We start from the raw sequence: 56,228 nt of genomic DNA on the forward strand, positions 1-56,228 counted from the left end.
CCCCCACACCTTGGTGGGTGGGACGGGGTTGTGCTTCATGCACTGGCTTTTAACACACTGTTGAGTTCTCAAGAAACGGACGCGTACACCGTCGTTTCGGTCATTCGGCCGATCCTTCGGGGCGTTCCATTTCGTATTTCTATCTTAGCCCGCTTGCCATTTCCGTGTCAAACTGCCCATTTTCGGAGCGCTTGCCACAAACCGGCGAAACTTGACTAGGGTTTTTGCTGCTCCATCTCTAGAGCAACCCTCTAAACTTACCCTGACATTCAGACCTCGTCAAACCATCTCATCTTCCGATGGTTATACGAAAGCCGAACATCAAGGTTCGTTCAGTGGGGATCGTCCTTGGGGCCCGTCCGCCGATCAGGCGTCCGGTCTCGCTCCCTGGACATCAAAAAGCCTAAGCCGCCCCTGAGACGTCGTCAAATCAGCCGCACCGGGAGAACCCGCAGGTCACTGGCGACTCGCGGGGGAATCCACGCTCTTCGCGACCTGAACGTTACACAATCAACGCCCTGACGCCCCGGCCGGAACCGGGGCGTCAGGGCGTGTTCTGCGGATCTCTTCGTCTACTGCGGTCGCCCGGACGGCGCTCCATCACACCGAAGACCAGCCGGTGGCGACCCACGCCGAGGGATCAGCCGGCGACGACCTCGACTCCGCCGATGGAGCGCTTGCCACGACGCAGCACCAGGAAGCGGCCGTGCAGCAGGTCGTCGGCCACCGGCACGTAAGCCTCATCGGTGATCTTCACGTTGTTGAGGTACGCGCCACCCTCCTTGACCGCCCGGCGGGCGGCGGACTTCGACTCCACCAGCCCGCTCTCGGCCAACAGGTCGACGAACGAGGCGCCCAGCGCGGCGACCTCGACATGCGGCACCTCGGCGAGAGCGTCACTCAACGTCCCTGCGGGCAGGTCTTCCAGCGAACCCTGACCGAACAGGGCCGCTGATGCGGCGATCACCGCGGCGCATTCGTCGGCGCCGTGGAGCAACGTGGTGAACTCCGTCGCCAGTGCGCGCTGCGCATCCCGCGCGGCGGGCCGTTCCGCGGCGGCCTTCTCCAGCTCCTCGATCTCCTCGCGAGACTTGAAGCTGTAGATCTTGAGGAACTTGATCACATCTCGGTCGTCCGCGTTCAGCCAGAACTGGTAGAACGCGTACGGCGAGGTCATCTCCGGGTTGAGCCACACCGCGCCGCCGGCCGTCTTGCCGAACTTGGTCCCGTCGGCCTTGGTGATCAACGGCACGGTCAGCGCGTGCACGTGATTACCGGTTACCCTGCGAATCAGATCGGTTCCCGCGGTGATGTTGCCCCACTGGTCGCTGCCGCCGACCTGCAGTGTGCAGCCATATCGCCTGTTCAGCTCCAGGTAGTCGTTGGCCTGCAGGATCTGGTAGCTGAACTCGGTGTAGCTGAGCCCGTCGCCGCCCAGCCGGGCGGAGACCGACTCGCGAGCGAGCATGCGGTTGACCGGGAAGTGCTTGCCGACGTCGCGCAGGAAGTCGATCGCGGACATGCCCTCGGTCCAGTCGAGATTGCTGACCAGAACCCCCCCGGTCTCCTCGGAGAAGTCGAGGAACTTCTCCACTTGGACGCGGATTCGCGCGACCCATTCGGCGACGACGTCGGAGGAGTTGAGCGAGCGCTCGGTGCTGCGGCCGCTGGGGTCGCCGATGAGGCCCGTCGCACCACCGACCAGGCCGATGACCCGGTGCCCCGCCCGCTGCAGCCGGGTGAGGGTCAGGAGCGGGACCAGGTTGCCGACGTGGAGTGAAGGCGCCGTCGGGTCGAAACCGCAATAGACCGTGATCGGACCCTCGGCCATCGTCTCGCGCAGGGCGTCGATGTCGGTGGACTGCGCGATCAAGCCGCGCCAGGCGAGGTCATCCAGAATGTCGGTCACGATCCTTGCTTTCCAATGTTCGAAGGGACATATATCGCTCCTGTACAGCGTGCCCGATCACAGCACCGCTTCGCCACTCGTAATCTCCCTTACGGCCGGGACGACCAGCTGGAACGGGGGGACATGAGGCCTGCCGGCGGCGCGATCCTCCCAGCCAGGGGTCCTAACGGCGGCGCGGGACGTGCGGCCGGTACGGCGAGACGGTGCGGTCTCCGTCGATCCAGAAACGCCAGGGCGTCTCCTTCCCCGAGGAGACCCCGGTGCGCGGCCCCGATCTGATCGTTCCGGCCTTGGGCGAGTCGCCTTCCAGCACGGCGGCCGGGCCGGGCAGGCAGACGTCGAGCCCGTTGTGCTCCCGGGTGAAGCCGAGCGCCACGGCCAGGCGTGCGGGTCCGCGCGCGAGGTCACGTGCGCTGACGGTACGGCCCGCACCCGCCGTCCGGCGGGCCAGGGCGATCTCGGTTCCGGAGACGATCTCACCGGCTCGCAGCAACACACCCGAGCCGACCCCTTCGGGGAGGCAGACGATGTTGGCGCAGAAATGCATGCCGTAGGTGAAGTAGACGTACAGGTGCCCCGGCGGCCCGAACATCACCGCGTTGCGCGGCGTCTGGCCGCGGTAGGTGTGGGAGGCGGGGTCCTGTCCGGGCACGCCGTACGCCTCGACCTCGGTGAGGCGCACCGAGACCGGTCCGTGCGTGAGCACGCGCCCGAGCAGGTCCGGGGCGACCTCGTGCCCGGGCCTGTCGAAGAACTCCCGGGACAGAGGCGAGGATCCGGCGAGAGGGTGCTCGCCGGATCCGTTGACCGGCATCAGTCGCCGCTCGCCCACGCGGCCTGGACGTCGACGACCTCGCGGAGCGCCGCGAGCTGGTCGCGGACCCTGTCGGGTGCCGTGCCACCGTGGGCCTTGCGGGCCGCCAGGGCACCCGGCACCGAGAGCACTTCGCGCGAGTCGGGCGTGAAGTGCGGTGAGACCTTGGCGAGCTCCTCGTCAGTGAGCTCCTCGAAGTCCTTGTCGTTGACCTGGCACCAGACCACCAGGTGGCCGACCGCCTCGTGTGCCTCGCGGAACGGCACGCCCTTGCGGACCAGCAGTTCGGCCAGATCGGTGGCCAGCGCGAACCCGTCAGGGGCCGAGGCCTCCAGCTTGGCGGTGTTGACCCGCATGGTGGCGACCAGACCGGCCATGGCGGGCAGGACCAGCAGCAGGGTGTCGACGGAGTCGAACACCGGCTCCTTGTCCTCCTGCAGGTCGCGGTTGTAGGTCAGCGGCAGGCCCTTGAGGGTCGTCAGCAGCGACATGAGGTTGCCGATGAGACGGCCGCTCTTGCCCCGGGCGAGCTCGGCCACGTCGGGGTTCTTCTTCTGCGGCATGATCGACGAGCCGGTGGAGTAGGCGTCGTCCATCTCGATCCAGCGGAACTCCTGCGAGGCCCACAGGACGATCTCCTCGCCCAGCCGCGACAGATGCATGCCGATCATCGCGGCGGCGAACAGGAACTCGGCGGCGAAGTCGCGGTCGGCGACCGCGTCCATCGAGTTGGGCGCGGCGGAGTCGAAGCCGAGCTCGCGGGCCACGGCCTGCGGGTCCAGCGGCAGGGACGACCCGGCCAGCGCGCCGGAGCCGAGCGGGGAGACGGCGGCGCGCCTGTCCCAGTCACGCAGCCGCTCGATGTCACGGGTGAAGGCGTGCACGTGGGCCAGGAGCTGGTGGCCGAAGGAGACCGGCTGCGCGTGCTGCAGGTGGGTCATTCCGGGAGCGGCCGTCTCGGCGTGCTCCTCGGCCTGGCTCATCAGCGCGGTCTCCAGCTCCACCAGCCGGGACACGATGTGCCTGGCGTGGTCACGAAGGTAGAGGCGCAGGTCGGTGGCGACCTGGTCGTTGCGGCTGCGGCCCGCGCGAAGTTTGCCTCCGAGCGTGCCGAGGCGCTCCAGCAGACCGCGCTCCAGCGCGGTGTGGACGTCCTCGTCGGCCACGGTCGGCCGGAACTCACCCGACTTGCAGGCCTGCTCAAGGTCGTCCAGAGCGCCGATCATGCGCTCCAGCTCGTCCTCGGTGAGCAGCCCGGCGCGGTGCAGCACCCGGGCGTGCGCGCGCGAGGCCAGCAGGTCGTACGGCACGAGCCGCCAGTCGAAGTGCACACTCACCGAAAGCCTGGTCAGCGCGTCGGCCGGGCCTCCCTCGAACCGGCCGCCCCACAGCCGCATGGGCTTACCACCATCAGTCACCGTTGTTCTCCTCCCAGTTCAATCCGCGACCATAGCCCACTCAGGAGAGTCGGGCGTCCCGAGCCGCCGCGATCTTGGAGGGCAGGCTCCAGAGTTCGACGAAGCCCTTGGCGAGCGACTGGTCAAAGGTGTCACCGGTGTCGTAGGTGGCGAGGTTGAAGTCGTACAGCGAAGCCTCGGAACGACGGCCGGTGACCGTGGCCCGGCCACCGTGCAGGGTCATCCGGATCTCGCCGGTGACGTGCTGCTGGGCCTCGGCGATGAAGACGTCGAGGGCCTTCTTGAGCGGGGAGAACCAGAGACCGTCGTAGACGAGCTCGCCCCAGCGCTGGTCGACCGAGCGCTTGAACCGGGCCAGGTCCCGCTCGACGGTGACGTTCTCCAGCTCCATGTGCGCGGTGATCAGCGTGATGGCGCCGGGCGCCTCGTAGACCTCGCGGGACTTGATGCCGACGAGCCGGTCCTCGACCATGTCGAGCCGGCCAACGCCCTGGGCGCCCGCACGCCGGTTCAGCTCGGCGATGATCTGGAACGGGGTCAGGTGCCGCCCGTCCAGCGCCACCGGGACGCCCTCGACGAAGCTGATGATGACCTCGTCGGCCTCGCGAGGCTCGGCCGGGTCGGCGGTGTAGGAGTAGACGTCCTCGGTGGGGCCGTTCCAGATGTCCTCAAGGAAACCGGTCTCGACGGCCCGGCCCCAGATGTTCTGGTCGATCGAGAAGGGGTTCTTCTTGGTGGTCTCGATCGGGAGGCCCTTGTCCTCGGCGTAGGCGATCGCCTTGTCCCGGGTCCACGCGTAGTCGCGGGCGGGGGCGATGACCTTCAGCTCGGGGAAGAGCGCGGCCAGTCCGGCCTCGAACCGGACCTGGTCGTTGCCCTTGCCGGTGCAGCCGTGCGAGACGTGCGTGCCGCCGAACTCCTTGGCCGCGGCGGCCAGGTGCTTGACGATCAGCGGGCGCGACAGCGACGAGACCAGCGGGTAGCGGTCCATGTAAAGGGCGTTGGCCTGCAGGGCGGGCACACAGAAGTCGGTGGCGAACTCCTCGCGGGCGTCCACGACGACGGACTCCACGGCCCCGCAGTCGATGGCCCGCTTCCGGATGACCTCCATGTCCTCGCCGCCCTGACCGACGTCGACGGCCACGGCGATGACCTCGGCGCCGGTCTTCTCCGTGAGGAACGGAATGGCGACGGAGGTGTCGAGGCCTCCGGAGAAGGCCAGCACGATCCGGTCAGTCATGATCAGTTTCTCCAAAAGTCTTTCGTCACAGGTGATCGTCAGATCTCGGGCAGCCCGCGGGAGCGGGCTAGATACGTCGGTCGGCGTGCCGCAGCAAGGCCTCGGCGACCGCCGCACCGCCCAGCGGATCACGGCTGATGACGAGAATCGTGTCGTCTCCGGCCACCGTGCCGAGGATGGACTCCCAGTCGGCGTGGTCGATGGCGGAGGCGAGGAACTGGGCGGCGCCGGGCGGCGTGCGAACGATCACCAGGTTGGCGGACGCCTCGGCGGAGACGAGCAGTTCCTCGGCGATCCGGCTCAGCCGGGCGGCCGGGGTCTCGCCGGAGCCGAGCCGGGCCAGCGGGATCCGGCCACCGCCCTCGCCCGGCAGGGCGTAGACCAGGGAGCCGTCCTCCGCGCGCAGCTTGAGCGCGCCGAGTTCGTCGAGGTCCCGGGAGAGGGTGGCCTGGGTGACCTCGACCCCGCTCTCCAGCAGGAGCTTGGCGAGGTCGGGCTGGGAGCGAACCGGCTGCCGTTGCAGGAGTTCGGCGATCCGTGCCTGGCGAGCGGCCTTGGTCATGGGAATCGGCATGGGTTCTCCTCCGCGGGCGTCGTGGCGAGCGCGCCGTGCCCCTCCGCGCCCTTATCCGGTCCCGTCGCCGAGACCAGCCAGTGCAGCAGGGCCTTCTGGGCGTGCAGCCGGTTTTCGGCCTGCTCCCACACCAGGCTCTGCGGTCCGTCGAGGACGTCGGCGGAGATCTCCATGCCCCGGTAGGCGGGCAGGCAGTGCAGGACGATCGCGCCGGGCGCCGCCTGGCTCACCAGTTCGGCGTTGACCTGGAAGGGCATCAGGTCGGCGACCCGCTGCTCCTTGCCGTCCTGCCCCATCGAGACCCAGGTGTCGGTGGCGATCACGTCCGCGCCCGCGACGGCCACATCCGCGTCGGGCAGCACGGCGACCGACCCGCCGGTGGTGGCGGCGATCTCACCGGCCCGCCGCAGGATCTCCGGGTCGGGCTGGTATCCGGCCGGGGCGGCGATCCGCACGTGCATGCCGGCGACCGCCCCGCCGAGCAGGTAGGAGTGGGCCATGTTGTTGGCGCCGTCTCCGAGATAGGTCAGGGTGAGCCCCGCGGTCCTGCCGAAGCGCTCTCTGACGGTCTGCAGGTCGGCGAGGATCTGGCAGGGGTGGAACTCGTCGGTGAGGGCGTTCACCACCGGCACCGAAGAGGCGGAGGCCATGGCCTCGATCCTCTCCTGTCCTCCGGTCCGCCACACGATGGCGCCGACCTGGCGCTCCAGGACCCGGGCGGTGTCCTCGATGGACTCGCCCCGGCCCATCTGCGAGGAACCGGCGTCGATGACCAGGGGCAGCCCGCCCAGTTCGCCGATGCCGGTCACGAAGGAGATCCGGGTCCGGGTGGAGTGCTTGTCGAACAGCACGGCGACGGTCTGCGGGCCGGCGAAGGGGCGGTAGCCGTAGCGGTCCTTCTTCATGGCCTCGGCCAGGGCGAGCACCTGGGCCTGCTCGGCGGGCGACAGGTCGTCGTCCCGGAGGAAGTGCCTTACCTGGGCGGAGCCTGCGTGCGGCCTAGTCATGGGATGCCTCATCAAGGATCGCGGGGAGCGCGGCCACGAAGGTGGCGATCTGCTCGGAGGTGATCACCAGTGGGGGTGCGAGCCGTACGGCGTCGGGCTGCAGGGCGTTGACCAGGAAGCCCGCCTTCTGCGCCGCCGCCTGGACCTGGCCGGAGCGGTCGGCGGTCAGCACGATGGCCAGCCACAGGCCCCGGCCGCGGACGCCTCCGAGAAGCGGGTGATCGATCGCCGCGATGCCCTCGGCGAGCTGGGCGCCGACCGTCTGGACGTGCTCCAGCAGGCCGTCCTTCTCGATCGTGTCGAGTACGGCGAGCGCGGCGGCGGCCGAGACCGGGTTGCCGCCGAAGGTGGAGCCGTGGTCACCCTTGGCGAAGATCGTGCCCGCCGGGCCGAAGCCGACGCAGGCGCCGATCGGCATGCCGCCGCCGAGGCCCTTGGCCAGGGTCAGCACGTCGGGGACGATGCCGTCGTGCTGGTGGGCGAACCAGTGCCCGGTACGGCCGATCGCGGACTGGATCTCGTCGGCGACCAGCAGGGCGCCTGCCGCGTCGCAGATCTCCCTGGCGGCCCTGAAGTAGCCGTCGGGCGGGGGGACGACTCCCGCCTCGCCCTGGGTGGGCTCCAGGAAGACCGCGGCGCAGTCTTCGGTGACCGCGTTCTTCAGCGCGTCGGCGTCGCCGTACGGGACGAACCGGACGTCAACCGGGAACGGGCCGAACTGGTCGCGGATCGACGGTTTGCCCGTCAGGGAGAGCGCGCCGAGGGTCCGGCCGTGGAAGGCGTTCGCGGCGGCCACGAAGTAGGTGCGGCCGTTCGTCTTGCCGTATTTGATGGCCAGCTTGAGCGCGGCCTCGTTGGCCTCGGTCCCCGAGTTGGTGAGGAACACCCTGGCCGGGGCTCCGAGCAGGCCGAGCAGCCGTTCGGCGAGCAGCACCTCCGGCTCGTGCAGGAACAGGTTGCTGGTGTGGGCGAGCGTGGCCACCTGCCTGGAGACGGCCTCCACCAGCGCCGGGTGGGCGTGGCCCAGCGAGGTGACGGCGATGCCGCCGATCAGGTCGAGATACTCGCCTCCGTCGACGTCCCAGACCTTCGAGCCCTCGCCGCGCGCCAGCGCCAGCGGGGGAATCCCGTAGTTCGGCATGAAGGCGGCTTCGAAGCGCTCGCTGAGCGTCTCTCCGGCGCGCCGCTCGTTCAGGCTCACTCGTCGCTCCCGTTCAGCCGGATGGTGGCGGTCAGCCGCCGCTTGACCAGATTGGGTACGGCCGGCGCCGGCGCGGCGTCCGGCAGCACCATGGTTCCGATGCCCTCGTCGGTGAAGATCTCCAGCAGCACCGAGTGGGGAACCCTGCCGTCGAGCACGTGCGCCTGGGGCACACCGCCCTGGACTGCGGTCAGGCATGCCTCCATCTTGGGCACCATGCCGCTGGACAGGCTCGGCAGGAGTTCGCGGAGCTCGGTCGCGGAGAGCCGGTCGATCACCTCGTCGCTCGGCTCGCCGCCCGATGCGGCCTGGCCGTCGGCGGCGCGGGGCCGCCAGTTGCGGTAGAGGCCCTCGACGTCGGTGAGGACGATCAGCTTGGACGCCCGCAGCGCCACCGCCAGCGCGGCGGCGGCGGTGTCGGCGTTGACGTTGTAGACGGTGCCGTCGTCGCTGCGGGCGACGGAGGAGACCACCGGGATCCGCCCGTCGTCCAGCAGCGCCTGCACGGCCCCGGCATCGACGTCGACGATGTCGCCGACCTGGCCGATGTCCACCGCGGTGCCGTCGACGACGGCCTGTTTGCGCACCGCGGTGAACAGGTGGGCGTCCTCGCCGGACATGCCGACCGCGAGCGGGCCGTGCCGGTTGATCAGGCCGACCACGTCCCGGTTGACCTGGCCGACCAGGACCATCCTGACGACCTGCATGGCCTCGGGGGTGGTGACGCGGAGCCCGGCGGTGAAGGTGGACTCGATGCCGAGCCTGTCGAGCTGGGCGTTGATCTGCGGGCCGCCGCCGTGCACGATCACCGGCTTGAGCCCCGCGTAGCGCAGGAAGACGACGTCGTCGGCGAACTTCTCCCGCAGGTGCTCCTCGGTCATCGCGTTGCCGCCGTATTTGATGACGACGATCGCGCCGTGGAAGCGGGCGAGCCAGGGCAGAGCCTCGATCAGCGTGTGCGCCTTGGTCAGGGCGTCGGTGGCTCTCATGACGAGTACGCCGAGTTCTCGTGGACGTAGGCCGCGGTGAGGTCCGTGGTGTGGATCGTCGCCGAGTGCGGGCCGGCCGACAGGTCGATGGTGATCGTCACATCGCGGGGGCGCAGATCCACCTTGGCCCGGTCGTCTCCGGCGGCGCCTCCCCGGCAGATCCAGACGCCGTTGATGGCCACGTTGAGCCGGTCGGCCTCGAAGACCGCGTCGGTGGTGCCGACCGCCGACAGCACCCGGCCCCAGTTGGGGTCTTCACCGTGGATGGCGCACTTGAGCAGGTTCGAGCGGGAAACCGTACGGCCGACGGTGACCGCGTCCTCTTCCGAGGCCGCGCCGACGACCTCGATGGCGATCGCCTTGGTGGCGCCCTCGGCGTCCACCAGGAGCTGACGGGCGAGATCGGCGCAGACCGTGCGGACCATCTGCCCGAACTCGCCGAGGTCCGGGGTGATCCCGGAGGCGCCGCTGGCCAGCAGCAGGACGGTGTCGTTCGTCGACATGCAACCGTCGGCGTCGAGCCGGTCGAAGGTGACCCTGGTCGCCTCGCGGAGCACCGCGGCGAGCTGGTCGGCGGGCACGTCGGCGTCAGTGGTGATCACGCAGAGCATGGTGGCCAGACCGGGAGCGAGCATGCCCGCGCCCTTGGCCATGCCGCCGACCATGTAGCCGCCCTCGCCCCGCCTGAAGGAGATCTTCGAGACCGTGTCGGTGGTGCGGATGGCGTCCGCGGCGGCCAGACCGCCGTCCCTGCTGATCTGGGAGACCGCGAGGTCCACCCCGCCCAGCAGCGCGTCCATCGGCAGCCTCTCGCCGATCAGGCCGGTGGAGCAGACCGCGATCTCGCCCGCCGACTCCTTCAGCGCCTCGCCGACCTTCTCCGCGGTGGCGTGGGTGTCCTGGAAGCCGAGCGGGCCGGTGCAGGCGTTGGCTCCGCCGGAGTTGAGGACGACCGCGTAGACCCGGCCCCCGGCCAGCACCTGCTGGGACCAGAGCACCGGCGCGGCCTTGACGCGGTTGCTGGTGAAGACACCCGCCGCGGCACGTGAGGGGCCGTCGTTGACGACCAGGGCCAGGTCACGGGCGCCACCGGACTTGATTCCGGCGGCGACGCCCGCTGCGCGGAAGCCGAGGGGGGCGGTCACACTCATGGGGCAACTCCATTGAGAGGAAGGCCGAGCTCTTCTGACAGGCCGAGGGCGAGGTTGGCGCTCTGGATCGCGCCTCCCGCGGTGCCCTTGGTCAGGTTGTCGATGGCGACGACGGCGACGACACGTCCGGCGCGCTCGTCCAGGGCGACCTGGAGGGCGGCGGTGTTGGCGCCAAGGGTCATCGAGGTCGCGGGCCACTGCCCCTCCGGCAGCAGCCGCAGGAACGGCTCGTCCTTGGTCGCGATCTCGTAGGCCTCACGCAGGGTCTGCGCGGTGAGACCCGGTTTGGCCGGTGCGGTGCAGGTGGCGAGGATGCCGCGGCTCATCGGGGCGAGCATGGGGGTGAAGGAGACCTTCACCTGCTCACCGGCCAGCGGGGAGAGGTTCTGCTCCATCTCCGGGGTGTGCCGGTGGACGCCCCCGACGCCGTAGGCGCTGACCGAGCCCATCACTTCGCTGCCCAGCAGGTTCGGCTTGAGCGACTTGCCGGCTCCGCTGGTGCCGGTGGCGGCCACCACGACCACGTCGGGCTCGGCGAGACCCGCGGCGAAGGCGGGGAACAGGGCCAGGGTGACGGCGGTCGGGTAGCACCCGGGGACGGCGATCCTCCTGGTGGCGCGCAGCTTCTCGCGCTGGCCCGGCAGCTCGGGCAGGCCGTACGGCCAGGTGCCCGCGTGGGCGCCGCCGTAGAAGTGGTCCCAGGCGGCGGGGTCGGCGAGCCGGAAGTCGGCGCCGCAGTCGATCACGAGCGTGTCGTCGCCCAGGTGCTCCGCGACGGCGGCGGACTGGCCGTGCGGGAGGGCGAGGAAGACGAGGTCGTGGCCGCCGAGGGTGTCGGCGGTGGTGTCCAGCAGGACCCGGTCGGCCAGCGGGGCCAGGTGGGGCTGGTGGGAGCCGAGGGTGGTGCCGGCGTTGGACCCTGCGGTCAGGGCACCGATCTCGATCTCGGGATGGGACAGCAGCAGGCGCAGAAGCTCGCCTCCGGCATAGCCGCTGGCACCGGCGATCGCCGCTTTCATCCGCCCCCCAGATCTGCATATTCATGCAACTCAACTCATGGACTTACTAGAGAGATTATGCATCCCATGGGATTGTCATGCAAGCGGCCCGACCGGCCACCCCGCAAGCACAAAGCGCACAGACAGGTTGAAAGTTCGCAAAAATTAACATTCACCGGCGAGCGGCCTTGCGAGTGATCCACTACTCACGTTTCGGCACTGTTGCGACATACTTACCGGTCGGTATCGTGACGGTTCCCGTTCCTCCGCCCCCGAGGAGTACGAACGTATGACTGTCGCCCATGACCAGGTCCGGGCCCAGCTCACCGGCCCCGGACAGCTTTTCGAGATGGACGAGGTGCCCGGCCACGGTGGCACCGTCAGGACCTGGAAACACGCCCCCGGCCACTTCCGCGCGCTCCTTGAGCTGAGCCGGTTCCACGGCGAGGCGGTCTTCCTGGTCTATGAGGACGAGCACATCACCTACGAGGAGCACTTCCGCAGGGCGGCCACGCTGGCACGGCGCCTGGTGGAGGAGTACGGCGTGGCCAAGGGCGACCGGGTGGCGATCGCCATGCGCAACTACCCGGAATGGGTGATCGCCTTCTCCGCCACACTGGCGGCCGGGGCGATAGCCGTACCGCTCAACGCCTGGTGGACGGCGCAGGAGCTGGAGTTCGGGCTGTCGGACTCCGAAGCCAAGGTCCTGATCGCCGACGGCGAGCGCGCCGCCAGGCTCGCCGGCCTCGCCCGGTCGCTGATCGTGGCCCGTGGCGAGGTCCCCGAGGGCGCGCGCTCGTTCGAGGACGTGCTGGGATCGGTCGAGGCCGACGTGACACTGCCACAGGTCGAGCTCTCACCCGAGGACCCGGCCACGATCTTCTACACCTCCGGCACGACGGGTCGGCCCAAGGGCGCCCTCGGCAGCCACCGCAACCTCGGTCAGTCGCCCATGACCGTGGCCTACGGCCTGCTGCGCAGCGTGGTCCGGGCCGGCAAGGACCCGGCGGAGGCGGCCGGGCAGCGCCGCGTCACCCTGCTCACCGTGCCGCTCTTCCACGTCACCGGCTGCTTCGCGGTGATGACCACCAGTATGTTCAGCGGCGGTGGCCTGGTGCTGATGTACAAATGGGACGCCGGGCGGGCCCTGGAGCTGATCGAACGGGAGAAGGTCACCACCTTCAGCGGCGTGCCCACCAACGTGTGGCAGTTGCTGTCCCACCCCGGCCTGGCCAAGTTCGACATCTCCAGCCTCAACTCCCTCGGGTACGGCGGCGCCCCGGCCCCGCCGAAGCTGCTGGAGCGCATCACCGAGCTGCTGCCGAACCGCTCCCCCTCCAACGGCTACGGCCTGACCGAGACCACGGCGCTCACCATCCACAACGGCGGCATGGACTACCAGGCCAAGCCCGACAGCATCGGCCTGCCGATCGCCGTGGTCGACGTGAAGATCGCCGACCCGCTCGGCGACGAGCTGCCGGTCGGCGAGGTCGGCGAGCTCTGCCTGCGCGGCCCGAACGTCATCCTCGGCTACTGGAACCGCCCCGAGGCCACCGCCGAGACCTTCGTCGGCGGCTGGCTGCACACCGGCGACATGGCGCGGATCGACGACGAGGGGTTCGTGTTCATCGTGGACCGAGCCAAGGACATGGTCATCCGCGGCGGCGAGAACGTCTACTGCGCCGAGGTCGAGGCCGCGCTGTTCGAGCACCCGGCGGTGGACGACGTCGCGGTGATCGGAATCCCCCACGACGAGCTGGGCGAGGAGGTCGGCGCCGTGGTACGGCTGGCCGCCCCGGCGAGCCCCGAGGAGCTGCAGTCCTTCCTGCGCGAGCGGATCGCGGCGTTCAAGGTCCCGGCCCGGTTCTGGATCCGCGAGACGGAGCTCCCGCGCAACCCCGGCGGCAAGATCCTCAAGACTCGCCTCCGCCAGGAGGTCCTGGGCTCCTGAGGCCCGCACGGCGGTGACCTGTCCGAAAACCGTTTGCCTCGGCGCAGGTCACCGCCGACACTGTCTGTCCGTGCCCGAAACCCCTGACCGATCGCTCAGAGCGCTGATCCGCCATCTGAAGATGGATCTGAGTCCCCTGCGCGACTCCCGTGACTTCCGGCTGCTCTTCGGCTCGGGGGTGGTCACGATGTTCGGCAGCTTCCTCACGCTGGTGGCGATCCCCCTGCAGATGAAGGAGCTCACCGGCTCCTACCTGGCGGTCGGCCTGGTCAGCGTGGCCGAGTTCGTGCCGATGGTGGTGTGCGGACTCTGGGGCGGGGCCATCGCGGACGCGCTGGACCGGCGCAAGATCATCCTCTACACCGAGCTCGGGCTCTGCGTCACGGTGCTGATCCTGATGGTCAACGCGATGCTTCCGCGCCCTCAAGTCTGGGTGCTGTACGTGGTCGGCGCCCTCACCGCGGGCTTCGGCAGCCTGCAACGGCCCAGCATCGAATCACTGATACCCCGCGTGGTCAGGCACGACCAGCTCACCGCGGCCGCCGCGCTGAGCAGCTTCCGCTGGAACCTCGGTGCCATCGTGGCCCCCGGACTCAGCGGCCTGATCGCCACTTGGTTCGGCGTCGCCGTCGCGTACGGCGTGAACGTGGCGACCTTCCTGGTCTCCCTGGTGCTGCTCTGGCTGGTGAAGGCCCCACCGCAGTCCGAAGACGCTCCCCCGCCGTCACTCAGGTCGCTGATCGACGGCGTCCGCTACGCCGTGGGCCGCCCGGATCTGATGGGCACCTACCTGGTGGACATCGCCGCGATGATCTTCGCGTTCTCCACCGCGCTGTATCCGTTCCTGGCCGGTGAGTTCCACTCCCCCGAGGCGGTCGGCCTGTTCTTCTCCGCCTCCGCCGTCGGCTCTCTCGTCGCCTCCGTCACCTCCGGCTGGACCGGCCGCATCCACCGGCACGGCCTCGGCGTCATCGTGGCGGCCCTGGTGTGGGGCGCCGCGGTGGCGCTGGCGGCGGTCATGCCGGCCGTCTGGGGCGTCTTCGCCTGCCTGGCACTGGCCGGAGCGGCCGACATGATCAGCGCCGTCTTCCGCTCCACCATCTGGAACCAGACCATCCCCGACGAGTTCCGGGGCCGCCTGGCCGGCATCGAGCTGCTCTCCTACACCAGCGGCCCGATGCTCGGCAACGCCAGGGCCGGCCTGATGGCCCAGCTCGGCGGGGCACGGTTCTCGCTCGGCGCGGGCGGCCTGCTGTGCGTCGGCGCGGTGGCGGCGATGGCGGGACTCCTGCCCGGGTTCCGGAGCTACGACGCCCGCACCGACGAGCACGCGATCAGGGAACGCACCCGTCGTGAGGCCCTCGCCGAGGTCTGACACACCGGCCGGGACTGTCAGTCCGACTCGCGCCAGCCGTCGTATTCCTCGGCGAGCGCGTCCAGACGGGCCACGTCCTCCGGGGGCAGGGTGTCGTCGTGGTCCTCGACGACCACCAGCCACTGGGCGTCCTCGGCGTCGTCCTCGCCCGCGAGGGTCTCCCGGACGACCGTGGGCATCATCTGCGGAAACTCCTCGGCCACCGTCTCCGCGACTTCCTCGGCGTCGTCACGATCGGCGAACACCAGCAGGTGTCTCAACGTCTCCTCCTCACTGAAGCCTCGCTGAGGCCTCACTGAAGGAGAAGGTCCCGGCGGCATGGCCGTCGGGACCTTCTCACGTATCGATCTCACATGTCGATCAGACGCCGCGGAGCTGGGCTCCGGTGCGTTCACCGGCCAGGGCCACGGCCGCGTCACGGGCCGCGGTGGTCTCCTCGACGGTCAGCGTCCGGTCCGATGCCCGGAACCGCAAGGAGTAGGCCAGGGACTTCTTGCCCTCTTCGACCTGGGTCCCGGTGTAGACGTCGAACAGCCTGATCGACTCCAGCAGATCGCCAGCGCCCTCGCGCAGCGCCGCCTCCACCACGGCCACCGGGACGGAGGCGTCGACGATGAGCGCGACGTCCTGGGTGGCGATCGGGTAGGCGGAGATCGAGGGGGCCTGCGCCGGACCCGCCATCAGCGGCTCCAGCCGGGCCAGCTCCAGCTCCATCGCGCTGGTGCGCGGGGGCAGGCCGTACGCCTCGATGACACGCGGGTGCAGCTCACCGGCGTGGCCGAGGAGCACGTCCCCGGCGTACAGCGCGGCGCAGCGGCCCGGGTGCCAGGGCTCGTGCCGGTCGGCGCGAACGTCGAGGGTGACCCCGGCCTCGCGGGCCACCGTACGGGCCGCCTCGATGGCGTCCGCCCAGCTGCCCGCGCGGCCCTTGCCCCACCAGCCGGACCGCTCGAACTCCCCGGCCAGCACGGCGCCGACCCGCAGCGGCTGGGCGGGCAGCGCCGACTCGATCGAGTTGAGCTCCACCTCGCTGGGCCTGCGGTCCACACCGAGCACCGGTGCGGTCGCGGGCGCCCCCTGTGACGGCCGGTAGACCAGGCCCATCTCGAACAGCGCCACGTCGCCGAAGCCCCGGCCCACGTTGCGGACCAGCGTCTTGAGCAGGCCAGGCAACAGCGTGGTCCGCATCAGCGGTTCGTCCTCGCTGAGCGGGTTGGCCAGCCGTACGGCCAGGCGGCGAGCGTCGTCCGCGGGCAGCTGCAGGTTGTCGAGGTCGCGCTCGCCGACGAACGGGTAGGCGAGGATCTCGACGTAGCCGGAGGCGGCCAGCGCCCTGCCGACCCTGCGGCGCAGCCGCTGGCCTTCGGTGAGACCGGCGCCCGCCGGGGCGGCCGGCAGGATCGAGGGCAGCTTCTCATAGCCCTCAAGCCGGATGACCTCCTCGGCGAGGTCGTTGGGGTCGGTCAGGTCGGGCCGCCACGTGGGCGGGGTGACCGTCAGCATGTCCTCGCCGGCGACCGCGAGCTTCGCGGCCATCTCGTCACCGGGGGCGACCGCACCGCTGACGACCGTGCAGCCGACCTGCTCCAGGCAGCGGATCACGGTCTCGCGGTCGTATTCGATGCCGGCGACCTTGCCGGGGTGACCGCTCGGGATGGAGATGCGGACGGGCTCGATCTCGACCGCGGCGTGGGTGACACCCGGCTGGATCGTGCCGCCGCCCAGCTCGGCCAGGAGCTGGGCCGCGCGCCAGGACGCGTACAGCGGGAGTTCCCGGTCGACGCCCCGCTCGAACCGTTTGGACGCCTCGCTGACCAGGTTGTGGCGGCGGGACATCCGCGCGATGCCGCTGGCGGAGAAGTGCGCGGCCTCGATCACGATGTCGGTGGACTGGTCGGAGATCTCGGTCTCCAGACCGCCCATGGTCCCGGCCATCGAGATCACACCCGACTGATCGGTGATCAGGATGTCTTCCGGGTGGAGCTTGCGCACGACGTGGTCGAGCGTCTCCAGCGTCTCATCGGGCTTGGCCCGGCGCACGACGATCTCGCCGGTCAGCTTCGCGGCGTCGAAGGCGTGCAGGGGCTGGCCGAGCTCCAGCATCACGTAGTTGGTGACGTCCACCGCCAGCGAGATCGGGCGCACGCCGGCCCGCGCGAGGCGTGCCCGCATCCACAGCGGGCTCTTCGCCGACGGGTCGAAGCCGTGGATCTCACGCAGCACGAAGCGGTCGCACGCGCCGGGGTCGGCGATGGAGGCCGGATAGGACGGACCGGACTCGGCGGGCGGGGAGACGTCGGCCGGATCGAGGAAGGTCGCGCCGAAGGCGGTGGCGACCTCCCGGGCCACCCCGCGGATGGACAGGGCGTAGCCGATGTCCGGGGTGATCTCCAGCTCGATCACGTCGTCGCGCAGGCCGAGCAGCTCGACCACGTCGGCCCCGATCGGGGTGCCCTCGGCCAGCACCATGATGCCGTCGTGCTCGTCGCTCAGGCCGAGCTCGCGCTCCGAGCAGATCATGCCCTCGGACATCCGCCCGTAGGTCTTGCGCGCGCCGACCTCGAACCCGCCGGGCAGCACGCCCCCGGGCAGCACGACCGGCACCCGGTCGCCGACGACGAAGTTGGTCGCACCGCAGACGATCTGACGCGGCGCGGCCTCCCCCACCTCGACCTGGCAGTGCCGGATGGGCTTCTTGAAGCCCTCCAGCTCCTCGATGGAGAGCACCTCGCCGACGACCACGTTCTTGACGTCGTGGCCGTAGGAGGTGATGGCCTCCAGCTTGAGCCCGGCCGCGGTGAGCTTCTCGGCGATCTCGTGAGCGGTGACGGCGGGGAGATCGACGTACTCCCGCAGCCATGAAAGCGGGACCTTCATCAGACCTCCATCCCGAACGGGAGCGTGAAGCGGACGTCTCCCTCGACCATGTCGCGCATGTCCTCGACGTTGTGGCGGAACATCAGCGTGCGCTCGATGCCCATGCCGAAAGCGAAACCGCTGTAGCGGCCGGGGTCGACACCGCAGGCGATGAGCACCCGCGGGTTGACCATTCCGCAGCCGCCCCACTCGATCCAGCCCTCGGACTTGCAGGTGCGGCAGTGCGGGTTGCCCGGCACCGCGGAGGTGCCGCGGCACACGAAGCACTTCAGGTCCATCTCGGCCGACGGCTCGGTGAACGGGAAGTAGTTCGGCCGGAACCGCGTGGTGATGCCCTCGCCGAACATGACCTCGGCGAAACGGTCCAGGGTGCCCTTGAGGTGGGCCATGGTCAGGCCCTCGTCGATCGCCAGCCCCTCGACCTGGTGGAAGACCGGAGTGTGGGTCGCGTCGAGCTCGTCGGTGCGGAACACCTTCCCGGGTGAGATCACGTAAACCGGGAGCTCACGGCTGAGCAGGGCCCGGATCTGCACCGGCGAGGTCTGCGTGCGCAGCACCTTGCCCGACTCGACGGACTCCACGAAGAAGGTGTCGTGCTCCGAACGCGCCGGGTGATCGGGCGAGATGTTCAGCGCGTCGAAGTTGAACCACTCGCCTTCCAGCTCGGGCCCCTCGGCCACCTCGTAGCCCATCGCGACGAACGCGTCGGCGATGTGCTCCTGCAGCGTGGTCAGCGGGTGCCGGGCGCCGCGCGGGGCGCGGTCGGCGGGCAGCGTCACGTCGACGGTCTCCTCGACGAGGACACGCTCGTCGCGCTCGGCCTCAAGCTGGGCCTGACGCTCGCCGAGGGCCTCGGCGACGGCCTTGCGGGCGCCGCCGATGCGCTTGCCCGCCTCGGCGCGCGCGGCCGGGGGCAGCGCCCCGATCTCGCGGTTGGCCAGGGCGATCGGCGAGCGGTCACCGGCGTGCGCGAGCCGTACTTGCTTCAGTTCGTCGAGGTCGCGCGCCGCCTTGATGGCGTCGAGCGCGTCGGCCTGCATGCGCGCCATTTCATCGGCGTGCAGCGGGGTCACCTCAACCGGGTCGTAGTTAGACAAGAGAGCTCCGAATCCAGGGCTTAAGCGGCCACGAGTCTAGTCGGGAGAGCCCACCGGGCTGGCATTCACGCTCAGGCGAAGTCAGGGGTGCCGGTGGGCACCATAAATCGAAACTCGGCCCCGCCTTCGGGCCCCCGCTGCACGGAGATGGTGCCGCCATGGGCCTCGATCAGGCCCTTGACGATGAACAGGCCGAGCCCGGTGCCACCGCGACGGCGGGCGTTGCCCCGCCAGAACTGCCGGAACACGCGCGTGGCCAGCTCGGGCGGGATGCCCTCTCCCTGGTCACGGACGGACACGGTCACTCCCCATTCGTTCGGTTCGACGACTATTGTCACCGTACCGCGCCCATGACGCACCGCGTTTTCCAGCAGGTTGGCCAGAACCTGATCGATCTTGTCCTGATCGAGCCAGGTCTCGGGCAGCTCGCCCCGCACCTCCAGCCGGAAACGCTCCTCCGGCTCCCCCGCCGCGACCCGCCCGGCGATGACCTTGCGGGCCCTGGCGGGGATGTCGACCACCTGGCGGTGGATCTCCAGCCGCCCGGACTCGATGCGGGACACGTCGAGCAGCTCGGTGATCAGCCGGGTCACCCGGTCGGCGTCGGCGTTGACCGTCTCCAGCATGACCAGCTTCTGGTTGTCGGTGAAGCGGGCCCACTTGGACAGCAGGGTCGCGGTGAACCCCTTGACGCTGGTCAGCGGGGAACGGAGCTCGTGGGCGACGGTGGAGACCAGGTCGGCGCGGCTGCGCTCCAGCCGGGCGCGGGCGCCCGCGTCGCGCAGGGTGATCACCACCCGGACGACCTCGCCGCCCCGCTCCGGTCTGCGCACCAGGCGGGCGGCCACGAGCATCTCCTGGCCCCCGGGGGTGCGCAGCGGCAGCTCGGGCTGACGGCTGCGCGTGGGCAGCCCGCCGTAGGGGTCGAACCACTTCCACCAGTCGCGCCCGTCGTGGTCGCGGAAGGAGAACACATCTCGCAGGTGCCGTCCGACGGCCTGGTCGCGAGCGACCCCGGTGAGGCGGCTCGCGGCCCGGTTGACGGTCAGCACGTGGCCGTCCCGGTCGGTCACGACGAGACCGTCAGGAAGATCATTTACGTCGATCACACAGGCGGAATCAGTGCTCCGCTCGTCGGTGTGTTCGCCGTGCACGACCCCGCCTCCTCGACGCTACAAGGCCGACAATAGCGGGTTTCTCGCGTTCTACGGCAGCCCCGGAGCGGGGGGCTGGGAACCGGTCCGCTGAGATCGGGCAGATGCGTACAGACACACCGCGGCCGCGGTCGCGAGGTTGAGGCTCTCGGCCCTTCCGTAGATCGGCACCCGGACCACTTCGTCGGCCAGCCGCAGGATGTCCTCCGGCAGCCCCCACGCCTCGTTGCCGAAAATCCACGCGGTCGGCCCGGACAGGTCCACGTCGTCCAGCGTCTGCTTGCCCGCGCCGTCGGCGGCGAGCACCCGCAACCCGGCGTCCTTCAGCTTCTGTACGGCCTGCGCCGCAGGCGTCCCCGTGGTGACCGGGAGGTGGAACAGGCTCCCCGCGCTGGCCCGGACGCACTTGCCGTTGTAGGGGTCCACCGAGGCGTCGGTGAAGACCACCGCGTCGGCACCCGCCGCGTCGGCGGTGCGCAGCACCGTCCCGGCGTTGCCCGGGTCGCGGACGTGGGCCAGCACGGCCACCAGCCTGGCATCGGCGGTGACGGCCCTGTCGAGGGGCACGTGCACGAACCGGCACACGGCCAGCAGCCCCTGCGGGGTGACGGTCTGGGCGAGCTCGGCCATGACCTCGCCACTGGCCCGGTACAGGGGCACCCCGGCGGCGGTGACGGCGGTGACGATCTCGGCGTGCCGCAGCTCGGCCTCGGCCGTGGCGAACAGCTCTACCACCACGCCGTCCAGCGCCAGCGCCTCGCGCACCGCCTGAGGCCCCTCCGCGAGGAAGGAACGGTCGCGGTCCCTGAAGGCCCGTTTGGTCAGCCGCCGTGCGGCCTTGACCCGTGGCGACTTGATGTTGGTCAGCTCAGATCCCGCCATGCCTGCTCCCCCAAGAATGCGAATGCGGCCCACAGCGTGATCGCTGTGGGCCGCACGCTCGTCAGTGCCTGACTCAGCTGGCGACCGGCGCGTTCACGTCGGCCGGAAGCGCCTTCTTGGCCGCCTCGACCAGCGTCGCGAACGTGGCGGCGTCGTTGACGGCGAGGTCAGCGAGGATCTTGCGGTCGACCTCGATGGAGGCCAGCCGGAGACCCTGGATGAGCCGGTTGTAGGTGATGCCGTTCTGACGGGCAGCGGCGTTGATGCGCTGAATCCAAAGACGGCGGAAGGTGCCCTTGCGGTCCTTGCGGTCGCGGTAGGCGTAGGTCATCGAGTGGAGCATCTGCTCCTTGGCCTTGCGGTACAGCCTGGACCGCTGGCCCCGGTAGCCCGTCGCCCGCTCGAGAACGACCTTGCGCTTCTTCTTGGCGTTGATCGCCCGCTTCACGCGTGCCATGTGTATCTATCTCCCCGGGGGCCGTTACTTAGCGAGCAGCTTCTTGATCTTCTTGGAGTCGGCATCGGAGAGCACGACCTCAGGCTTGAGACGACGCGTCAACTTGGACGACTTCCACTCGTTGTAGTGAGCGCGGTTGGCCCGACGGCGCACAAGCTTGCCGGAACCGGTGAGCCGGAATCGCTTCTTCGCACCGCTGTGCGTCTTCATCTTCGGCATCTCAGCCGTCTCTCCCTCGATCGTGCCGATGTCCCGGGCCGGTAACCCGAGTCAAGGGCATGCCTGACTGCGAGACCGGACCCGGTCTCGGCTTAATCTCGCGACTGCCTGACGGTCCAGGCTATGCGAGTCACTCCTGCGGAGCGGCCACCTCGTCGTCGACGTGTGCCTGGTCCTCCGGGGAGTCCTCACGCCGCGCCTTGGCCGCTGCCCTTTCGGCCTTGGCCTCAGCCTTCTTCTTGTGCGGGCCGATCACCATGATCATGTTTCGGCCGTCCTGCTTGGGCTGGGACTCCACGAAGCCGAGCTCCGTGACATCCTCCGCCAGCCGCTGCAGGAGCCGGAAGCCCAGCTCGGGCCGGGACTGCTCCCGCCCACGGAACATGATCGTGACCTTGACCTTGTCCCCGGCCTTGAGGAACCGCACCACGTGACCCTTCTTGGTCTCGTAGTCGTGCGGGTCGATCTTCGGTCGGAGCTTGATCTCCTTGATGATCGTGTACGCCTGGTTACGCCGCGCCTCACGTGCCTTCATCGCGGACTCGTACTTGAACTTTCCGTAGTCCATGAGCTTGCACACGGGCGGGCGAGCCGTAGCCGCGACCTCCACGAGGTCGAGGTCGGCCTCCTGAGCCAGCTTCAGAGCATCGCCGATGGAGACGATGCCAACCTGTTCGCCGTTCGGGCCGACGAGGCGGACCTCGGGGACGCGAATACGGTCGTTGATGCGGGGCTCGGCGCTGATGGGGCCTCCTAGGTTGCGATCCGCCGCGGTTCCGCGGCGGCTGCCACATACTCGACCGTGCCGGGAGATCACAGGACGGGAACCCTTCAAGGGCGCCGAACGCGAAATGCCCCGCACGTCGCGCATGCGGGGCCACATGAGCTCGCCGACTTTCCTGTCGCGAACTCCCCGGAGTCATCCGGTGTGATCCTTGACCTGCCAACCTTTCGGTCGACCAGGTGGGAGGCGAGCCTCCGCTTGCGCGTCCAGCAGGCATGCCGGACCGATCGATTAGTTACATTACCACAACCGCATACCCCGACCGAATCATTCCCGCGACACCCCCTCCACGGTGATGTTCGGCTTACCCGTTGCGCCATAAGCCGATGATCGATATATAAAGACGGTATGAGCGAACGATCGATGCAGGAACCCACGTTCCTGATCCTCACGGCCCTCGCCGAGGGGCCCCAGCACGGCTACGGGGTGATCGCCGACGTCCAGGAGATCTCCGGCGGCCGGGTGCGCCTGCGCGCGGGAACCCTCTACGCCGCCCTCGACCGCCTCCAGTCCGAAGGCCTCATCGCCGCCGACCGCGAGGAGATCGTGGACGGCCGCGTGCGGCGCTACTACCGGCTGACCGAGGAGGGCGGCACCCGCCTGGCCGCCGAGGCCGAACGGCTGCGCCGGAACGCCGAGGCGGCCTCCACCCGCCTGCGTGCCCGCCTGGCCGGGGGAATGCTGTTTCGCCACGGCCTCTCCGGAGGTACGGCGTGACCCCTCTGGAGGCGCGTTACCGCAGGCTCCTGGCCTGCTACCCCCGTGATCACAGGGCGATGCACGAGGAGGAGATGATCGGGGTGATGCTCGCCGGGGCGAGGCCCGGCCAGCGATATCCGGATCCGCGCGACGCGTTCGACCTGGTCCGGGGCGGTCTCATCATCCACCTCCAGCGCTTTCTCGGCCCCGCGTCCGCCGCCCACTGGCGCGACGCCCTGAACGTCGCCGCGATCGTCGCCCCGCTCTGCCTGCTCATCCCGCAGATCGGCAACTCGGTCACGCTGCTCTGGCCGATCGATCCGGATTTCTCCGCGTACAACCTGCTGGGTTTTGTCGACCTCCTGCCGGAGGCCCTGATCGTGGGGCTCGCCCTGCGAGGCCTGCGCTGGACCGCGGCGGCCTTGGCATGGATCTTGGGGCTCGCGAGCCCCATCGCCACCGCCGTGGCGACCGCGAACCTGGTCGAGCAGATGGGCGGGGCGAGCGCCTATCCCTTTGCCGTGCCCACCTTGGCCGACGAGACGCTCAGCGCCCTGCCCGGACTGATCGTGGCCCTTCTGCTGACCGTCGCGCCATGCCCCGCCAAGGGCGCGGAGCTCATCGGCCACCGGAAGCTGCTGCGCTGGTCCATGGTCAGCGCGGCGACGCTAGCGGCGACGACGGCCCTGTGGTACGGCTGGTCGCCCGACGACTACGCCAGCGCCCTGCTCACCCCGGCCCTGTTGGCCATGGCCTGCGGTGCCGGCAGCCACACTCCGGTCGGGCAGCGGGCGATCCTGCTCCTGGCCCCGATCCCGCTCTTGCTGTACGGCAACCTCCCGATCACCTACGCCTTCGACGGCAGGTGGCCCCTCGCCCTGGTGGAGGTGCTGCTCGTCAGCGTCCTGTTCATCGTCGCCCGGCGAGGCTTCCAGCCCTACGGTTCGGGGACGGTCAGTTCTCCGGAGCGGCTCGTCTGACGATCTCGGCCTTGCCCGCCGCGCGCATCGCCTCCACCGGAACGTCGGTCCGGCCGGTCATCATCTCGACCTGCCGGACCGCCTGGTGCAGGAGCATGGGGAAGCCCCCGATCACGACGCCGCCCCTGGCCGCCACCGTGGCGGCCAGGTGAGTGGGCCACGGTGAGTAGACCACGTCGAAGACCACGGGCACCCTGGCCACCAGGCCGGCGAAGCCGTCGGCGGCGCCGGAGGGCAGGGTCGAGACGACCAGGTCCACGTCCAGGGCGGTGTCGAGCTTGTCGAAGGTCTGCACCGGCAGGCTCATGCCGAGCCGCTCGGCCACCTCGGCGGTCTCCCCGGCCCTGGCCGGGTCACGGACCACCAGGGTCGCCCCGGTCAGACCCAGCTCTCGCAGGGCGGCCAGCGCGGAGGCCGCCGTCGCCCCGCCACCCAGGATCGTCGCCGCGCGCGGAGGCGGGGCCCCCGCCTCGGCCAGCGCCTGGACGATGCCATAGACGTCGGTGTTGTCACCGTGTCGCGCGCCGTCGCGGAAGACCACGGTGTTGGCCCCGCCCACCTTGACCGCGAGGTCGGAGACCGTGTCCAGCAGCGGCAGCACGGCCCGCTTGAGCGGCATGGTCAGCGATAGTCCCGCCCACCCGGGACCGAGCCCGCCGATCAGGCCGGGAAGCCGTTCCTCGTCGCACTCGATCGCCTCGTAGCGCCAGTCGTACAGGCCGAGGCCCTCGTAGGCGGCGCGGTGCAGGTAGGGCGAGAGCGAGTGGACGATGGGCGACCCGAGCACCGCCGCCTTCATCATCCGCCCGCCTGGTTCTTCTCGAACTCCGCCTTCAGCCGCAGGTGCTCGGCCTCGGACGCGGTGAACTTGGTGATGCCGCGCTTGGGATCGGTGGTCACGAACCAGATCCAGTCGCCCTTGGTCGGATTGAGCGCCGCCTGGATGGCGTGGTCACCGGGGTTGGCGATGGGGCCCGGGGGCAGGCCCAGCCGCTTGTAGGTGTTGTAGGGCGAGGGGCTGTCGAGGTCCGCGTTGGTCGACGCGATGCCGTACTTGCCCAGCCCGTACATCACCGTGCTGTCCATCTCCAGCTTGCGTTCGGGGTTGCCGTCGAGGCGGTTGTAGATGACGCGGGCGACCTTGCCCATGTCCTCGACGTTGCCGGACTCGGCCTGGACGATGCTGGCGATCGTCATGATCTCGTGCGGAGTACGGCGGAGTTTCTTCGCCGCCCGCGCCAGGTTCTCCTTCTCGGCGGTCTGGTTGAAGCGCTCGACCATCGCGGCCAGGATGTCGGCGGGCGTCATCTTGGGCGTGATGTCGTAGGTGGCCGGGAAGGCGTAGCCCTCCAGGTTTCCCTTCGCGAAGGCGGGCAGGCCGAGCGCCTTGGCGTTCTTGGAGGCCTGCTGGAACTCCTTGAGCGGCTTGCGGGTCGCCTTGGCGAGCGTCACCAGCGTGTCGGACAGGCGCAGCCCTTCCTTGAGGGTCACCCTCTTCAGGAGCCGGTTGACCGGGTCGAGCAGCTTGACCGCCTCGGCGGCCGCCATCTGCTTGCGCATGGGATATTCGCCCGGTTGCAGGGAGGAGCTCTTGCCGGCGTCGGCGATGGCGTTGGCGAACGCCCGGGCGCTCTTCACCACGCCCTGCTCCTCCAGGGTCCGCGCGACGTCGGAGGCGCTCTGCCCGTCCTTGATCTCCACGACGACCTCGCCGGAGCCCTGCCCCGCGTAGTCGTCGGGAATCATCACATCGCGCAGCCAGGTGTAACCGTAGTAGCCACCGGCGCCGAGGCCGCCCACCAGGATGATGACCGCGAGCATCGGGGCGAGGAAGCCGCCCCGGTTGCGGCGCCGTTTCCTACGGCGTCCGCGGCGTCCGGAGGATGCACGGGACCTGCGCCGCGACGGACCGTCGTCTTCGGCGCCGACCAGGAAGTCCATATCGAGATCGTTCATAGATGCGCTGGCCAATCTCCCGGTAGGGGCGGCCTGGCGTCAAGTGGGGATGCCAAACCGAACGAGGACACCGGGCCAAACGTCCCGGTTTGCCGGGCGCCTTCCCTCGGCCTGCCACTGCAGGTCGCCGCGTGCGGCGGAACGGGGGGTGTTCCGCCGGGCATCAACGCGTCCCGAGGTACGTATTTAGCTCTTCCCGGTATCTCACGAACTCACTCTCTCCCTCGGTGAATTTCGTGATTCTATGCTCCGGGTCCGTAGTGACAAACCACAACCAATCGCCTTGATCTGGACAAAGAGCTGCGGCGAGCGCCTTCTGACCCGGGTTCGTGACGGGCCCGGGCGGCAGGCCACCGCCGGCCCGCCTCTCCGAATCAAGCTCGGTGGTCGCCTGCTCGCAACCTTCCTCCACGGCCGCGAGCACGTCCGCCGACAGGCACACCTGCCGCAGGCGGTTCACCGAGCGGCCCCGCCGCCCGGCTCCGCGCCGGACTGCTCGTCCGGCGGTTCCAGGGCCTTCCCCGGCGGCCTGCCGGTGGCACGCTCGGCGTCCAGGGCGGCCTGGAGCAGCACGACAGCCGCCGCCTGGTCCACCACGCCGCGCTGGTTCTTGGCCCTCACCCCGCTGGCCCTCAGGCCCTGCTGGGCGGTGACCGTGGTCAGCCTCTCGTCGAAAAGCCGCACCGGGACGGCCGCCAGCCGCCGGGAGATCCGGGCGGCGAAGTCACGGGCCGCCTCGGCGGCCTGCCCCTCGCGCCCGGACAGCGAGGTCGGCAGGCCGACCACGATCTCGACGACCTCGTATTCGGCCGCGAGCTCCGCGAGCCGGTCCAGGTCGCCTCTGCCGCGCCGTACGGTCTCCACCGGCGTGGCCAGCAACCCGGAGGGGTCACTACGGGCCACGCCGATGCGGACCGAGCCGACGTCGACACCCAGTCGAACACCGTTTCTCATCGTCATCGTCTCCGCCCCCGAGTCACGTACGGCTCGCAGGCGTCCGTCATCAAGCGAGCGTCTGCGCGATCGCCTGCCTGACGGCGTCAAGCGCCTCGTCGATCGCCTCGGGACGGGCTCCACCGCCCTGGGCGACGTCGTCCTTGCCGCCGCCGCCACCGCCGAGCGCCTTGGCGGCGACGCCGACGAGGCTGCCCGCCTTCAGGCCCTGCCCGCGCCCCGCCTCGTTGACCACGGCCACGACGACGGGCCGGTCACCGGGAACACCGGCGACGACGACGACCGCCGCGCGGTCGGCCGGGAATCTGCCGCGCACGTCGAGTGCGAGCTTACGCAGGTCGTCGGCGGAGGTTCCATCAGGCGCACGGTGTGTCACGACGGAGACGCCGTGCAGGTCACGGGCGCCCGCGGCCAGTTCGCCCGCTATCGCGAGCACCTGGGCGGAACGGAGCTTGTCCAGCTCCTTCTCCGCGGCGCGCAGCCGGGTGACGATGCCCTCGATCCGCTCGGGCAGTTCCTCGCGGCGGGCCTTGAGCTGCTCCGACAGCTGGGCGACGAGCACGCTCTCGCGGGCCAGGAAGCGGAAGGCGTCCAGGCCTACCAGGGCCTCCACCCGGCGCACGCCCGCGCCGATCGAGGCCTCGCCCAGCACCTTGACCAGACCGAGCTGGCCGGAACTCGCGACGTGGGTGCCTCCGCAGAGCTCGCGGGAGTAGTCGCCCACCTCGACGATGCGGACGGTCTCACCATACTTCTCGCCGAACAGGGCCAGCGCGCCCATCGCCCGGGCCTCGGCCTGGGAGGTGTGGAAGGCGTTGACCTTGAGGTCGTTGATCAGGACGGCGTTGACCTCGTCTTCGACGTCGCGCAGCACGCTGGGCGGCACGGCGCCGGCGGAGGTGAAGTCGAAGCGGAACCGGCCGGGCGAGTTCTCCGAACCGGCCTGCGCCGCCGTCTCGCCCAGCGCGTTGCGGAAGCCGCGGTGCACCAGGTGCGTGGCGGTGTGGCTGCGGGAGATGGCGCGGCGCCGCTCGATGTCGATCTCGGCCTGGGCCTGGTCGCCCACCCGGACCTCACCGAGCCGGACCTTGCCCCGGTGCACGATGACACCGCCGACCGGGGACTGCACGTCCACGACCTCGACCTCGGCCCCGTCGGTACGGATGACGCCCTGGTCGGCGAGCTGGCCACCGCCCTCGGCGTAGAACGGGGTACGGCTCAGCACGAGCTCGACCGTGCTGCCGGCGCCCGCCGCCGGAACCGAGGCCCCGTCGACGAGGATGCCGACGACCTGAGACTCGGCGGTCACCTGGTCGTAGCCGAGGAAGTCGACCTTGCCGGTCTTCTCCAGGATCTGACCGAAGACCGAGATGTCGGCGTTGCCGGTCTTCTTGGCGGCGGCGTCGGCCTTGGCCCGCTCGCGCTGCTCCTTCATCAACCGGCGGAAGCCCTCTTCGTCGACCTTCAGCCCCTGCTCGGAGGCCATCTCCAGGGTCAGGTCGATCGGGAAGCCGTAGGTGTCGTGAAGCTGGAAGGCCTGCTCGCCGGCGAGCGTGGTCGCGCCCTTGCGCTTGGTCTCCTCGACGGCCACGTCGAAGATCGCGGTACCGGTGCGGAGCGTGCCCAGGAAGGACGCCTCCTCGGCGTCGATCACGCCGTGGATCTGCGGGGCGTCGACCTTGAGCTCGGGGTACTGCTCGCCCATGACGTCGATGGCGGTCTGGGTGAGCTCGTGCATGTAGCGCTCCTCGCCCGAGCCGAGCAGGCGCAGGTTGCGGATGGAGCGGCGCAGCATACGGCGCAGCACGTAGCCGCGGCCCTCGTTGGAGGGGAGCACGCCGTCGGCGACCAGCATGACGCCGGTGCGCACGTGGTCGGCGACCACGCGCAGCGACACGTCGGCGCGGGCGTCGCGGCCGTAACGCGACTTGGTGAGATCAGCGGCCTTGTCGAGGATCTTGTAGGTCGTGTCGATCTCGTAGATGTTGTCGACGCCCTGCAGGATCGCCGCCATGCGCTCCAGGCCCATGCCGGTGTCGACGCTCTTGGCGGGCAGCTCGCCCACGACGTCGAAGTCGATCTTGCTGCGGACCGTGCCGAGCTGGAACTGCATGAAGACGTTGTTCCAGACCTCAAGGTAGCGGGTCTCGTCGGCGACGGGGCCGCCCTCACGGCCGTACTCCGGGCCGCGGTCGTAGTAGATCTCGCTGCAGGGGCCACCCGGTCCGGGGACGCCCATGTGCCAGTAGTTGTCGGCCAGGTCACGGCGCTGGATGCGCTCGGCGGGGACGCCGGTCTTCTTCCAGATCTCGATGGCCTCGTCGTCGTCGAGGTAGACGGTGACCCACAGCTTCTCCTCGGGGAAGCCGAAGCCGCCGTCGGACTCGGAGCTGGTCAGCAGCTCCCAGGCGAACGGGATCGCCTGCTCCTTGAAGTAGTCGCCGAAGGAGAAGTTGCCGAGCATCTGGAAGAAGCTGGCGTGCCTGGTCGTCTTGCCGACCTCGTCGATGTCGAGGGTGCGCACGCACTTCTGGGCGCTGGTCGCGCGCTTGTAGGGCGGCTTCTGCTGGCCCAGGAAGTAGGGCTTGAACGGCACCATGCCCGCGTTGACCAGCAGCAGAGTGGGGTCCTCCGCGATCAGGCTGGCCGAGGGCACGACGGTGTGCCCACGCTCCTCGAAGAAGCGCAGGAAGCGGCGGGCGATCTCTGCCGACTCCATGTCAGCGGCCATCCTTTACGTCGTAGTGATAGGTGTTTTCCACAGTGTCGAGTCCGAATCTGGAGCGCAACTCGGTTTCCCGCTTCGCCGCGCCCTCCAGGGTGTCGCCGGCGAAATCCCTCATCTGCTCCAGGACTCCGGCGGCGCCGCGCACGGCCCGCCGGGCCAGGTGATTCGGATGCAATGTCTGCAGCTTACGCATGACCCACACTGCGCCGAACGCGCCCAGGGACATGTAGAACAGACGCCGGATCATCGCCGCCGCCCCTCCAGCACGCGGGGAGCCGAACTGCCGCGCATGCCCCTTCGGGCGCTCAGAGCCTGCTGGATGCCGTGGCTCAGCGCCGCGAGCTTGATCAGCGGCCCGGTGACCAGGGTCTGGGCGACATCGCTGACCTTGGCCACATGCCCGCTGACCTGCTTGACGTCTTTGGCGATGGCCTCGACGGCGACCAGCTGGCGGTTGGTCTCGCTGACGGTGACCGTGACGTCCTCCAGCAACGGCACCACGCGATCGCCCAGCTCCGAGACCATCTTGGTGGTCTCGGTGAGCAACCGTGCCAGCTTGACCAGGACCATCGCCAGGAAGCAGACCAGGATGGCCCAGAACATGGCGACGATCAGGCCCGCGACCTCTCCCGCGGTAAGCATGTGCGGATCCGTCCCCTCATAGGTGACCCCGGCCCAGGTCGGGTGGAATGGCAAAACCCTACCGTGCCGGACACCGCTTGCCCGCGCTTACCGCACCACATCCACGGCCACGCGTCCACCGCGTCGTCTGTCACACCGTCTCGGCGGGCGTGCGCGGGCCGCCGCCGAAGGCGTCCACGCAGAGTTGCGCGAACCAGGTGATCCCGGGAACCATGAGCAGCCATCCGGCCAGCGCCCAGCCCAGATGAATATGCGTGAGGACGTGCGCGATCGCGGCCACCCCCTGGGCGGTGCGGCCGTCCGCGCCTTCGTAGGTGATCCGGCGCAGCCCTTCCGGGTGCTCCTCGGCCGCCAGCACGCGGAGCCCGACGGGCCGCAGGTGCGCGTCACGTAGACCGACGCCGGGGGCATGACCGGCCGCAGACGCGGTACCCACGGCCGCACCGCGCGGTGGTAGTCCCGCCACTCCGCGCCGAAGCGCCGGGCGAGCTGCTCTCCCTCGTGCCAGGCCGCCAGTCCCGCGCCGTAGGCGGCGGCGACCGCCGCCGCGCCGAGGAAGACCGGGTCGAACGGAGCGAGGACGAGGTAACCCGCGGCCATCGAGACCTGCATCGGGTTGCGGACGTAGGCGTAAGGCCCGGTGGTCACCAGGCGGCGCGGCGGGTCGTACGGCAGCGGCGTGCCCCCTCCCACGGTCGCGAACTCCCGAACCGCGGTCACCCCGAAGATCATCGGTACGGCCAGCACCTGGGCGAGGAGGCCGAGAACCCACACCGGCTGCCGCCACACACCGGTCAGCAGGACGGGCAGGGCCAGCCCCAGCCCGCCCGCCAGGACGATCTGGAACCCCGCCCTGACCCGGAGACACGTGCCCGCGACCGTCCAGCGGGCCAGGAACAGGCCGGGGACCAGGCAGGTGACGATCGCCACCGACTCTCCGACGAGCCAGTCGCCGCCGAGGACGACGACCGGCTCGCCCCGCGGCATCAGGGCCAGGTCGAACCAGGCCGGCACCGCCGCGGTGAGCGGCAGCGGCACGGTCCAGGCCCCGCCCGCGGCCTCGCCCTCCCCGCCCGGCCCGGTGCCGTCCCGCCCGGACGTCCGCCGTGGCCGGGTCGCCAGGACGGGCAGCGCGCCCCAGAGCAGCGCCCAGCCCAGCAGCAGGTCCACCGGCATGCCGTACACGACGGCTCCCTCCGCATGGAACTCCCACCACCCCGCGGACAGGGCGAGTGTGTTCACGGCGATCAGCGCCAGCAGGTTCCAGCCCGTGGCGAGGATCGCGGCGGCGATGTCCCGTTCCGAGGGCCTCGCCCGGGCGGCCGCGGCCACGACGGCGAGCGCCGGGACCATGATCGCCAGCCCGCGGATCAGCGCGGGATCGCCCGTCGCCCGAAGCACCCCCGCCGGCGCCAGGAGACTCGTCGCGTTCATCGAAACTCCTTGAGCGAGGAGACCTCGGGCACCGGTCCCGAGGAGGAGGTCAACGGGTGAACGTCGCGGCGAGATAGTCGGCCGCCTCGCCGACGGCGTACCGCTGGAGGGGACCGAAATACCAGCCGGGGTCGAAGGTGCGGCGGTAGCGCAGGGTCACGGCGAGCCGGCCCTCGGTCCAGGCGAACTCCGCCTCCCGCAGGTCGAGCCAGCGGGCCACGGTCGTGTCGCGGACCACCGCGAACGTGACACGTCCCGGAGCCCGCTTCTCGACCCGCAGGGTCATCGAGCGGGGCTCGGCGACGGCGCCGATGCCCAGGGAACGGCGCGGGGTGAAGGTGATCTCCCTCAGGGCGCCGACCTCCAGGCCTTCACCCTCGGCGCGCACCGGCCGGGGGAAGCCCAGCTTCAGGAAGGGCGACTCGATCGGCCCGAACCCGGGGGCGGCGGCGAGGGCCTTCTCCACGTCCACCCCGGTGATCGCGCGGGTCGCGGTCGCCTCGCCCGCGCGGGACGGCCCGGTCACCTCCGCGCCACCGCCGATCGCCGCCAGGAGCAGCACCGGGACGACGAAGGCGTTCGTCCCGCGGTCGCGGACGGCGTCGGCGACAAGACCGATCAGCAGGCCGACGAAGTAGAACAGCGGCGCCGACATGACCAGGCAGACGATCCCCTCGCCGAGCAGCGGTCCGGCGAGGGCGAGTCCGACGGTCATCGTCGCCATGATCATCCCGGTGGCGCTCCGGGGCTTGGCGGTGAGCACGACGGTGACCGCGATGACGGCGGGGATGCCGACATAGAACAGCGCCGTCTGCTCCAGATGCCCGGCATGCAGAACCCGATAAAGCAGGAACGCGGCGAACAGTGCGACCAGCATCCCGGCGACGATGACCCGCGCCATGCGCTGATGCCGGCGATCAGGGAGGGGCTCAGGCGTGTCAGGCATAGAGGATCCCTTCATCAGTCGATTTAATCACTTGATTAAACCGTATGATTAGCGCGACGGCACGGCAAGGGGGTTCGAGTGAGCAAGCAGGCAGGCGCGGAGACCCGCGAGCGGTTGATCGAGGCCGCGTCGGAGATCCTGCGGACCGAGGGATACGCCGGGACCAGCGCCCGCAGCATCGCCAAGGAGGCGGGGGTCAACTCGGCACTGGTCTTCTACCACTTCGGGGGTGTGGATCCGCTGTTGCTGGCCGCGCTGGACCGCTCGTCGGAGCAGCGGATGGCCGCCTACCGGGAGGCCGTGTCAGGGGCCCGGACACTGGAGGAGCTGATCGAGGTCGCCAACGCGATCTACCGGGCAGACCTGGAGGGCGGGCACATCACGCTCTTCTCCGAGCTCGTGGGAGCGAGCATCGCCCGGCCGGAACTCCGCGAGGAGATCGTCAAACGGTCGGACCCGTGGATCGACTTCGTCGAGGAGACCTTGGAGCGGGTGATCGGCGGCTCACCCCTGGCCAGGCTTCTGCCCCCCCGCGACCTGGCCTACGCCGCGATCACCTTCTATCTCGGCGTCAACATGTTCACCCATCTCGACGCCGACCGCTCCCGCACCGAGGCCCTGTTCGACCTGGCCGGTCGCGTCGCCCCCCGGGCCAAGTTCCTGACCGTACGGTTCCCGCGCCGCCGTGCGAAGAAGCTCGAAGAGGGTTAGCCGCCGCGGAGGAACGAGCGGATCTTGGACCAGCGGTCGGCGAAGGTCGCCTCGGCGCCGTGCCGGGTGGGCTGGTAGTAACGGCGGTCGCGGAGCTCTTCTGGGGCGTAGCCCTGGCGGACCAGGCCGTGCTCGAAGTCGTGGGGGTATTTGTAGCCGTTGCCGTGACCGAGCTTCCTGGCCCCGGGGTAGTGGGCGTCGCGCAGGTGGTTCGGGACGTGGCCGATGTTGCCGCGCCGTACGTCCTCCGAGGCCGCGTCGACAGCGCTGATCACCGCGTTGGACTTGGGCGCCAGCGCGCAGTGGATGACCGCCTGGGCCAGGTTGATCCGCCCCTCGGGCAGGCCGATGAACTCCACCGCCTGGGCCGCGGCCACGGCGACCTGCAGGCACGTCGGGTCCGCCATGCCGACGTCTTCCGAGGCGAAGATGACGATCCTGCGGGCGATGAACCGGGGGTCCTCCCCCGCCTCGATCATCCGGGCGAGGTAGTGCAGCGCGGCGTCGGCGTCGGAGCCACGCATGCTCTTGATGAAACCGCTGATCACGTCGTAGTGCTGGTCGCCCTGACGGTCGTAGCGGACGGCCGCCTTGTCCACCGCGCGCTCCACCACCTCGACGGTGATCTCCTCGTCGGCGATGAGCGCGGCGGCCTCCAGGTAGGTGAGCGACCTGCGGGCGTCTCCCCCTGCCAGCCGTACCAGGTGCTCGGCCGCCTCGGGCGCCAGCCGCACCTTGCCGTCCAGGCCTCGGGGGTCGGCGACGGCGCGCTCCAGCACCGCCCGGATGTCCTCTTCCGACAGCGACTCCAGGGTCAGCAGCAGCGAGCGTGACAGCAGCGGCGAGATGACGGAGAAGAACGGGTTCTCGGTGGTGGCGCCGATGAAGGTGACCCAGCGGTTCTCCACCGCGGGCAGCAGGGCGTCCTGCTGGGCCTTGTTGAAGCGGTGCACCTCGTCCACGAACAGCACGGTCTGGCGGCCGGACATGCCCAGCTCGCGCCGGGCCTGGTCGATGGCCGCGCGAACCTCCTTAACCCCCGCCGAAACCGCCGAGACCTCGACGAAGCGGCGCTTGGTGACGCCCGCGACCACGTAGGCGAGGGTGGTCTTACCGGTGCCCGGCGGCCCCCACAGGAAAAGCGACATCGGGGCCTCGGCCTCGACGAGCCTGCGCAGCGGCGTTCCGGGGCCCAGCAGATGACGCTGGCCGATCACCTCGTCCAGGCCGCGCGGGCGCATCCGCACCGCCAGAGGCTCGTGGCCGCGCTGGGCTTCCTCCGCCACCGAATCGAACAGGCTGTCCACGATCAGACAGTACCGTCACGCAAAACGCCTCAGGTCCACGGTGCTCGTCTCCGGCGGGCTTCGGAAGGCATGGGATCCGGGGAGGGTGCTTCACAGCCTCGTGCGGGACGTCCGAGCCGCGGGGCGCGCTCTCAGCTTCCCCAGACCGCGGTGGCGCCGGTGTGCCCGGCGCGCAGCGCGTAGTACCCGGCCACGAGGGCCAGAACCACGGTCAGCGCCGAAACGGCCGTCCCCACCGGGCGGCCGAACCGGTCACCGCGCGAGACATAGACCAGCCCCAGCGAGACCGCGCCCAGGGCGAGGGTGCTCAGCAGCAGCGGCACGGCGAAACTCTGATGGTCGGCGAGGCGCTGGCCGAGCTGCCCGTCGACCGAGGCGAAGCGCCCGTCCTTCAGCGCCTCACCGCTCTGCCTCGCCGCCAGGACGGTCACCGGGGCGATCACCGCGAGCGTCGTCACCGCCCAGCCGAGCGCGGCGCGCGTGCGCGGCGCCAGCCCGTAGACGGCCGCCAGCACCGCCAGGAGCGGCGCGAAGATCACGGCGGCATGGACGATCAGCGGGTGGGCGGGCAGGCCCAGGATCTCGTCGAACATGTGACAGCTCCCGTCGCGCGTGGTTCGTCGTCACCGAATACGGGATTCCACCACGAACGGTTCCCGAGTGGAGCGGGACATTCTACGCAAATCTCTCCATTAACGGCTGATGACTTACGTCACTTACGTCCACCACACGCCAAGGCCGGTACGCTTTCGCCCAGTTGATAGTCATGTAACGGTCATCCTGGAGGACATAGCGGTGAGCGGCGAAGACCGCCAGAGCCAGCTGGCTCGGGAGCACAAAGAGCGACAGGCCCAGCGTGCCGAGCAGGCGACCAAGTCGAAGCGGAACGCCTTCATCGGAGTCGGCGCCGCCGTGGTGGTCGTCGTCGGCGGCCTGATCGCCACGTCGGCTCTTCTCGGCGGGAAGAGCGACGCCAAGCCCGAGGCCGCCGCCAGTTCGGCGGCCCCCTCGGAGACCGCCGCGCCGCAGCCGACGCCGACCGTCCCGACCGACCCCTCCAAGGCGAGCTGCTCCTACCGCAAGGACGACAGCGGCAGCCCCGCCAAGAAAGTGGGCATGCCGCCGAGCAAGCCCAACCTGAAACTGAAGACCATGACGATCACCACCAACCACGGTGACATCGTGATCGACCTGGCGACGGCGCAGGCGCCCTGCACGGTGAACTCCTTCGCCTTCCTCGCGAAGAAGAACTTCTACGACAACACCAAGTGCCACCGTCTGGCCACCCCGGAGAACTCGGGCGTGGCCATGCTGCAGTGCGGCGACCCGCTGGCCAAGGCCGACGGCGAGAACCCCACCGACGGCCAGGGCAGCTCCGGTTACGTCTTCGACGACGAGAACCTCGGCGGCATGCCGTACACCAAGGGCACGGTCGCCCTGGCCCAGCCGCCGGACGCGAAGAACCAGAACGGCAGCCAGTTCTGGATCTCCCTCGGGGTGGAGACCACCGCGATCGAGGCGGCCTACACGCCCTTCGGCACGGTTTCCAAGGGCATGGACATCCTCGACAAGGTCTTCAAGGGAGGATGGATCACCAACCCCGAGGACATCACCGGCGACGGCGGCTCCACCGCCCCCAAGATCCCGGTGGTCATCAAGGACGTGAAGCTCTCCTGAGGCCTCCAGCCGATGCCCCGGTGGTCGATCGACCACCGGGGCATCGGCGTTTCGAGGCGGGACCGCGGCCCGCGCCACCGTGACGGCGCCGCAGGTATCTGTGATACCGATCACAACCGGGCGATCATCGGCGCGCCGGGATCAGACTTGAAGCAGAGGTCACATGATCCATCTCACCGAGGGAGACCGATGCCGGAGAAGCTTCCCGCCGAGTTCGTGTTCGATCCCGAGTACAACCGGGACCCCTACGCCGTCTACGCCGCGCTCCGGGAGAAAGGGCCGGTCCACCCGATCGACTTCCCGCCCGGAATGGACGCGTTCCTGATCCTCGGCCACGAGCACGGCCGCCCCGCGCTCAGCGACCCGCGGCTGAGCAAGGACCTGGACCAGGGTCCCCCCGCCTTCCACCAGTTCGCCTCCATGGACAACCCGGCTCTCGCCCACAACATGCTCAACAGCGACCCGCCGGACCACACCCGGCTGCGCCGCCTGGTCGTCAAGGCCTTCACCCCGCGCCGGACCGAGAGCCTGCGCCCGCGGATCCAGGAGATCACCGACGGGCTCATCGACGCGATGGCCGCCAGGGGCCACGCCGACCTGCTGGACGACTTCGCCTTCCCCCTGCCGATCATCGTGATCTGCGAGCTGCTGGGCGTCCCCGCCGAGGATCGCGACGACTTCCGCGAATGGTCGGGCACGCTGGTCAACCCGAACCTCGACGAGGAAGGGACACGGCGCCGCGGCGAGGTGAACGCCGCCGTCCGCGCCTACTTCACCCGGGTCATCGCCGAGCGCCGCGCCGAACCCCGGGACGACCTGATCAGTGCGCTGGTGGCCGCCCGCGACGAGGACGAACTGCTCAGCGAGCAGGAAATGATCGCCACGCTCACACTGCTGCTCATCGCCGGACACGAGACCACGGTCAACCTGATCGGCAACGGCATGCTGGCCCTGCTGACCAACCCCGGCCAGCTCCGGTTGCTGAAGGACAGGCCGGAGCTGCTGCCGTCGGCGATCGAGGAGTTCCTGCGCTACGACGGCCCGGTGCAGCGGGCCACCCTCCGGTTCGCCACCGAGGACATGGAGATCGCGGGCGTGCACATCCCCAAGCGCAGCGTGATCCACGTGGTCCTCGGATCCGCGGGTCACGATCCCGAGGTGTTCGACGACCCGGAAACCCTCGACATCACCCGGACCGACAACCGTCACGTGGCGTTCGGCCACGGCATCCACTTCTGCCTGGGCGCACCGCTGGCCCGGCTGGAGGCTCAGATCGCCTTCGGGACGCTGCTGCGCCGCCTGCCGGACATCACGCTCGCCTGCGCTCCCGACGAGCTCTCCTGGCAGCAGAGCGGCTCGCTGATCCGCGGGCTGACGGCGCTTCCGGTCCGTTTCTAGACCCTGGCACGACGCTCAGGGGCCCGGGTACGGCGCGGGCCCCCCGGAGATTCCGGGGGGCCCGCGGCGACGCCGGGAGGACGCAGACGACGGCCGAAGGCTACGCCTGGGCCTTCGGCTTGGCGTCCACACCCGCCTCCTTGCGCTGCTCACCGGTGATCGGGGTGGGCGCGCCGGTCAGCGGGTCGAAACCGGATGCCGTCTTCGGGAAGGCGATGACGTCGCGGATCGAGTCGCCGCCCGCGAGGAGCATGCAGATCCGGTCCCAGCCGTAGGCGATGCCGCCGTGCGGCGGCGGGCCGTACTTGAACGCCTCCAGCAGGAAGCCGAACTTGTTCTCCGCCTCCTCCTTGGAGATGCCGAGCACGTCGAAGACCCGCTGCTGCATCTCGGCCCGGTGGATACGGATCGAGCCGCCGCCGATCTCCATGCCGTTGCAGACCATGTCGTAGGCGTAGGCCAGGGCCTCGCCGGGGTGCTCGTGGAAGTTGTCGGCCCACTCGGGCTTCGGCCCGGTGAACGGGTGGTGGACCGCGGTCCAGCCGGTCTGGCGGCCGACCTCATCGTGCACGGGCTCGAACATGGGGGCGTCGACGATCCACAGGAAGCTCCACGCCGACTCGTCGATCAGGCCGCAGCGACGGCCGATCTCCAGGCGGGCCGCGCCGAGCAGGTCACGGGAGGCGGAGGCCGTACCGGCCGCGAAGAAGATCGCGTCACCGGGCTGGGCGCCGACCTTCGCGGCCAGACCGGCGCTCTCGGTCTCCGACAGGTTCTTGGCCACCGGGCCGCCGAGCGTGCCGTCCTCGCCGACGAGCACGTAGGCCAGGCCCCGGGCACCGCGCGACTTGGCCCACTCCTGCCAGCCGTCCAGCTCCTTGCGGGTCTGCGAGGCGCCACCCGGCATGACCACGGCACCCACGTACGGTGCCTGGAACACCCGGAAGGAGGTATCGGCGAAGAACTCGGTCATCTCGACCAGTTCCTGGCCGAAGCGCAGGTCCGGCTTGTCGGAGCCGTAGCGCGACATGGCCTCCCAGTAGGTCATCCGGGGCAGCGGCGTCGGCAGCTCGTAGCCGAGCGTCTCCTTCCAGATGCGGCCGATCAGCGCCTCGCCCAGCGCGATGACGTCGTCCTGGTCCACGAAGGACATCTCGACGTCGATCTGGGTGAACTCCGGCTGCCGGTCGGCGCGCAGGTCCTCGTCGCGGAAGCATCGGGCCAGCTGATAGTAGCGCTCCATGCCGGCGACCATGAGGAGCTGCTTGAACAGCTGCGGCGACTGCGGCAGCGCGTACCAGCTGCCCGGCTGGAGGCGGACGGGGACGAGGAAGTCGCGGGCGCCCTCGGGGGTGGAACGGGTCAGCGTCGGGGTCTCGATGTAGTTGAACCCGTGCTCGTTCATCACCTCGTGGGCCAGGTAGGTGGCCTTGGAGCGGATCCGCATGGCCTGCGCGATCTGCTGGCGGCGGATGTCGAGGTAGCGGTATTTGAGCCGGGCCTCCTCGGAGACGCCCGCGGCGCCCTCCACCGGGAACGGCAGCGGGGCCGACTCGCTGAGCACCTCGACCTCGGAGGCGACGACCTCGATCTCGCCGGTCGGCAGATCCAGGTTCTCGTTGCCCTCCGGACGGATCCGCACCTGTCCGACGACCTTGACGCAGTATTCGGCGCGCAGGCCGTGCGCGTCGTCCTCTTCGCGGAAGACCACCTGGGAAGAGCCGGAGGCGTCACGCAGGTCGATGAAGACCACACCGCCGTGGTCGCGGCGGCGCGCCACCCAACCGGCCAGCGTCACCTGCTGCCCCGCGTGTTCCTTACGCAGTGATCCCGCTTCGTGCGTGCGGATCATTTCTTCAGTTTCTCCTTCAGGGTCGTGATGATCTCAGCGAGTGGCACGGCGGACTGTTCGCCACTGGCCAGGTCCTTGACCTGGGCGGATCCGGCGGCGATGTCTCGCTCGCCGAGGATCACGGCGTAGCTCGCCCCGGAGCGGTCGGCGCCCTTCATTGCGCCCTTGACGCCCTTGCCGCCGAACGACATGTCGGCGTCGAGACCGGCCCGGCGCAGTTCGGTGATGAGGAGGAACATCCGGCGGCGCGCCTCCTCACCCAGCGGCACACCGTACACCTGGACGCCGGACTCGGCGTCCTCGTCCTGGAGCAGACCCTCGGCCTCCATGGCCAGGATCGTCCGGTCGACGCCGAGCGCCCAGCCGACGCTGGGCAGGGACGGACCCCCGAGCATCTCGCTCAGCCCGTCGTAGCGACCTCCGCCGCCGACCGCCGACTGCGAGCCCAGCCCGTCGTGGACGAACTCGAACGTGGTGCGCGTGTAGTAGTCCAGGCCGCGGACCAGCCGGGGCTCGTCGGTGTAGGCCACGCCGGAGGCGGTCAGCAGTGAGCGGACCTCCTCGTGGTAGGCCTTGCACGCCTCACACAGGTGATCGACGACCAGCGGCGCGTCGGCGAGCTGGGCCTGCACCTCGGGACGCTTGTCGTCGAGCACGCGCAACGGATTGATCTCGATTCGCCGGCGGGTGGGCTCGTCGAGGTCGAGCCCGCGCAGGAAGTCCTGGAGCGCGGCGCGGTAGGCGGGACGGCACTCCTTGTCGCCCAGCGTGTTGAGCAGCAGCCGCACGTTCGTCAGCCCCAGTCCGGCGTAGCCGTCGGCCGCGAGCACGATCAGCTCGGCGTCCAGCGCGGGATCCTCCGCCCCCAGGGCCTCCGCACCGACCTGCCAGAAGTGGCGGTAGCGGCCCTTCTGAGCACGCTCGTAGCGGAACTGGCTGCCGGAATACCAGAGTTTCACGGGCAGCCTGCCGTTGTGCAGGCCGTGCTGGAGGACCGCCCGCACGACCGATGCGGTGCCCTCGGGCCGCAGGGTGATGGAGCGTCCGCCCTTGTCCTCGAAGGTGTACATCTCCTTGGAGACGATGTCGGTCGACTCTCCGACCCCGCGGACGAACAGCGCGGTGTCCTCGAAGACGGGCGTCTCGATATAGCCGTAGCCCGCACGGCGTGCCGGGGCGCTCAGCGCCTCACGCACGGCGAGAACCCGCTCCGAGCGCGGTGGAAGCCAGTCAAAGGTGCCCTTGGGCGCCTGCAAAGTCATCTTTAGAGTCCCCTGGTGGGACCACGGTCGTGCCGGGGGCGCGCGAGGTCTGCGCTGGAGACCTCCGCCGCTTCCGCCAGATACGGGTTGGTGGCACGCTCGTGGCCGATCGTGGTCTGTGGTCCGTGGCCGGGAAGGACCACCGTGTCCTCCGGCAGCGGCAGGCACTTGGCGGCCAGGCTGCGCAGGATGGTCGGGTAATCACCGCCCGGAAGGTCTGTGCGGCCGATGGAGCCGGCGAACAGCAGATCGCCCGAGAACAGCACGTCCGGAGTCTCCTCGGTGCCGGGCAGCCTGAACGTCACCGACCCCCTGGTATGGCCCGGGGTGTGGTCGACCGTGAGCTCCATGCCCGCCAGCTTCAGCACCTCACCGTCGGCGAGCTCACGCACGTCGTCGGGCTCGGTGAAGGTCAGCCCCCCGAACAGCTGCTGCTGGGCCAGCAGCGACAGCCCCTTGCCCGGATCGGAGAGCAGATCGCGGTCCTCCGGGTGGATCCACGCGGGGACGTCACGTGCGCCGCAGACCGGCGCGACCGACCACATGTGGTCGAGGTGCCCATGGGTGACCAGCACCGCGACCGGCTTCAGCCGATGCTCGCGCAGCACGTCATCCAGGTCGCCGACGGCGTTCTGCCCTGGATCGACGATGACGCACTCCTCGCCTGCGGCGGGAGCGACGACGTAGCAGTTGGTCTGAAACGAGCCTGCGGGAAAGCCGGCGATGAGCATCTGCCTCAGCCGATCTCGTCAAGAATGCGGATGGGAATGTAACCGAAGGGTACCGGTGCGGGTCGGCGGGCTGCGAACCATTACCCATTGGCCGATACGATTCGCCCACCTCAATAAGTAATACTCCGGCACTCGGGAGGGCGAAGCGGTGAGCGGCAAGGACCGCCAGAAGCAGCTGGCGCGCGAGCACTACGAGCGGCAGAACCAGCGGCGCCTCGAGCGTGAGGCCAAGGCCAAGCGCAATGCGATCATCGGCACCAGCGTTGCCGTCGTGGTTGTCGTCGGCGGTGTGATCGCCGCGACGGCCCTGCTCGGAGGCAGTGACTCCACCGCCACGGCCAACCCGACGGCACAGGCCTCGGCGAACCCTTCGGCGAGCCCGTCGGAGACGGCCGCCGCGCCCACGGCCTTCGACCCCGCCAGCGGCACCTGCGGCTACGTCGCCGACGCCGACGGCGGCCCGGCCAAGAACGTGGGCATGCCCCCCGCCAAGGTGGACACCACTCCCAAGACCATGACCCTGAAGACCAACCAGGGCGACATCGTCATCGAGGTGTCCGCGAAGAAGACGCCCTGCACGGTCAACTCCTTCGCCTTCCTGGCCGGGAAGAAATACTTCAACGGCTCCAAGTGCCACCGTCTGGGCTCCGACCAGTTCCCGGTGTTGCAGTGCGGCGACCCGCTGGCCAAGGCCGACGGCAAGAACCCCACCGACGGCCAGGGCGGTCCCGGGTACCGTTTTGTCAACGAAAATCTCGAAGGCGCGAAGTACACCCGCGGCGTCGTGGCCATGGCCAACAGCGGCCCCGACACCAACGGCAGCCAGTTCTTCATCGTTTACGGCGACACCCAGCTGCCGCCGCAGTACACCCCGTTCGGTACGGTCACGAAGGGGATGGAGATCATCGACAAGGTGAACAAGGGCGGGGTCATCACTCCGGGACCTGACGGCACCGGAGCCCCGAAGGAAACTGTGGAAATCAAAAACGTGACAATGTCCGGCAAGAGCTGACGTAATACATCCAAGAGGCGGTTAGCCTCGAAAGGCTGATGAAAGTGCGGGAGGACACGGTGAGCACCGACCCGTGGGGCCGGGTAGACGACGACGGCACCGTCTACGTACGTACGGCTGAGGGAGAACGGGCCGTCGGGTCCTGGCAGGCCGGCGAACCGGAGGAGGCACTTGCCTACTTCCATCGCAAGTTCGACGAGCTGGCCGGGCAGGTCACGCTGCTGGAACAGCGGGTCCGCGGCACCGACCTGCCGCCCGCTCAGGCCGAGGCGACCATCGTCAAGCTCCGCGAGGCGATCACCGACGCGCATGCGGTCGGTGATCTCGACGCGCTGCTGAGCCGGCTGAACACCCTCACGGAGCTGGTCGCCCAGCGCCGCGAGGAGGTCAAGGCCGCTCGTGACGTGGCTCGCGCGGAGGCCAAGGGTCTCAAGGAGCGGATCGTCGCCGAGGCCGAGCGCATCGCCGACGACACCACCCACTGGAAGACCGGTGGCGAGCGGCTTCGCCAGCTCGTCGAGGAGTGGAAGGCCGCCGAGCGCATCGACCGGGTCACCGAGGCCGCGCTCTGGAAGCGGCTGTCCGCCGCCCGCACGGCCTTCGCGAAGCGGCGCAAGGCCTACTTCGCCGGGTTGGACGAGCAGCGCGAGAACGTGCGTTCCTCCAAGGAGCGCATCGTGGCCGAGGCCGAGGCACTGGCCTCCTCCACCGACTGGAGCGCCACGGCCTCGGCCTACCGTTCCCTGATGCAGCAGTGGAAGATGGCGGGCCGGGCCTCCAGGGAGGTCGAGGACGAGCTCTGGGCCCGTTTCAAGGGCGCCCAGGACCAGTTCTTCCAGGCCCGCTCGGCGGTCTTCGCCGAACGTGACGCCTCGCTCGCGGCCAACGCCGAGGTCAAGGAGCAGCTTCTGGCCGAGGCCGAGAAGATCCTCCCGGTCTCCGACGCCCGCGCCGCCAGGGCCGCCCTGCGTGCCGTCCTGGAGCGCTGGGAGGCCGCGGGCCCGGTTCCGCGCGAGCAGCGCGACCGCCTCGAAGGCGGGCTGCGCAAGATCGACGACGCGGTCCGCAAGGCCGAGGACGCCGAGTGGAAGCGCTCCAACCCCGAGGCCCGCGCTCGCGCCCAGAACACGGTCGACCAGCTCCACAAGTCGATCGAACAGCTGGAGGCCCGCCTGGCCAAGGCTCAGGCGGCCGGCAAGGACAGGGACGTGAAGGACGCCGAGGAGGCCCTGACCGCCCGCCGTTCCTGGCTGGAGGAGGCCGAGCGCACGCTCGCCGAGTTCTCCTGACGCGCTGAAGGGAGCCTGGGGACGTGCCCTGTCGCAGGGCACGCCCCCGGGCTCTTCTCATGTGCACCGCCGGGCCGCCGGCGACCCGGCCGGTCGACGACGGCGCGAATCAGGCCCCGGTCTTCACCGCAGGCCCCGCCCCAGCTCCCAGGGCATGGGGTGACGGCGCGGGGACCCCTCCGGCCGCCGAACAGGGGCCATGAGCGGGTACGGGGACCCCCTCCGGCCGTCGAGCAAAGCTGTGAGCGGTACGGAGAGCCCTGCGGTGCCGTGGTCGGTACGGGGAGCCCTCCGGCCGCTGGGCGAGGCCGTGAACCGCCCGGCCCTCCAGGGGACCGGGCGGAGACCGCTTTCCCGGGAACCGGCGGATCAGGAGCCGGCGCCGCTCACCCGATACACGTCGTAGACACCAGGGATGTTCCGTACGGCCTTCAGGACGTGACCCAGGTGCTTGGGGTCGCCCATCTCGAAGGTGAACTTGCTGATCGCCACGCGGTCCCTGGACGTCGTCACCGACGCCGACAGGATGTTCACGTGCTGGTCCGACAGGGTTCGGGTCACATCCGACAGCAGGCGCGGCCGGTCGAGCGCCTCGACCTGGAGGGCGACCAGGAACACCGAGTCGCCTCCGGCCGACCAGTCGACCTCGACCAGGCGGTCCGGCTGGGACTTCAGCTGCTCCACGTTGGGGCAGTTGGTGCGGTGGACCGACACGCCGTGCCCTCGGGTGACGAAGCCGATGATCTCGTCACCGGGCACGGGAGTGCAGCAGCGCGACAGCCGCACCCAGACGTCCGAGTCGCCCGCGACCACCACGCCCGCACCGCCGCTGCCGCGAGGACGGCCACGCAGCTTGGTCGGAACCGACGCTTCGGCGATGTCCTCCTCCGCGCCGTCCACTCCTCCGAGGGAGTGCACCAGCTTCTGCACGACCGCCTGAGCGGCTATGTGGCCCTCTCCGACGGCCGCGTAGAGCGCGGAGACATCCGGGTAGCGCAGGTCCCTGGCGAGCGCCAGGAGGGACTCTCCGGACATCAGGCGCTGCAGGGGCAGGCCCTGCTTGCGCATGGCCCGGCCGATGGCCTCCTTGCCCGCCTCGATCGCGGTCTCGCGGCGCTCCTTGGAGAACCACTGCCGGATCTTGTTGCGGGCCCGGCCGGACTTGACGAACTTGAGCCAGTCGCGCGACGGGCCGGCGTCGGGCGACTTGGAGGTGAAGATCTCCACGGTGTCGCCGTTGCCCAGGCGCGACTCCAGCGGCACCAGACGGCCGTTGACCCGGGCGCCGATGCAGCGGTGACCGACCTCGGTGTGCACGGCGTAGGCGAAGTCGACCGACGTCGCACCCTCGGGAAGGGCGATCACCTGGCCTCGCGGTGTGAAGACGTACACCTCCGAGACCGACAGGTCGAACCTGAGCGACTCCAGGAACTCGCCCGGGTCCGAGGTCTCCTTCTGCCAGTCCAGGAGCTGACGGAGCCAGGCCATGTCGCTGGCCGGCTTCAGCTTCGACCCGGGAGAGCCAGAGGTGCTCAGGTCCTCCTTGTACTTCCAGTGCGCGGCCACGCCGTACTCGGCCCTGTGGTGCATGCCGTGGGTGCGGATCTGCAGCTCCACCGGCTTGCCCTCGGGGCCGATGACCGTCGTGTGCAGCGACTGGTACATGTTGAACTTGGGCATCGCGATGTAGTCCTTGAACCGGCCGGGCACCGGGTTCCATCGCGCGTGAATCGTTCCGAGGGCGGCGTAGCAGTCACGGACCGTGTCGACCAGCACCCGGATGCCGACCAGGTCGTAGATGTCGTCGAAGGCGACATCCCTGGCGATCATCTTCTGGTAGACCGAGTAGTAGTGCTTGGGACGCCCCTTGACCACCGCGCGGATCTTGGCCTCGCGCAGGTCGCCGGAGACCTTCTCGATGACCTCCTGCAGGAACAGGTCCCTGCGCGGGGCCCGCTCCGAGACCATCCTGGCGATCTCGTCGTAACGCTTGGGGTAGAGCATGGCGAACGCGAGGTCCTCCAGCTCCCACTTGATGGTGTTCATGCCGAGCCGGTGGGCGAGCGGCGCGAAGATCTCCAGAGTCTCACGGGACTTCTGCTGCCGCTTGTGCTCGGGCAGGTAACGCATGGTGCGCATGTTGTGCAGCCGGTCGGCAAGCTTGATCACCAGCACCCGGATGTCACGGGACATCGCCACGACCATCTTGCGCACGGTCTCGGCCTGGGCGGCGTCACCGAACTTGACCTTGTCCAGCTTGGTGACGCCGTCGACCAGCAGCCCGATGTTGTCGCCGAAGTCCGAGCGCAGCTCGTCCAGGCTGTAGGCGGTGTCTTCGACGGTGTCGTGCAGCAGCGCGGCGCACAACGTCTCGTCGTCGGTGCCCAGCTCGGCCAGGATCGTCGCCACCGCCAGCGGGTGGGTGATGTAGGGGTCGCCGCTCTTGCGCTTCTGATCACGATGATGGTAGGCGGCCACATCGTAGGCACGCTCGATCAGCCGCAGGTCTGCCTTCGGATGAGTCGCGCGGACCGTCCGGAACAGCGGCTCCAGCACCGGGTTCATGGCGCCACCCCATTGTCCCCCAAAGCGTGCGAGCCTGCGCCTTACCGCAGGCCTCTCTTCGGTGGCTCCGGACATGGCGGGACCGGCATCGCCGGCCGGGACGGCCGTCTCAGGACCGCCACCGCCGGCGGTCACGTCGGGGACGACCACATCACGGGGCACTCAGACTCCTCACATTCGAGTCCAGATCCCCCAAGTGTATCCAGACCGGTTTGAGTGCTTCCCCCGGGCGGTGGGATCAGACGACCAGGAGGGAGTACAGCTCCACACCGTCCAGCCGTTCCCTGCCCTTGAGGGAAGCCAATTCCATGAGCACGGCGATGGCGACGACCTCGGCGCCCGCCCTGCGGATCAGTTCCACCGCCGCGCACGCCGTACCTCCGGTGGCGAGCACGTCGTCGACGATCAGAACCCGATCGCCCGGGGCGAAGGCGTCCTGGTGGACTTCGATGGTGGCGGAACCGTACTCCAAATCGTAGGACGCCTCAAGCGTCTCGGAAGGCAGTTTGCCTTTCTTGCGCACCGGAACGAATCCCGCGCCGGCCTTGTAGGCGGCCGGAGCGGCCAGGATGAAACCGCGGGCCTCGATACCGACGATCTTGTCCACCTTGTGGAGGCCGGAAAGCTCGTCCACCACCGCGGCGAACGCCTCCGGGTCGGCGAGCAGGGGCGTGATGTCCTTGAACAGCACTCCGGGCTGGGGGTAGTCGGGCACGTCACGGATCCGGTCCAGGATCAGCTGGCGCATGTCACTCATGGTCACGTTCCTCCAAGGAAAACGCCCCCGCCCCCGGGAAGGGAGCGGAGGCGTCATCTTTCTGGTCTACTTCTTCTTGTCGCGCTTGTCACTGTCGGCCGGCGAGCCGTTGGCGGCCCCCGCCGTCACCGGCTGACGGCCACCCTTGGGGGCGGGCCCGGCCCCGTTGCCACGGGCGGCGAGCTTGCGGGCGATCGCCTGGTAGCGCGGCTCGCGCTCCTTCAGCGTGACCAGCATCGGCGTCGCCACACACAGGGAGGAGTATGTGCCGACGATCATGCCGACGAACAGGGCCAGCGACAGGTCCTTCAGCGTGCCCGCGCCGAACAGCGTGGTGCCGATGAACAGGATCGCGGCCACCGGCAGGATCGCCACCAGGGTGGTGTTCAGCGACCGGATCAGCGTGTGGTTCAGCGCGTTGTTGGCCGCCTGGGTGTAGGTCATCTTGGAGGTCGTGCCGAGCTTGGCGGTGACCTCCTTGATCATGTCGAACACGACGACCGCGTCGTAGAGCGAGTAACCGAGAATCGTCAGGAAGCCCAGCAGGGTCGCCGGGGTGACCTCGAAGCCGGACCAGGCGTAGACGCCGGCGGTGATCACCAGGTCGTGGAAGAGCGCCACGATGGCGGACAGCGCCATCTTCCACTCGAAGGCCACCGTCAGATACAGGATGATCGCCAGCATGAAGACGATCAAGCCGACGATGGCCTTGTCCGCCACCTGACCGCCCCAGGAGGCGCCGATGACCTGGAGGGTGACCTGGTTCTGCGGCAGGCCGAACTCCTGGGCCGCGCCCTTCTGAACCTTGGTGACCTCCTCGGCCGGCATGCTCGCGGTGGTCACCCGCCAGCCGTTGTTGGTCTCCTGCACGATGACCTGGTGCGCCCCGGCGTCGGCGAAGGTGCCGCGCACCTGCTCGATCGTGGCGGACGGGGCCTTGAAGGAGAACACCGACCCGCCCTTGAACTCCACGCCGAGGTTCAGGCCGTTGTTGATGATCAGACCTGCGATGGAGATCACCAGCAGGAAGGCCGAAAGGCCGTACCAGAGTTTCCTGCGCCCGACGAAGTCGACGTCGACCTCGCCGCGATACAGCCTCCGTGCGATGCCGGACATCAGGCCTCCTGCGGAACGGACTTGGAACCGGCGACGGCCTCGCTGCTCATCCGCTCGGCGTCGAGACCGGAGAGCTTGTGGCCCTTGGCGAAGAATTTTCTCCTGGCCAGCAGCGCGACAAACGGCTTGGTGAACATGAACACCACGACGATGTCGATGAGGGTGGTCAGGCCCATCGCGAACGCGAAGCCCGCCACACCGCCGACCGCCAGGAAGTACAGCACCACGGCGGCGATGAACATGACCGCGTCCGCGATCAGGATCGTCCGCCGGGCACGGACCCAGGCGACCTCGACGGCCGTCCGCAGCGAGCGGCGGCCTTCCTTCATCTCGTCACGGATGCGCTCGAAGTAGACGATGAACGAGTCGGCTGTGATACCGATCGAGACGATCAGACCGATGATGTGCGGCAGCGACAGGCGGAAGCCCGCGAACGCCCCCAGCAGCACCACGGACTCGTAGGTCAGGATCGACGCCACCACGAGGCTCAGCACCGAGACGATGCCCAGGCCCCGGTAGTAGAGCATCGAGTAGATCAGCACCAGGCCGAGACCGATGGCACCGGCGATCAGACCGCCACGGAGCTGGTCGGCGCCCAGGGTGGAGGAGACCTCGTCGATGGAGCTCTTCTCGAACTTCAGCGGCAGCGCGCCGTACTTGAGCTGGTTGGCCAGCGCGTCGGCCGTCACCTGGGTGAAACCGCCGGAGATCTGGGCCCGGCCGCCGGTGATGGGCTCCTGGATGACCGGCGCGGAGATGACCACACCGTCCAGGACCATGGCGATCTGGTTGCGCGGAGGCTGCGAGTTGAAGGCCGTGGTGGTGACCTTCGACCACTGGTCCGGACCCTGGCCCTTGAAGGCCAGCTGGACGAGCCACTCACCGGTGGTCTGCTCCACACCGGCGGACGCGCTCGCGATCGAGGTGCCGGTCACGGCCGCCTTGTCGAGCACGTATTTGACGCTGCCGTCCTGGCTGCAGCCGACGAACTGCTTGTCCGGCGCGTCCTGGACGCCCTGGCCCTTGTGCTTGGAGCAGTCGAGCGTCTGGAACTGCTTGAGCACCGCCGAGTCGATCCCCGTCGTGTCCACGCCCGCCAGCGGGTCGTTGGACGGGGCCGTCGGCTGCGCCGAAGGAGCGGCGCTCTGGCTCGGCTTGGCCGACGGGTTCTTGTTCGGCTTGGCCGCCGGCTGCTGGCTCGGCTTGGCCGACGGGGCCGTGTTCCCGCTCGGCTTGGCCGAGGGGGCGGGCGTGGCGGCCGGGCTCGGGTTGGTGAGCGCCGAGGTCAGGGCGCGACCGGCGGGTGAGCCGGTCGGGCTCGGCGTGGCGGCCTGCGTCGGCTTGGAAGTCGTGGAGTTGCCGCTCTTGGCCGCCGGGGAGGGCTTGCCGCTGGGGGTGGCCGACGGTGTCGGAGCCTGGGTGGGCATCTGCCCGGGAGGCGCGGGTGACCCGTCCGTGATCGCCATCACCTGACGGAATCGCAGCTCCGCCGTGGTGCCGACCAGCTTGACAACTTCCTCCTGGCCAACTCCGGGAACGGAGATGACGATGTTGTCACCGGATTTGGCAACCTCGGCGTCGGAGATGCCGCTGCCGTTCACCCGGTCACGGATGATGTTCACGGCCAGGTCGAGGCTCTCCTGGGAGGGAGCGCCGCCGTTCGGCGTGACGGGCTGCAGCGTCACTGTCGTGCCGCCGGCGAGGTCGAGGCCATATTCCGGGGTGTATGCCTTGTTCAGGAACATCACCCCGCTCATGGCGAAAATGAGCGCCAGGAGCACCAGGAGCATGCGCCCCGGTCTGCTCTGGCCGCTGGTCGGTCGGGCCACTGGTCGTCAGTTCTTTCGGCTATAGGGGATGGTCGGTGAGCCTGCTCATGACTTCTTGGTCGTCGAGTCCTGATCGTCACCGTGCGGCTTCGCGTTCTCCACCACAGTGTCGTCCACGGCGTCGGCGGGCTGGACGCTCTCGTCCTCCGCGTCGTCGAGGGGGGTCAGCACGCGGCCAATCGCGGCCTTGACCCAGCGGGTCTCGACACCGGGAGCGATCTCCAGGATCACATCGTCGGCGTCAATCTCCACCACGGTCGCGAAAAGCCCGGTCGTGGTCATGACACGGGTCCCCGGGGTCAGGGTGTTCTGCATCTGGGCCTGCTCTTGCTGCCGCTTTCGCTGCGGCCGGATGAGCAGGAAGTAGAACACCACGACCATCAGGGCGATCATGATGAGGCTCGAATAGTTGCCGCCCATGGGGCCGCTCCTTCGCTTAAGAATGATCGGCATGGCGCCGGACGTCACACGCGGCCACGCCGCTCAGCACGTCAGCCTACACAGCCAGCCAAGCCACGGAGTTTAGGCGAGCTGTTAGGGCGCGGCAACGAGGTCACGAATCGGCACACGGGGAAGTTCCCATTTCGATACCGTTGTCACCGATCTGTGATCAACTTTGTACGGTTTCCCCACTAAACCCCAACGTCAGGCCGATCCCAGATCTTCCTCGAGATCGACGACCATCGAGGCGCCGAACGCGTCCGGCGGTGGCGTGAGACCGAGGTGAACCCAGGCCGCGGCCGTCGCGACCCTGCCCCGGGGGGTGCGGGCCAGCAGGCCCTGACGCACCAGGAACGGCTCGGCGACCACCTCGACCGTCTCGGGCTCCTCGCCCACGGCGACCGCCAGCGTGGACAGTCCCACCGGGCCTCCGCCGAACTTGCGCAGCAACGCCTCAAGCACCGCCCGGTCCAGCCGGTCCAGTCCTTCGGCGTCGACCTCATAGAGGTTCAGCGCCGCCGAGGCGACGTCCCTGGTGACCACTCCGCCGGCCCGAACCTCGGCGAAGTCCCGGACCCGGCGCAGCAGCCGGTTGGCGATGCGGGGCGTGCCCCGGGACCGCCCGGCGATCTCGTGCGCCGCGTCGCCGGGAAGCTCCAGGCCGAGCAGCCGCGCCGAGCGGTTCAGCACCTGCTCCAGCTCGGCGACCTCGTAGAAGTCCATGTGCGCGACGAACCCGAACCGGTCACGCAACGGCGCGGGCAGCAGCCCGGCCCGGGTGGTGGCTCCGACCAGGGTGAACGGCGCGACCTCCAGCGGGATCGCGGTCGCCCCCGGCCCCTTGCCCACCACGATGTCGACGCGGAAGTCCTCCATCGCGAGATAGAGCATCTCCTCAGCCGGGCGAGCCATCCGGTGGATCTCGTCGATGAAGAGGACCTCCCCCTCCGAGAGCGTCGACAGGATGGCCGCGAGGTCACCCGCCCGCTCCAGCGCCGGCCCCGAGGTGATCCTGATCGGCACGGAGAGCTCGGTTGCGATGATCATGGAGAGGGTCGTCTTGCCCAGGCCGGGGCCGCCGCTCATCAGCACGTGGTCCGGCGGCCGGTTGCGCCGCAGCGCGCTCTGCAGCACCAGCGACAGCTGTTCGCGCACCCTCGCCTGGCCGATGAACTCATCCAGCCGCCTGGGCCGCAGCGCCGCCTCGATCAGCCGCTCGTCGCCCTCGGCGTCCGGTGACACCAGATCCCGATCGAAGCTCACGCCACGCCATCCTCACTGACCCGGGCCCAGAGGCGGAAGGTCGTCAACTCGCCGAATCCGCCGCGTCCCGACGAGATCCGCATCGTGAACCTCTCTCTCACCGGACACTCAGCAGGCGAAGCGCGGCCTTGAGCAATGCCGCCACCTGCGGGGAGCGGCCCTGCGCCACCTCGGCGTCGGCCTGGGAGGCGACGGCGGCCACGGCCTCGTCGGCGTCTCTGGCCGAATAACCGAGACCCACCAGACCGGAGTGCACCTGGTCACGCCAGGCCGGCGCGACCGCGCTGCCGTTGAGCGCGGCGTTGACGGCCTCTTCAGGCGTGCCGAGCTTGTCCTTGAGGTCGACGATGATCCGCTGGGCGCCCTTGGGCCCCACACCGGGAACCCTGGTCAGCGCCTTGACGTCGGCGGCGGCCACGGCCATCCGGAGCGCGTTGGGCGTGTGGACGGCCAGCATCGCCAGCGCGACCTTGGGACCGACCCCGTTGGCCGTCTGCAGCATCTCGAAAACCCCGCGCTCGTCGTCGCTCGCGAAGCCGAACAAGGTCAGCGAGTCTTCGCGGACCACGAGCGAGGTGGCCAGCCGGGCCTCCTCCCCCGTCCTGAGGGTCGCCAGCGTGCCCGGCGTGCAGTGAACCAGCACGCCCACCCCGCCGACCTCGACCACCGCCCCGTCAGGCGCGATCGCGGTCACCTGTCCCCGCACCGAGGCGATCACTTTGTGGTTCCTCTCGAATATCGGGCCCGGCCCAGCCCGCGGAAGTAGGCGGCGGCGGTCGTCCCCTGCCCGGTCTCGGCCCTGGCGACCGCCTCCGCCAGCCGGCTCTGGGCTCCGCCCCGCCACACGTGGCAGATCGCGAGCGCGAGCGCGTCGGCGGCGTCGGCGGGCTTGGGCATCTCGTCCAGCCGCAGCAGCCGGGTCACCATGGTTCCCACCTGCTGCTTGTCGGCCGTTCCGCTGCCGGTGATCGCGGCCTTGACCTCGGACGGCGTGTGCAACGCCACCGGCAGGCCCCGGCGGGACGCGCACAGGATCGCCACGGCCGACGCCTGCGCGGTGCCCATCACGGTTCTGAGGTTGTGCTGGGCGAAGACCCGCTCCACGGCCACCGCGTCAGGCTCGATCTCGTCGAGCCACCGCTCGATGCCCGCCTCGATCGCCACCAGCCGAGCCCCGATCTCGTCGTCGGCCGGAGTCCGCACGACGCCGACCTTGAGCAGCTTGAGCGGCGCTCCGGGCCGCCCCTCGACCGCCCCGAGCCCGCACCGGGTCAGCCCCGGGTCGACCCCCATCACCCGCAGCTCGGGCAACCGCACCGACACGCCTCCGCTCGCCGAACATCTGTTCGGTGCCAGACTCTACCGCCTGGGAGCACACCGCGCACGGCTACCTCACACCGCACGTCAGAAGTAGTCGAGCATGTGGGGCGTGGCGTGGAAGACCGCGTCGAGGGCCTCGTCGCCGTCCTCCGGGCCGGTGAGGATCCCGGAGCGGCGCAGGGTGGCCGCCGGGATCCCCGCGAACAGGGCCGAGAAGGCACCGGCGGTGAAGGTGGGGATGGGTCCCGGCTGGGCTCCGGCGGGCTCGGCCGTACCGGATCCGCCGGAGACGGACAGGTGCCAGGGGCCGGAATTGGCGGGGCGCTCGGGATCGTCGACCTGGATCACCGCGTCGAACGTCACACCCGCGGGGAAACCGCGCCCGGCGACGGCCGCGGCGAGGTCGACGACGCGGAACATCCAGCGGGCCTGCCTGACCTCGTCCTTGGAACGGTCGCCGATCAGCCAGAACACCGGGTCGTCCGGGGCGACGACCGCCTGGACCGACTTGGCGGTGGAGGCGGACGAGCCGATCAGCGACCACAGGGCCCGGGCCGTGGCCTCCGACCCCGCGACGAGGTTGCCCACCTCGATGTCGCCCTCGTCGCTCCAGCGGTAGATCACGAAGCCGTCGTCGGCCAGGTAGAGGAAGTCGTCCTTTCTCTCCAGCCACAGGCGCCAGGACCGCTCGTCCCGGCAGACGGGGCCGGAGGCCCGGGTGCCGGCGTGGACACGGCCGAGGATCCCGATCACCTCGGCGGCGTCGCCGGGGCCCATGCGGCGGAGTTTGACCTGCTCGCTGAGCCTGATCGCACGCAGCGCCTCGGTGGGCAGGGTGGCCCGGTGCATGGCACCGGCGTGCTCCCAGCCGAGCGAGCGGTAGATGGGGGTGGTGGTCGGGTAGAGCGCCGAGATCGGATGCCCCAGGTCCGCGCAACGGCCGAGGGTGGCCCGCAGCAGCGTCCGGCCGACACCTCGTCCCCGGTCCTCGGGGGCGACGGTCACCGAGGCGACGCCGCCCATGGACATCGGCCTGCCGTGCCACCACTGGGTGAAGTCGTTGATCCGGCTCGTCGCGACCAGGCGGGGGCCGTCCACGACGCCGAGGTATCTCCCCTCCGCGAGCACCGGGACGACCAGCTTGCGCCAGGTCTCCACATCGCTCTCGGACAGGGGCCCGAAGGCGCGCTTACGGTTGTCCAGCACCGCGTCGAGGTCCTCGACCGTCAAATCACGTAGCTCCACGGTGACCCAACCTAGGCAGGAACGGCCCGCGAAGGCGAATCGGGTTCCGCGGGCATCCGGGCCGCCGGTTCCGTGGCTTCATGTCCGGGTCCCCCGCCCTGCCGCGCGGGCGGAGCGCCGACCGGACGCCGGAGCGCCCGCCTCCCCGGGAAGGCGGGCGCTCCGGACACGGTCAGGCCTCGAGCTTCTCCAGAACCTCGTCGGACACGTCGAAGTTGGCCCAGACGTTCTGGACGTCGTCGCTGTCTTCGAGGGCGTCGATCAGCCTGAAGACCTTGCGCGCGCCGTCCTCGTCGAGCGGGACGTTCAGCGTCGGCAGGAAGCTGGACTCGGCGGAGTCGTAGTCGATCCCGGCGGCCTGCAGGGCCTTCCGGACCGGCACGAGGTCGGTGGCCTCGCAGACGACCTCGAACTGGTCACCCAGATCGTTGACCTCGTCGGCGCCCGCGTCGAGGACCGCGGTCAGCACGTCGTCCTCGGACAGCTCGCCCTTGGGGACGAGCACGACGCCCTTGCGGTTGAACATGTAGGACACCGAGCCGGGGTCGGCCAGGGAGCCGCCGTTGCGGGTCAGGGCGACACGGACCTCGGAGGCCGCGCGGTTGCGGTTGTCGGTCAGACACTCGATCAGCACCGCGACGCCACCGGGGGCGTAGCCCTCGTACATGATGGTCTGCCAGTCGGCACCACCGGCTTCGAGGCCGCCGCCGCGCTTGCGGGCACGCTCGATGTTGTCGATCGGGACGGAGCTCTTGCGCGCCTTGGTGATGGCGTCGTACAGCGTCGGGTTGCCGTCCGGGTCGGGGCCGCCGGTCCGGGCCGCGACCTCGATGTTCTTGATGAGCTTGGCGAACAGCTTGCCCCGCTTCGAATCAAGCGCGGCCTTCTTGTGCTTCGTCGTCGCCCATTTGGAGTGGCCGGACATCGCCTAGAACTCCCTCACCATCTCAACAAAAAATGAATGCACACCGACATCTCCGGTAAGTTCCGGGTGGAAGGATGTGGCGAGCAGCGGTCCTTGGCGGACCGCGACGATCCTATCCCCAGCTTCGGCCTTAGCCAGCACTTCAACATCGGAACCGACAGATTCCACCCACGGGGCGCGGATGAAGACCGCCCGCAACGCGCCGCGACCGGCGAAGTCGATGTCGGCTTCGAAGGAGTCGACCTGGCGGCCGAAGGCGTTGCGGCGGACCACCATGTCGATGCCGCCGATCGTCTGCTGGCCCTCGATGCCGCCCTCGATCCGGTCGGCCAGCATGATCATGCCGGCGCAGGAGCCGTAGGCGGGCATGCCGCTCTTGATCCTCAACCGCAGCGGCTCAAGCAGTTCGAAGGTCTCGGCGAGCTTCCACATCGTGGTGGACTCCCCGCCGGGGATGACCAACGCGTCGACCGCCTCCAGCTCGCCGGGGCGCCGTACGGGCACGGCCTTCGCCCCCGCCGCTTCGAGCGAGCGCACGTGCTCGCGCACGTCTCCCTGGAGGGCGAACACACCGATCGTCGGGGCGATGGTCACCAGTGGTCCTTTCAAAGGGGTTGAAATGCCCCTTTAGCGTATGGCCACTCCATCGCTCGCCCCAAACCGGATCGAGCCGCGCGACGCCGTACGGCGACGCGGCGAGGACGGACGCGAGCGCCGGCCCGGAGAACAGCCCGGAGAACGGAAAGAGGGCGGCGCCTTCCAGACGCCGCCCCGGTGAGGGGAACCCGGTGAAGGGGAACGATCAGGGACGCTTGGTCTCCAGGTCCACGGTCTCCTGGATCTGGTCGATCTCGGGGGTCCGGGCGACCGACGGCTCAAGCGGGCGCAGGTAGGTCTGCCGGACGCCCGGAATCTGGTCCTCGATCACGAAGGTCGCCTTGGTGTGCGCCTCGGCACCGGCCTGCGTGACATGCGGGAGCACCTTGAAGTCCGCGGTGAGCAGCTCCCGGTCGATCCGGGTGATCACGTAACCGCGCTGGTTGTTGTAGAACTTCAGGGTTATCTAGCAAGGAAGTCCGGGCCTTCATGCCC

General features: G+C 69.5%; 53 protein-coding genes. 9 read left to right on the top strand and 44 right to left on the bottom strand.

From position 1 onward, the window contains the following. Positions 1-640: 640 nt before the first annotated feature. From tyrS to argC, 10 genes are all read right to left on the bottom strand, one after another. The gene (gene tyrS, locus ACFY2X_RS39010) at positions 641-1,909 is read right to left on the bottom strand and encodes a tyrosine--tRNA ligase (RefSeq protein WP_389948118.1); all 1,269 of its coding nucleotides are present in this window, start codon (positions 1,907-1,909) and stop codon (positions 641-643) included. A 163-nt stretch (positions 1,910-2,072) separates the two neighbouring features. Further along, the gene (locus tag ACFY2X_RS39015) at positions 2,073-2,723 is read right to left on the bottom strand and encodes a DNA-3-methyladenine glycosylase (RefSeq protein WP_389948119.1); all 651 of its coding nucleotides are present in this window, start codon (positions 2,721-2,723) and stop codon (positions 2,073-2,075) included. Beyond that, positions 2,723-4,141 carry an argininosuccinate lyase gene (gene argH / locus ACFY2X_RS39020; RefSeq protein ID WP_389948120.1) on the bottom strand — a complete coding sequence of 473 codons (1,419 nt, stop codon included), beginning with the start codon at positions 4,139-4,141 and terminating at the stop codon, positions 2,723-2,725. The genes ACFY2X_RS39015 and argH overlap by 1 nt, the downstream gene beginning before the upstream one ends. A gap of 40 nt (positions 4,142-4,181) precedes the next feature. Continuing rightward, positions 4,182-5,381: an argininosuccinate synthase gene (locus tag ACFY2X_RS39025; RefSeq protein ID WP_389948121.1), complete on the bottom strand. Its 1,200-nt coding sequence runs from the start codon at positions 5,379-5,381 to the stop codon at positions 4,182-4,184. Between the two features lie 67 nt (positions 5,382-5,448). After that, positions 5,449-5,955: an arginine repressor gene (locus ACFY2X_RS39030; RefSeq protein WP_389948122.1), complete on the bottom strand. Its 507-nt coding sequence runs from the start codon at positions 5,953-5,955 to the stop codon at positions 5,449-5,451. Next, positions 5,940-6,962, bottom strand: a complete 1,023-nt coding sequence (gene argF / locus ACFY2X_RS39035; protein ID WP_389948123.1) for an ornithine carbamoyltransferase — start codon at positions 6,960-6,962, stop codon at positions 5,940-5,942. The genes ACFY2X_RS39030 and argF overlap by 16 nt, the downstream gene beginning before the upstream one ends. Beyond that, the gene (locus ACFY2X_RS39040; protein ID WP_389948230.1) at positions 6,955-8,103 is read right to left on the bottom strand and encodes an acetylornithine transaminase; all 1,149 of its coding nucleotides are present in this window, start codon (positions 8,101-8,103) and stop codon (positions 6,955-6,957) included. The genes argF and ACFY2X_RS39040 overlap by 8 nt, the downstream gene beginning before the upstream one ends. Positions 8,104-8,159: 56 nt before the next feature. Next, on the bottom strand, positions 8,160-9,152 hold the full coding sequence (argB, locus tag ACFY2X_RS39045; RefSeq protein ID WP_389948124.1) for an acetylglutamate kinase: 993 nt from the start codon (positions 9,150-9,152) through the stop codon (positions 8,160-8,162). Continuing rightward, on the bottom strand, positions 9,149-10,303 hold the full coding sequence (argJ, locus tag ACFY2X_RS39050) for a bifunctional glutamate N-acetyltransferase/amino-acid acetyltransferase ArgJ (RefSeq protein WP_389948125.1): 1,155 nt from the start codon (positions 10,301-10,303) through the stop codon (positions 9,149-9,151). The genes argB and argJ overlap by 4 nt, the downstream gene beginning before the upstream one ends. Further along, positions 10,300-11,322 (bottom strand): N-acetyl-gamma-glutamyl-phosphate reductase, encoded by a 1,023-nt coding sequence (argC, locus tag ACFY2X_RS39055; RefSeq protein ID WP_389948126.1) that lies wholly within the window; start codon positions 11,320-11,322, stop codon positions 10,300-10,302. The genes argJ and argC overlap by 4 nt, the downstream gene beginning before the upstream one ends. A 268-nt stretch (positions 11,323-11,590) precedes the next feature. On the opposite strand from argC, the gene ACFY2X_RS39060 reads away from it, so the two are divergent. Next, positions 11,591-13,252: a class I adenylate-forming enzyme family protein gene (locus ACFY2X_RS39060; RefSeq protein WP_389948127.1), complete on the top strand. Its 1,662-nt coding sequence runs from the start codon at positions 11,591-11,593 to the stop codon at positions 13,250-13,252. Positions 13,253-13,373: 121 nt separating this feature from the next. After that, positions 13,374-14,627, top strand: coding sequence for an MFS transporter (locus tag ACFY2X_RS39065; RefSeq protein WP_389948128.1), 1,254 nt, complete (start codon positions 13,374-13,376; stop codon positions 14,625-14,627). 17 nt (positions 14,628-14,644) lie between these two features. Here the strand turns inward: ACFY2X_RS39065 and ACFY2X_RS39070 are convergent, their stop codons facing one another. The 8 genes from ACFY2X_RS39070 to infC form a co-directional block, all read right to left on the bottom strand. Continuing rightward, entirely contained in the window at positions 14,645-14,887 is a 243-nt protein-coding gene (locus tag ACFY2X_RS39070; protein ID WP_389948129.1) for a hypothetical protein, read from the bottom strand. 100 nt (positions 14,888-14,987) lie between these two features. Continuing rightward, the gene (pheT, locus tag ACFY2X_RS39075) at positions 14,988-17,504 is read right to left on the bottom strand and encodes a phenylalanine--tRNA ligase subunit beta (protein ID WP_389948130.1); all 2,517 of its coding nucleotides are present in this window, start codon (positions 17,502-17,504) and stop codon (positions 14,988-14,990) included. Then, positions 17,504-18,553 carry a phenylalanine--tRNA ligase subunit alpha gene (pheS, locus tag ACFY2X_RS39080; RefSeq protein ID WP_389948232.1) on the bottom strand — a complete coding sequence of 350 codons (1,050 nt, stop codon included), beginning with the start codon at positions 18,551-18,553 and terminating at the stop codon, positions 17,504-17,506. Before pheS ends, pheT begins: the two co-directional genes overlap by 1 nt. Before the next feature lie 119 nt (positions 18,554-18,672). Further along, positions 18,673-19,755, bottom strand: coding sequence for an ATP-binding protein (locus tag ACFY2X_RS39085; protein ID WP_389948131.1), 1,083 nt, complete (start codon positions 19,753-19,755; stop codon positions 18,673-18,675). A 51-nt stretch (positions 19,756-19,806) separates the two neighbouring features. Then, positions 19,807-20,637 (bottom strand): TrmH family RNA methyltransferase, encoded by an 831-nt coding sequence (locus tag ACFY2X_RS39090; RefSeq protein WP_389948132.1) that lies wholly within the window; start codon positions 20,635-20,637, stop codon positions 19,807-19,809. Between the two features lie 73 nt (positions 20,638-20,710). Next, on the bottom strand, positions 20,711-21,094 hold the full coding sequence (gene rplT, locus ACFY2X_RS39095) for a 50S ribosomal protein L20 (RefSeq protein ID WP_389948133.1): 384 nt from the start codon (positions 21,092-21,094) through the stop codon (positions 20,711-20,713). A 24-nt stretch (positions 21,095-21,118) separates the two neighbouring features. Then, on the bottom strand, positions 21,119-21,313 hold the full coding sequence (rpmI, locus tag ACFY2X_RS39100; protein WP_184547746.1) for a 50S ribosomal protein L35: 195 nt from the start codon (positions 21,311-21,313) through the stop codon (positions 21,119-21,121). Between the two features lie 130 nt (positions 21,314-21,443). After that, positions 21,444-22,058 carry a translation initiation factor IF-3 gene (gene infC / locus ACFY2X_RS39105; RefSeq protein WP_389948234.1) on the bottom strand — a complete coding sequence of 205 codons (615 nt, stop codon included), beginning with the start codon at positions 22,056-22,058 and terminating at the stop codon, positions 21,444-21,446. 387 nt (positions 22,059-22,445) lie between these two features. On the opposite strand from infC, the gene ACFY2X_RS39110 reads away from it, so the two are divergent. Then, the gene (locus tag ACFY2X_RS39110) at positions 22,446-22,814 is read left to right on the top strand and encodes a PadR family transcriptional regulator (RefSeq protein WP_389948134.1); all 369 of its coding nucleotides are present in this window, start codon (positions 22,446-22,448) and stop codon (positions 22,812-22,814) included. Continuing rightward, on the top strand, positions 22,811-23,776 hold the full coding sequence (locus ACFY2X_RS39115) for a hypothetical protein (protein WP_389948135.1): 966 nt from the start codon (positions 22,811-22,813) through the stop codon (positions 23,774-23,776). The genes ACFY2X_RS39110 and ACFY2X_RS39115 overlap by 4 nt, the downstream gene beginning before the upstream one ends. On the opposite strand, the gene ACFY2X_RS39120 is transcribed toward ACFY2X_RS39115, so the two are convergent. The 9 genes from ACFY2X_RS39120 to ACFY2X_RS39160 all read right to left on the bottom strand — a co-directional run bounded on the left by ACFY2X_RS39120 (position 23,751) and on the right by ACFY2X_RS39160 (position 32,436). After that, a complete protein-coding gene (locus ACFY2X_RS39120) occupies positions 23,751-24,575 on the bottom strand; it encodes a shikimate dehydrogenase (protein WP_389948236.1) in 825 nt (274 codons plus the stop codon). The two genes, ACFY2X_RS39115 and ACFY2X_RS39120, sit on opposite strands and share 26 nt — an antisense overlap. Further along, positions 24,575-25,732 carry an endolytic transglycosylase MltG gene (mltG, locus tag ACFY2X_RS39125; protein ID WP_389948136.1) on the bottom strand — a complete coding sequence of 386 codons (1,158 nt, stop codon included), beginning with the start codon at positions 25,730-25,732 and terminating at the stop codon, positions 24,575-24,577. Before mltG ends, ACFY2X_RS39120 begins: the two co-directional genes overlap by 1 nt. A 163-nt stretch (positions 25,733-25,895) precedes the next feature. Next, on the bottom strand, positions 25,896-26,192 hold the full coding sequence (locus ACFY2X_RS39130) for an endolytic transglycosylase MltG (protein ID WP_389948137.1): 297 nt from the start codon (positions 26,190-26,192) through the stop codon (positions 25,896-25,898). Next, a complete protein-coding gene (gene ruvX, locus ACFY2X_RS39135) occupies positions 26,189-26,686 on the bottom strand; it encodes a Holliday junction resolvase RuvX (protein WP_389948138.1) in 498 nt (165 codons plus the stop codon). The genes ACFY2X_RS39130 and ruvX overlap by 4 nt, the downstream gene beginning before the upstream one ends. A gap of 49 nt (positions 26,687-26,735) precedes the next feature. Continuing rightward, positions 26,736-29,405 (bottom strand): alanine--tRNA ligase, encoded by a 2,670-nt coding sequence (gene alaS / locus ACFY2X_RS39140; RefSeq protein WP_389948139.1) that lies wholly within the window; start codon positions 29,403-29,405, stop codon positions 26,736-26,738. 1 nt (position 29,406) lies between these two features. Next, on the bottom strand, positions 29,407-29,661 hold the full coding sequence (locus ACFY2X_RS39145; RefSeq protein ID WP_389948140.1) for a hypothetical protein: 255 nt from the start codon (positions 29,659-29,661) through the stop codon (positions 29,407-29,409). Next, positions 29,658-30,056, bottom strand: coding sequence for a DUF948 domain-containing protein (locus tag ACFY2X_RS39150; RefSeq protein ID WP_389948141.1), 399 nt, complete (start codon positions 30,054-30,056; stop codon positions 29,658-29,660). Before ACFY2X_RS39150 ends, ACFY2X_RS39145 begins: the two co-directional genes overlap by 4 nt. Positions 30,057-30,143: 87 nt before the next feature. Further along, entirely contained in the window at positions 30,144-31,490 is a 1,347-nt protein-coding gene (locus ACFY2X_RS39155; protein WP_389948142.1) for a methyltransferase family protein, read from the bottom strand. 49 nt (positions 31,491-31,539) lie between these two features. After that, entirely contained in the window at positions 31,540-32,436 is an 897-nt protein-coding gene (locus tag ACFY2X_RS39160; RefSeq protein ID WP_389948143.1) for a hypothetical protein, read from the bottom strand. A gap of 78 nt (positions 32,437-32,514) precedes the next feature. Here ACFY2X_RS39160 and ACFY2X_RS39165 point away from each other — a divergent pair, with 78 nt between their 5' ends. Then, a complete protein-coding gene (locus tag ACFY2X_RS39165; RefSeq protein ID WP_389948144.1) occupies positions 32,515-33,147 on the top strand; it encodes a TetR/AcrR family transcriptional regulator in 633 nt (210 codons plus the stop codon). Here ACFY2X_RS39165 and ACFY2X_RS39170 read toward each other — a convergent pair. After that, on the bottom strand, positions 33,144-34,454 hold the full coding sequence (locus ACFY2X_RS39170) for a replication-associated recombination protein A (RefSeq protein ID WP_389948145.1): 1,311 nt from the start codon (positions 34,452-34,454) through the stop codon (positions 33,144-33,146). The two genes, ACFY2X_RS39165 and ACFY2X_RS39170, sit on opposite strands and share 4 nt — an antisense overlap. Positions 34,455-34,585: 131 nt before the next feature. Beyond that, complete coding sequence (locus tag ACFY2X_RS39175; protein WP_389948146.1) at positions 34,586-35,047, bottom strand: hypothetical protein; 462 nt, start codon at positions 35,045-35,047, stop codon at positions 34,586-34,588. A gap of 202 nt (positions 35,048-35,249) precedes the next feature. Between ACFY2X_RS39175 and ACFY2X_RS39180 the strand changes: the two genes are divergently transcribed. Both ACFY2X_RS39180 and ACFY2X_RS39185 read left to right on the top strand, forming a co-directional pair. After that, the gene (locus ACFY2X_RS39180; RefSeq protein WP_389948147.1) at positions 35,250-36,131 is read left to right on the top strand and encodes a peptidylprolyl isomerase; all 882 of its coding nucleotides are present in this window, start codon (positions 35,250-35,252) and stop codon (positions 36,129-36,131) included. Between the two features lie 189 nt (positions 36,132-36,320). Further along, positions 36,321-37,529, top strand: coding sequence for a cytochrome P450 (locus ACFY2X_RS39185; RefSeq protein WP_389948148.1), 1,209 nt, complete (start codon positions 36,321-36,323; stop codon positions 37,527-37,529). A gap of 100 nt (positions 37,530-37,629) precedes the next feature. Here ACFY2X_RS39185 and aspS read toward each other — a convergent pair whose 3' ends face one another. From aspS to ACFY2X_RS39200, 3 genes are read right to left on the bottom strand one after another with little or no spacing between them, the layout of a single operon-like run. Beyond that, positions 37,630-39,381, bottom strand: a complete 1,752-nt coding sequence (gene aspS / locus ACFY2X_RS39190) for an aspartate--tRNA ligase (RefSeq protein WP_389948149.1) — start codon at positions 39,379-39,381, stop codon at positions 37,630-37,632. Next, positions 39,378-40,643, bottom strand: a complete 1,266-nt coding sequence (gene hisS / locus ACFY2X_RS39195) for a histidine--tRNA ligase (protein WP_389948150.1) — start codon at positions 40,641-40,643, stop codon at positions 39,378-39,380. The genes aspS and hisS overlap by 4 nt, the downstream gene beginning before the upstream one ends. A 2-nt stretch (positions 40,644-40,645) precedes the next feature. Further along, complete coding sequence (locus ACFY2X_RS39200; RefSeq protein WP_389948151.1) at positions 40,646-41,374, bottom strand: MBL fold metallo-hydrolase; 729 nt, start codon at positions 41,372-41,374, stop codon at positions 40,646-40,648. Positions 41,375-41,522: 148 nt separating this feature from the next. Here ACFY2X_RS39200 and ACFY2X_RS39205 point away from each other — a divergent pair, with 148 nt between their 5' ends. Together ACFY2X_RS39205 and ACFY2X_RS39210 are read left to right on the top strand one after the other, a co-directional pair. Continuing rightward, complete coding sequence (locus tag ACFY2X_RS39205; protein WP_389948152.1) at positions 41,523-42,386, top strand: peptidylprolyl isomerase; 864 nt, start codon at positions 41,523-41,525, stop codon at positions 42,384-42,386. A gap of 38 nt (positions 42,387-42,424) precedes the next feature. Further along, complete coding sequence (locus ACFY2X_RS39210) at positions 42,425-43,675, top strand: DUF349 domain-containing protein (protein WP_389948153.1); 1,251 nt, start codon at positions 42,425-42,427, stop codon at positions 43,673-43,675. 369 nt (positions 43,676-44,044) lie between these two features. Here the strand turns inward: ACFY2X_RS39210 and ACFY2X_RS39215 are convergent, their stop codons facing one another. The 12 genes from ACFY2X_RS39215 to ACFY2X_RS39270 form a co-directional block, all read right to left on the bottom strand. Then, a complete protein-coding gene (locus ACFY2X_RS39215) occupies positions 44,045-46,240 on the bottom strand; it encodes a RelA/SpoT family protein (RefSeq protein WP_389948154.1) in 2,196 nt (731 codons plus the stop codon). A gap of 238 nt (positions 46,241-46,478) precedes the next feature. Then, a complete protein-coding gene (locus ACFY2X_RS39220) occupies positions 46,479-46,997 on the bottom strand; it encodes an adenine phosphoribosyltransferase (protein WP_389948155.1) in 519 nt (172 codons plus the stop codon). A gap of 66 nt (positions 46,998-47,063) precedes the next feature. Further along, a complete protein-coding gene (secF, locus tag ACFY2X_RS39225; protein ID WP_389948156.1) occupies positions 47,064-48,113 on the bottom strand; it encodes a protein translocase subunit SecF in 1,050 nt (349 codons plus the stop codon). Continuing rightward, a complete protein-coding gene (gene secD / locus ACFY2X_RS39230) occupies positions 48,113-49,903 on the bottom strand; it encodes a protein translocase subunit SecD (protein WP_389948157.1) in 1,791 nt (596 codons plus the stop codon). Before secD ends, secF begins: the two co-directional genes overlap by 1 nt. An 84-nt stretch (positions 49,904-49,987) precedes the next feature. Next, on the bottom strand, positions 49,988-50,362 hold the full coding sequence (gene yajC / locus ACFY2X_RS39235) for a preprotein translocase subunit YajC (protein WP_389948158.1): 375 nt from the start codon (positions 50,360-50,362) through the stop codon (positions 49,988-49,990). Positions 50,363-50,587: 225 nt separating this feature from the next. Beyond that, positions 50,588-51,646 carry a Holliday junction branch migration DNA helicase RuvB gene (ruvB, locus tag ACFY2X_RS39240; protein ID WP_389948159.1) on the bottom strand — a complete coding sequence of 353 codons (1,059 nt, stop codon included), beginning with the start codon at positions 51,644-51,646 and terminating at the stop codon, positions 50,588-50,590. Between the two features lie 97 nt (positions 51,647-51,743). Then, the gene (gene ruvA / locus ACFY2X_RS39245; protein WP_389948160.1) at positions 51,744-52,364 is read right to left on the bottom strand and encodes a Holliday junction branch migration protein RuvA; all 621 of its coding nucleotides are present in this window, start codon (positions 52,362-52,364) and stop codon (positions 51,744-51,746) included. Next, a complete protein-coding gene (ruvC, locus tag ACFY2X_RS39250; protein ID WP_389948238.1) occupies positions 52,361-52,948 on the bottom strand; it encodes a crossover junction endodeoxyribonuclease RuvC in 588 nt (195 codons plus the stop codon). The genes ruvA and ruvC overlap by 4 nt, the downstream gene beginning before the upstream one ends. Before the next feature lie 102 nt (positions 52,949-53,050). Further along, on the bottom strand, positions 53,051-54,211 hold the full coding sequence (eis, locus tag ACFY2X_RS39255; RefSeq protein ID WP_389948161.1) for an enhanced intracellular survival protein Eis: 1,161 nt from the start codon (positions 54,209-54,211) through the stop codon (positions 53,051-53,053). 172 nt (positions 54,212-54,383) lie between these two features. Beyond that, the gene (locus ACFY2X_RS39260; RefSeq protein ID WP_389948162.1) at positions 54,384-55,136 is read right to left on the bottom strand and encodes a YebC/PmpR family DNA-binding transcriptional regulator; all 753 of its coding nucleotides are present in this window, start codon (positions 55,134-55,136) and stop codon (positions 54,384-54,386) included. 3 nt (positions 55,137-55,139) lie between these two features. After that, the gene (pdxT, locus tag ACFY2X_RS39265) at positions 55,140-55,730 is read right to left on the bottom strand and encodes a pyridoxal 5'-phosphate synthase glutaminase subunit PdxT (protein ID WP_389948163.1); all 591 of its coding nucleotides are present in this window, start codon (positions 55,728-55,730) and stop codon (positions 55,140-55,142) included. A gap of 208 nt (positions 55,731-55,938) precedes the next feature. Next, positions 55,939-56,163 (bottom strand): hypothetical protein, encoded by a 225-nt coding sequence (locus ACFY2X_RS39270; protein WP_389948164.1) that lies wholly within the window; start codon positions 56,161-56,163, stop codon positions 55,939-55,941. Between the last annotated feature and the right edge of the window lie 65 nt (positions 56,164-56,228).

The organism is Streptosporangium sp. NPDC000396, assembly GCF_042898655.1.
In the GTDB taxonomy this organism is placed as follows: Bacteria; Actinomycetota; Actinomycetes; order Streptosporangiales; family Streptosporangiaceae; genus Streptosporangium.

What these genes read in the sequence shown, in the direction of transcription:
- ACFY2X_RS39015 (WP_389948119.1), bottom strand. Translation starts at nt 2,723, where the DNA reads ATGCCGGTCAACGGATCCGGCGAGCACCCTCTCGCCGGATCCTCGCCT.
- ACFY2X_RS39025 (WP_389948121.1), bottom strand. Translation starts at nt 5,381, where the DNA reads ATGACTGACCGGATCGTGCTGGCCTTCTCCGGAGGCCTCGACACCTCC.
- ACFY2X_RS39030 (WP_389948122.1), bottom strand. Translation starts at nt 5,955, where the DNA reads ATGCCGATTCCCATGACCAAGGCCGCTCGCCAGGCACGGATCGCCGAA.
- argF (WP_389948123.1), bottom strand. Translation starts at nt 6,962, where the DNA reads ATGACTAGGCCGCACGCAGGCTCCGCCCAGGTAAGGCACTTCCTCCGG.
- ACFY2X_RS39040 (WP_389948230.1), bottom strand. Translation starts at nt 8,103, where the DNA reads ATGCCGAACTACGGGATTCCCCCGCTGGCGCTGGCGCGCGGCGAGGGC.
- argB (WP_389948124.1), bottom strand. Translation starts at nt 9,152, where the DNA reads ATGAGAGCCACCGACGCCCTGACCAAGGCGCACACGCTGATCGAGGCT.
- argJ (WP_389948125.1), bottom strand. Translation starts at nt 10,303, where the DNA reads ATGAGTGTGACCGCCCCCCTCGGCTTCCGCGCAGCGGGCGTCGCCGCC.
- argC (WP_389948126.1), bottom strand. Translation starts at nt 11,322, where the DNA reads ATGAAAGCGGCGATCGCCGGTGCCAGCGGCTATGCCGGAGGCGAGCTT.
- ACFY2X_RS39060 (WP_389948127.1), top strand. Translation starts at nt 11,591, where the DNA reads ATGACTGTCGCCCATGACCAGGTCCGGGCCCAGCTCACCGGCCCCGGA.
- ACFY2X_RS39065 (WP_389948128.1), top strand. Translation starts at nt 13,374, where the DNA reads ATGGATCTGAGTCCCCTGCGCGACTCCCGTGACTTCCGGCTGCTCTTC.
- pheT (WP_389948130.1), bottom strand. Translation starts at nt 17,504, where the DNA reads ATGAAGGTCCCGCTTTCATGGCTGCGGGAGTACGTCGATCTCCCCGCC.
- pheS (WP_389948232.1), bottom strand. Translation starts at nt 18,553, where the DNA reads ATGGCGCGCATGCAGGCCGACGCGCTCGACGCCATCAAGGCGGCGCGC.
- ACFY2X_RS39090 (WP_389948132.1), bottom strand. Translation starts at nt 20,637, where the DNA reads ATGGCGGGATCTGAGCTGACCAACATCAAGTCGCCACGGGTCAAGGCC.
- rplT (WP_389948133.1), bottom strand. Translation starts at nt 21,094, where the DNA reads ATGGCACGCGTGAAGCGGGCGATCAACGCCAAGAAGAAGCGCAAGGTC.
- rpmI (WP_184547746.1), bottom strand. Translation starts at nt 21,313, where the DNA reads ATGCCGAAGATGAAGACGCACAGCGGTGCGAAGAAGCGATTCCGGCTC.
- ACFY2X_RS39110 (WP_389948134.1), top strand. Translation starts at nt 22,446, where the DNA reads ATGAGCGAACGATCGATGCAGGAACCCACGTTCCTGATCCTCACGGCC.
- ACFY2X_RS39120 (WP_389948236.1), bottom strand. Translation starts at nt 24,575, where the DNA reads ATGAAGGCGGCGGTGCTCGGGTCGCCCATCGTCCACTCGCTCTCGCCC.
- mltG (WP_389948136.1), bottom strand. Translation starts at nt 25,732, where the DNA reads ATGAACGATCTCGATATGGACTTCCTGGTCGGCGCCGAAGACGACGGT.
- ruvX (WP_389948138.1), bottom strand. Translation starts at nt 26,686, where the DNA reads ATGAGAAACGGTGTTCGACTGGGTGTCGACGTCGGCTCGGTCCGCATC.
- alaS (WP_389948139.1), bottom strand. Translation starts at nt 29,405, where the DNA reads ATGGAGTCGGCAGAGATCGCCCGCCGCTTCCTGCGCTTCTTCGAGGAG.
- ACFY2X_RS39145 (WP_389948140.1), bottom strand. Translation starts at nt 29,661, where the DNA reads ATGATCCGGCGTCTGTTCTACATGTCCCTGGGCGCGTTCGGCGCAGTG.
- ACFY2X_RS39150 (WP_389948141.1), bottom strand. Translation starts at nt 30,056, where the DNA reads ATGCTTACCGCGGGAGAGGTCGCGGGCCTGATCGTCGCCATGTTCTGG.
- ACFY2X_RS39155 (WP_389948142.1), bottom strand. Translation starts at nt 31,490, where the DNA reads ATGAACGCGACGAGTCTCCTGGCGCCGGCGGGGGTGCTTCGGGCGACG.
- ACFY2X_RS39160 (WP_389948143.1), bottom strand. Translation starts at nt 32,436, where the DNA reads ATGCCTGACACGCCTGAGCCCCTCCCTGATCGCCGGCATCAGCGCATG.
- ACFY2X_RS39175 (WP_389948146.1), bottom strand. Translation starts at nt 35,047, where the DNA reads ATGTTCGACGAGATCCTGGGCCTGCCCGCCCACCCGCTGATCGTCCAT.
- ACFY2X_RS39185 (WP_389948148.1), top strand. Translation starts at nt 36,321, where the DNA reads ATGCCGGAGAAGCTTCCCGCCGAGTTCGTGTTCGATCCCGAGTACAAC.
- aspS (WP_389948149.1), bottom strand. Translation starts at nt 39,381, where the DNA reads ATGATCCGCACGCACGAAGCGGGATCACTGCGTAAGGAACACGCGGGG.
- hisS (WP_389948150.1), bottom strand. Translation starts at nt 40,643, where the DNA reads ATGACTTTGCAGGCGCCCAAGGGCACCTTTGACTGGCTTCCACCGCGC.
- ACFY2X_RS39200 (WP_389948151.1), bottom strand. Translation starts at nt 41,374, where the DNA reads ATGCTCATCGCCGGCTTTCCCGCAGGCTCGTTTCAGACCAACTGCTAC.
- ACFY2X_RS39210 (WP_389948153.1), top strand. Translation starts at nt 42,425, where the DNA reads ATGAAAGTGCGGGAGGACACGGTGAGCACCGACCCGTGGGGCCGGGTA.
- ACFY2X_RS39215 (WP_389948154.1), bottom strand. Translation starts at nt 46,240, where the DNA reads ATGAACCCGGTGCTGGAGCCGCTGTTCCGGACGGTCCGCGCGACTCAT.
- ACFY2X_RS39220 (WP_389948155.1), bottom strand. Translation starts at nt 46,997, where the DNA reads ATGAGTGACATGCGCCAGCTGATCCTGGACCGGATCCGTGACGTGCCC.
- secF (WP_389948156.1), bottom strand. Translation starts at nt 48,113, where the DNA reads ATGTCCGGCATCGCACGGAGGCTGTATCGCGGCGAGGTCGACGTCGAC.
- secD (WP_389948157.1), bottom strand. Translation starts at nt 49,903, where the DNA reads ATGCTCCTGGTGCTCCTGGCGCTCATTTTCGCCATGAGCGGGGTGATG.
- yajC (WP_389948158.1), bottom strand. Translation starts at nt 50,362, where the DNA reads ATGGGCGGCAACTATTCGAGCCTCATCATGATCGCCCTGATGGTCGTG.
- ACFY2X_RS39260 (WP_389948162.1), bottom strand. Translation starts at nt 55,136, where the DNA reads ATGTCCGGCCACTCCAAATGGGCGACGACGAAGCACAAGAAGGCCGCG.